General features: G+C 35.3%; 45 protein-coding genes and 1 pseudogene. 32 read left to right on the top strand and 14 right to left on the bottom strand.

The annotated features are described in order from the left end of the window. Positions 1 to 352 precede the first annotated feature (352 nt). The 9 genes from FHL05_RS07255 (at position 353) to FHL05_RS07215 (ending at position 8,396) form a co-directional block, all read left to right on the top strand. On the top strand, positions 353 to 1,048 hold the full coding sequence (locus tag FHL05_RS07255) for a GntR family transcriptional regulator (RefSeq protein WP_153385078.1): 696 nt from the start codon (positions 353 to 355) through the stop codon (positions 1,046 to 1,048). Positions 1,049 to 1,236: 188 nt separating this feature from the next. Next, a complete protein-coding gene (locus tag FHL05_RS07250; protein WP_153385079.1) occupies positions 1,237 to 1,545 on the top strand; it encodes a PTS sugar transporter subunit IIB in 309 nt (102 codons plus the stop codon). A gap of 1 nt (position 1,546) precedes the next feature. After that, on the top strand, positions 1,547 to 2,974 hold the full coding sequence (locus FHL05_RS07245; RefSeq protein WP_153522367.1) for a PTS sugar transporter subunit IIC: 1,428 nt from the start codon (positions 1,547 to 1,549) through the stop codon (positions 2,972 to 2,974). A 12-nt stretch (positions 2,975 to 2,986) separates the two neighbouring features. After that, positions 2,987 to 3,328, top strand: a complete 342-nt coding sequence (locus FHL05_RS07240) for a PTS lactose/cellobiose transporter subunit IIA (protein ID WP_153522365.1) — start codon at positions 2,987 to 2,989, stop codon at positions 3,326 to 3,328. Next, on the top strand, positions 3,321 to 4,814 hold the full coding sequence (locus FHL05_RS07235; protein ID WP_153522363.1) for a sialate O-acetylesterase: 1,494 nt from the start codon (positions 3,321 to 3,323) through the stop codon (positions 4,812 to 4,814). Before FHL05_RS07240 ends, FHL05_RS07235 begins: the two co-directional genes overlap by 8 nt. Further along, positions 4,807 to 5,700 (top strand): ROK family protein, encoded by an 894-nt coding sequence (locus tag FHL05_RS07230; protein WP_153385083.1) that lies wholly within the window; start codon positions 4,807 to 4,809, stop codon positions 5,698 to 5,700. Before FHL05_RS07235 ends, FHL05_RS07230 begins: the two co-directional genes overlap by 8 nt. Further along, positions 5,697 to 7,091: a glycoside hydrolase family 1 protein gene (locus tag FHL05_RS07225; RefSeq protein ID WP_153385084.1), complete on the top strand. Its 1,395-nt coding sequence runs from the start codon at positions 5,697 to 5,699 to the stop codon at positions 7,089 to 7,091. The genes FHL05_RS07230 and FHL05_RS07225 overlap by 4 nt, the downstream gene beginning before the upstream one ends. A gap of 104 nt (positions 7,092 to 7,195) precedes the next feature. After that, the gene (locus FHL05_RS07220; RefSeq protein WP_153385085.1) at positions 7,196 to 7,699 is read left to right on the top strand and encodes a GNAT family N-acetyltransferase; all 504 of its coding nucleotides are present in this window, start codon (positions 7,196 to 7,198) and stop codon (positions 7,697 to 7,699) included. Positions 7,700 to 7,760: 61 nt separating this feature from the next. After that, positions 7,761 to 8,396, top strand: a complete 636-nt coding sequence (locus FHL05_RS07215; protein ID WP_162000244.1) for an SdpI family protein — start codon at positions 7,761 to 7,763, stop codon at positions 8,394 to 8,396. A gap of 32 nt (positions 8,397 to 8,428) precedes the next feature. Here the strand turns inward: FHL05_RS07215 and FHL05_RS07210 are convergent, their stop codons facing one another. Continuing rightward, positions 8,429 to 9,532: a YdcF family protein gene (locus FHL05_RS07210; protein WP_153385087.1), complete on the bottom strand. Its 1,104-nt coding sequence runs from the start codon at positions 9,530 to 9,532 to the stop codon at positions 8,429 to 8,431. A 156-nt stretch (positions 9,533 to 9,688) separates the two neighbouring features. On the opposite strand from FHL05_RS07210, the gene FHL05_RS07205 reads away from it, so the two are divergent. Genes FHL05_RS07205 through FHL05_RS07195 form a run of 3 tightly spaced genes read left to right on the top strand, consistent with a single transcriptional unit; the run spans position 9,689 to position 11,761 of the window. Continuing rightward, a complete protein-coding gene (locus FHL05_RS07205) occupies positions 9,689 to 10,420 on the top strand; it encodes a DeoR/GlpR family DNA-binding transcription regulator (protein ID WP_153385088.1) in 732 nt (243 codons plus the stop codon). A gap of 9 nt (positions 10,421 to 10,429) precedes the next feature. After that, positions 10,430 to 11,248 (top strand): Cof-type HAD-IIB family hydrolase, encoded by an 819-nt coding sequence (locus FHL05_RS07200; protein WP_153385089.1) that lies wholly within the window; start codon positions 10,430 to 10,432, stop codon positions 11,246 to 11,248. A gap of 12 nt (positions 11,249 to 11,260) precedes the next feature. Then, positions 11,261 to 11,761 carry a macro domain-containing protein gene (locus FHL05_RS07195; protein WP_153385090.1) on the top strand — a complete coding sequence of 167 codons (501 nt, stop codon included), beginning with the start codon at positions 11,261 to 11,263 and terminating at the stop codon, positions 11,759 to 11,761. Positions 11,762 to 11,829: 68 nt separating this feature from the next. On the opposite strand, the gene FHL05_RS07190 is transcribed toward FHL05_RS07195, so the two are convergent. Further along, positions 11,830 to 12,516, bottom strand: a complete 687-nt coding sequence (locus FHL05_RS07190; RefSeq protein WP_153385091.1) for a MarR family winged helix-turn-helix transcriptional regulator — start codon at positions 12,514 to 12,516, stop codon at positions 11,830 to 11,832. A 236-nt stretch (positions 12,517 to 12,752) separates the two neighbouring features. Between FHL05_RS07190 and rpmG the strand changes: the two are divergent. The 6 genes and pseudogenes from rpmG to FHL05_RS07165 all read left to right on the top strand — a co-directional run bounded on the left by rpmG (position 12,753) and on the right by FHL05_RS07165 (position 17,798). Further along, positions 12,753 to 12,902: pseudogene (gene rpmG / locus FHL05_RS07185) on the top strand (50S ribosomal protein L33). Beyond that, on the top strand, positions 12,902 to 13,171 hold the full coding sequence (gene rpsN / locus FHL05_RS07180; RefSeq protein WP_153385092.1) for a 30S ribosomal protein S14: 270 nt from the start codon (positions 12,902 to 12,904) through the stop codon (positions 13,169 to 13,171). Before rpmG ends, rpsN begins: the two are co-directional and overlap by 1 nt. A 20-nt stretch (positions 13,172 to 13,191) precedes the next feature. Then, positions 13,192 to 13,308, top strand: coding sequence for a putative metal homeostasis protein (locus FHL05_RS12400; protein WP_162000243.1), 117 nt, complete (start codon positions 13,192 to 13,194; stop codon positions 13,306 to 13,308). A 71-nt stretch (positions 13,309 to 13,379) separates the two neighbouring features. After that, positions 13,380 to 14,912, top strand: a complete 1,533-nt coding sequence (locus FHL05_RS07175) for a YfcC family protein (protein ID WP_153385093.1) — start codon at positions 13,380 to 13,382, stop codon at positions 14,910 to 14,912. Between the two features lie 107 nt (positions 14,913 to 15,019). Next, positions 15,020 to 16,408 carry a class II fumarate hydratase gene (locus tag FHL05_RS07170; RefSeq protein WP_153385094.1) on the top strand — a complete coding sequence of 463 codons (1,389 nt, stop codon included), beginning with the start codon at positions 15,020 to 15,022 and terminating at the stop codon, positions 16,406 to 16,408. Between the two features lies 1 nt (position 16,409). Further along, positions 16,410 to 17,798: a flavocytochrome c gene (locus tag FHL05_RS07165; protein WP_153385095.1), complete on the top strand. Its 1,389-nt coding sequence runs from the start codon at positions 16,410 to 16,412 to the stop codon at positions 17,796 to 17,798. A 50-nt stretch (positions 17,799 to 17,848) separates the two neighbouring features. Here FHL05_RS07165 and FHL05_RS07160 read toward each other — a convergent pair whose 3' ends face one another. The 4 genes from FHL05_RS07160 to FHL05_RS07145 form a co-directional block, all read right to left on the bottom strand. Continuing rightward, positions 17,849 to 18,475, bottom strand: coding sequence for an HAD family hydrolase (locus tag FHL05_RS07160; RefSeq protein ID WP_153522361.1), 627 nt, complete (start codon positions 18,473 to 18,475; stop codon positions 17,849 to 17,851). Positions 18,476 to 18,485: 10 nt separating this feature from the next. Beyond that, positions 18,486 to 19,238, bottom strand: coding sequence for a DeoR/GlpR family DNA-binding transcription regulator (locus tag FHL05_RS07155; protein ID WP_153522359.1), 753 nt, complete (start codon positions 19,236 to 19,238; stop codon positions 18,486 to 18,488). Positions 19,239 to 19,320: 82 nt separating this feature from the next. After that, on the bottom strand, positions 19,321 to 20,754 hold the full coding sequence (locus FHL05_RS07150) for a PTS transporter subunit EIIC (RefSeq protein WP_153385098.1): 1,434 nt from the start codon (positions 20,752 to 20,754) through the stop codon (positions 19,321 to 19,323). Between the two features lie 14 nt (positions 20,755 to 20,768). Continuing rightward, positions 20,769 to 21,572 carry an alpha/beta hydrolase gene (locus FHL05_RS07145; RefSeq protein WP_153385099.1) on the bottom strand — a complete coding sequence of 268 codons (804 nt, stop codon included), beginning with the start codon at positions 21,570 to 21,572 and terminating at the stop codon, positions 20,769 to 20,771. Between the two features lie 138 nt (positions 21,573 to 21,710). Here FHL05_RS07145 and FHL05_RS07140 point away from each other — a divergent pair, with 138 nt between their 5' ends. Beyond that, entirely contained in the window at positions 21,711 to 22,559 is an 849-nt protein-coding gene (locus FHL05_RS07140) for an AraC family transcriptional regulator (protein ID WP_153385100.1), read from the top strand. 61 nt (positions 22,560 to 22,620) lie between these two features. Here FHL05_RS07140 and FHL05_RS07135 read toward each other — a convergent pair whose 3' ends face one another. Next, a complete protein-coding gene (locus FHL05_RS07135; protein ID WP_153385101.1) occupies positions 22,621 to 23,496 on the bottom strand; it encodes an aldo/keto reductase in 876 nt (291 codons plus the stop codon). Between the two features lie 189 nt (positions 23,497 to 23,685). Here FHL05_RS07135 and FHL05_RS07130 point away from each other — a divergent pair, with 189 nt between their 5' ends. The 6 genes from FHL05_RS07130 to phnW are packed head-to-tail and all read left to right on the top strand — an operon-like array spanning position 23,686 to position 29,029. Next, on the top strand, positions 23,686 to 24,729 hold the full coding sequence (locus FHL05_RS07130) for a phosphate/phosphite/phosphonate ABC transporter substrate-binding protein (RefSeq protein WP_153385102.1): 1,044 nt from the start codon (positions 23,686 to 23,688) through the stop codon (positions 24,727 to 24,729). 11 nt (positions 24,730 to 24,740) lie between these two features. Further along, positions 24,741 to 25,496, top strand: coding sequence for a phosphonate ABC transporter ATP-binding protein (phnC, locus tag FHL05_RS07125; RefSeq protein WP_153385103.1), 756 nt, complete (start codon positions 24,741 to 24,743; stop codon positions 25,494 to 25,496). Continuing rightward, positions 25,496 to 26,287, top strand: a complete 792-nt coding sequence (locus tag FHL05_RS07120; RefSeq protein WP_153385104.1) for a phosphate/phosphonate ABC transporter permease — start codon at positions 25,496 to 25,498, stop codon at positions 26,285 to 26,287. Before phnC ends, FHL05_RS07120 begins: the two co-directional genes overlap by 1 nt. Next, a complete protein-coding gene (locus FHL05_RS07115) occupies positions 26,284 to 27,135 on the top strand; it encodes a PhnE/PtxC family ABC transporter permease (protein ID WP_153385105.1) in 852 nt (283 codons plus the stop codon). The genes FHL05_RS07120 and FHL05_RS07115 overlap by 4 nt, the downstream gene beginning before the upstream one ends. Before the next feature lie 17 nt (positions 27,136 to 27,152). Continuing rightward, on the top strand, positions 27,153 to 27,947 hold the full coding sequence (gene phnX / locus FHL05_RS07110) for a phosphonoacetaldehyde hydrolase (protein ID WP_153385106.1): 795 nt from the start codon (positions 27,153 to 27,155) through the stop codon (positions 27,945 to 27,947). Next, positions 27,941 to 29,029, top strand: a complete 1,089-nt coding sequence (gene phnW / locus FHL05_RS07105; protein WP_153385107.1) for a 2-aminoethylphosphonate--pyruvate transaminase — start codon at positions 27,941 to 27,943, stop codon at positions 29,027 to 29,029. Before phnX ends, phnW begins: the two co-directional genes overlap by 7 nt. Positions 29,030 to 29,077: 48 nt before the next feature. Here phnW and FHL05_RS07100 read toward each other — a convergent pair whose 3' ends face one another. Next, entirely contained in the window at positions 29,078 to 29,743 is a 666-nt protein-coding gene (locus FHL05_RS07100) for a phosphatase PAP2 family protein (protein WP_153385108.1), read from the bottom strand. A 184-nt stretch (positions 29,744 to 29,927) separates the two neighbouring features. Between FHL05_RS07100 and FHL05_RS07095 the strand changes: the two genes are divergently transcribed. From FHL05_RS07095 to FHL05_RS07085, 3 genes are all read left to right on the top strand, one after another. Continuing rightward, positions 29,928 to 30,176: a hypothetical protein gene (locus tag FHL05_RS07095; RefSeq protein ID WP_153385109.1), complete on the top strand. Its 249-nt coding sequence runs from the start codon at positions 29,928 to 29,930 to the stop codon at positions 30,174 to 30,176. Between the two features lie 144 nt (positions 30,177 to 30,320). Next, positions 30,321 to 32,081, top strand: a complete 1,761-nt coding sequence (gene spxB / locus FHL05_RS07090) for a pyruvate oxidase (RefSeq protein ID WP_153385110.1) — start codon at positions 30,321 to 30,323, stop codon at positions 32,079 to 32,081. An 87-nt stretch (positions 32,082 to 32,168) separates the two neighbouring features. Beyond that, positions 32,169 to 32,486 carry a hypothetical protein gene (locus FHL05_RS07085; protein ID WP_153385111.1) on the top strand — a complete coding sequence of 106 codons (318 nt, stop codon included), beginning with the start codon at positions 32,169 to 32,171 and terminating at the stop codon, positions 32,484 to 32,486. A gap of 35 nt (positions 32,487 to 32,521) precedes the next feature. Here the strand turns inward: FHL05_RS07085 and pstB are convergent, their stop codons facing one another. From pstB to FHL05_RS07065, 4 genes are all read right to left on the bottom strand, one after another. Beyond that, entirely contained in the window at positions 32,522 to 33,316 is a 795-nt protein-coding gene (gene pstB / locus FHL05_RS07080) for a phosphate ABC transporter ATP-binding protein PstB (RefSeq protein ID WP_153385112.1), read from the bottom strand. A 10-nt stretch (positions 33,317 to 33,326) separates the two neighbouring features. Then, on the bottom strand, positions 33,327 to 34,214 hold the full coding sequence (gene pstA, locus FHL05_RS07075) for a phosphate ABC transporter permease PstA (RefSeq protein WP_153385113.1): 888 nt from the start codon (positions 34,212 to 34,214) through the stop codon (positions 33,327 to 33,329). Then, the gene (gene pstC / locus FHL05_RS07070) at positions 34,215 to 35,132 is read right to left on the bottom strand and encodes a phosphate ABC transporter permease subunit PstC (RefSeq protein ID WP_153385114.1); all 918 of its coding nucleotides are present in this window, start codon (positions 35,130 to 35,132) and stop codon (positions 34,215 to 34,217) included. Between the two features lie 73 nt (positions 35,133 to 35,205). Beyond that, a complete protein-coding gene (locus FHL05_RS07065; RefSeq protein ID WP_153385115.1) occupies positions 35,206 to 36,114 on the bottom strand; it encodes a phosphate ABC transporter substrate-binding protein PstS family protein in 909 nt (302 codons plus the stop codon). Between the two features lie 381 nt (positions 36,115 to 36,495). Here FHL05_RS07065 and FHL05_RS07060 point away from each other — a divergent pair, with 381 nt between their 5' ends. Then, positions 36,496 to 37,236: a winged helix-turn-helix transcriptional regulator gene (locus FHL05_RS07060; protein ID WP_153385116.1), complete on the top strand. Its 741-nt coding sequence runs from the start codon at positions 36,496 to 36,498 to the stop codon at positions 37,234 to 37,236. 64 nt (positions 37,237 to 37,300) lie between these two features. Here FHL05_RS07060 and FHL05_RS07055 read toward each other — a convergent pair whose 3' ends face one another. Then, positions 37,301 to 39,955, bottom strand: a complete 2,655-nt coding sequence (locus tag FHL05_RS07055) for an HAD-IC family P-type ATPase (protein ID WP_153522358.1) — start codon at positions 39,953 to 39,955, stop codon at positions 37,301 to 37,303. Between the two features lie 375 nt (positions 39,956 to 40,330). Between FHL05_RS07055 and nagE the strand changes: the two genes are divergently transcribed. Beyond that, positions 40,331 to 42,319: an N-acetylglucosamine-specific PTS transporter subunit IIBC gene (gene nagE, locus FHL05_RS07050; protein ID WP_153522356.1), complete on the top strand. Its 1,989-nt coding sequence runs from the start codon at positions 40,331 to 40,333 to the stop codon at positions 42,317 to 42,319. A 70-nt stretch (positions 42,320 to 42,389) separates the two neighbouring features. On the opposite strand, the gene FHL05_RS07045 is transcribed toward nagE, so the two are convergent. Beyond that, on the bottom strand, positions 42,390 to 43,430 hold the full coding sequence (locus FHL05_RS07045) for a PTS sugar transporter subunit IIC (RefSeq protein WP_337692531.1): 1,041 nt from the start codon (positions 43,428 to 43,430) through the stop codon (positions 42,390 to 42,392). Between the two features lie 154 nt (positions 43,431 to 43,584). Between FHL05_RS07045 and FHL05_RS07040 the strand changes: the two genes are divergently transcribed. Together FHL05_RS07040 and FHL05_RS07035 are read left to right on the top strand one after the other, a co-directional pair. After that, positions 43,585 to 44,265 (top strand): DUF4867 family protein, encoded by a 681-nt coding sequence (locus FHL05_RS07040; RefSeq protein ID WP_153522354.1) that lies wholly within the window; start codon positions 43,585 to 43,587, stop codon positions 44,263 to 44,265. A gap of 660 nt (positions 44,266 to 44,925) precedes the next feature. Then, positions 44,926 to 45,897: a PTS sugar transporter subunit IIB gene (locus FHL05_RS07035; protein WP_153385121.1), complete on the top strand. Its 972-nt coding sequence runs from the start codon at positions 44,926 to 44,928 to the stop codon at positions 45,895 to 45,897. Positions 45,898 to 46,043: the final 146 nt, after the last annotated feature.

Genomic DNA, 46,043 nt, shown 5'->3' with positions numbered 1-46,043 from the left:
GGTCGAACATCTAAAGGGCATGAATGGTGTCCTTTTTTGGTGTTCTTAAATGGTTATTACTAATAAATGGTATACAAAAATAAAGTTGATGGCAAAATACCTATCAACTTTATTTATCGTACAGCCTAAAAATCATATCCTTAAAGGGTATGATTTTTTTTATTATCAAAAATAGTTGAACGAGCGTTCATATTGTTTCTAATATTTTAGAAAGCATAAAAGTTTATTTAAAAAAAATAATTTATTGGTATAGACGATTGTTAGACAAACCTAAGGAGCGTATAATGTTTGTAATGCAAGTAAATATTTGTTATAACAAATATGCATAGTGAGATTTATCGGAGGCAAATACATGAAAGTGACGCCCAAATATGTGATTGTGGCGAATCGTTTACGGCAGAAGATTTTAGAAAAAGAATATGAGATTAATGATCAATTGCCACAAGAGACAGCAATTGCTAAATCTTTAAATGTTAGTCGAATTACTGTAAGAAAAGCATTGGATATCTTAGTAAATGAGGGATTGATTTATCGAATTCAAGGTTCAGGAACCTTTGTGAAAGATAATCAACAAGGGAAAGATATTTCAAAGAAACAATCATTGGAGATTTTTGATTTTAATAAATATCAAGTGAAATTAATTAATTTTGGTGTGAGCAAGCCTGGTAAAACAGTAATGAATCAAATGAAAATTAATCAATTTGATTTAACATATGAAGTGGAGCGCTTGATTATGGACAGAGAAAAAATCATTGCTTTACAAAATATTTTCATGCCAGTCAAAGTAATACAAGGTATTCAAATGAAATCACTAATGGGTTCAATTTATGACTTTGTTGAAGATGAATTGGATTTGGTAGTGGATAGTGCAATAAGGACTATTTCATCAGAGATGTCAAACGATGAAACAAGTAGATTATTGGATTTGCCACAACCTGAACCATTACTGACTGTTGGTCAGCGTTCTTTTTTAGATAATGGTCAGATTTTTGAGTATACTTATACGTACATTCGTTCGTCGCAATTTTCATTACATGAAGCAATTTAAATAGATTATATATGATTCAAAAGGCACAAATTCTATTAACGAGAATTTGTGCCTTTTTTTTATAAAAGGCAAAGACACCAAGATACGTAAATTTTATAAATTGGTTATAACAAATTTATAAAAGGTATTGACTTGCTCACCTCATGAAATTATACTGAAAGCGTTAACAAATAAAGGGGGTTTCATTTATGGAAAAGTTAAAGGTTGCCATTTTTTGTAGCGGAGGTTTCTCTACTAGTTTAATTGGTTCCAAAATGCAAAAAGTTTATGATGCTGAAGGTAAGGATGTAAAAGTTGATGCTTATGATTTCGGTATGGTAGACGAAGTCGGAGATGATGTCGATGTAATTTTACTTGCTCCTCAAATTGGTTGGGCATTTGATCAAACTAAAAAAGCTCATCCAAATACGACAGTTATTCTACTAACAATGCAACAATTCGGTAGTATGGATGGACAAACTATTGTAGATGTCTTAAAAGAAAAGGGGATTGGCTAAAATGGGTAAAAAAGGAAGTTGGAAAGAAAACTTTCAAACAAATTTTACTAGGATAGCTGGTAAAATTGCTGCTAACAAACTTTTACTAACGCTCCGTGATTCATTTATTATTGTTGCTGCCACTTCAATGATTGCTGGGTTTGCGATAATGATTCAAAATGTTTTCGTTGATCCAACCAATGGGTTGGTTTTTGGTAAGCAAGGTCTGAGATTAGGACTTTTGATTAGTGGTTCTTGGTCTGCATGGAGTGCCTCAGGTTTGTTCAATGGTTTGACTACCGTTGGTAATTTGATTGGACTAATTTCAAATGGTTCATTGAATACCTTTGCAGTACTATTAGTCGTAATTTTTTCAAATACATTTTCACGCAAATATTTCCCAAAGAGTAAAGAGCACATGACTTCTGTACTATATGCTCTTGGAGCTTTTTTCATTTGTATGCCATGGAAGTTCCAATACACACCAACTGGATCTAAAAAGGCAATTAATGTTTTAAATTACATGGATACAACATTCTTTGGTACTAAAGGTGTTTTTGCTGCATTGCTAATTAGTGGTTTTGCAGTTTGGATTTACAATAAGATTCTTGAAAAGCACATTACTATTAAAATGCCAGATTCAGTTCCACCAGCTGTTGGTAGAAGCTTTGAATCATTGATTCCTGGCGTTATTACTATGGCTGTTTTCATTATTTTAACTGGTTTAAGTACAAGCTTTACTGGTGAGACAATGCCAGAACTATTGTTAACAGCTTTGCAAAAACCTGCTATGGCGATTTCTGGTACTGGATTATTCGCCTTTGTTTCACAGACTACTTGGAGTTTACTTCAATGGTTTGGTATTCATCCAACATCAATTTGGGGACCAATCTTTGGATTGACATGGAATATCAATGATACTCAAAATATGTTAGGTCAAGCACATCATATTTATTCAACACTTTTCATGAACTTTTCAACAGTCGCTGCTGGTTCATGTTCTGTTTCACCAGTTCTAGCTCTGATTTTATTTTCAAAAAGAGCTGCTGCTAAGAAAGTTTCTAAAATTTCACTGATGCCTGCTATCTTTAATATTTCAGAGCCTGTTACTTTCGGCCTTCCAATTATTTTGAATCCCTTATACTTTATTCCATGGTTGGTTGCTCAACCATTAGCATTCTATATTGGTTTGTTCTTTACTAAGATTGGATTTATTGGACCAATTGTTAATAATGTTCCTTGGACTGTACCGACATTACTTTCAGGTATGCTTTACACAGGTTCAATTGCTGGATTAATTGTTCAGGCCGTGATTGTTGTTGCAACTACAGCAATCTATTACCCATTTGTTAAGATGGACAATAAATTGAATCCAGATGTTGCAAAAGATGCTGCTTTAGATGAAGCACATAAAGAATCCGAAAAAGAATTAAAGACTAGTCAAGCATAGGAGATGTAGAATTTGGATGAAAAACAATTAAAACGTGCAATGGATTTAATCTCAGTTGCTGGAACGGCTAAATCAATGTGTATTAACGCAATGAGTCAAGCTGAAAACGGTGAGATTGAAAAAGCTAAAGCAACTTTGACCGATGCTCAAAAAACTTTGCATAAGGCACATAACATCCAAACAAAGTGGATGACTGCTGAAATGAATGGTGAAAAGATTGAAAAGTCATTGATGCTAATTCATTCTCAAGATCACTTTATGTCAGCTGATATTATGATGACAGTTGCACAAAAAGTTATCAATTTACACGAAGAAATTGCTCAGTTAAAAACTAAGGAGCAAATCAATGAATAGTGTTTTGAAGTTAGATGACATTTATACTGATGGAATGGTTGTTCCAGAAAATAAGATTTTCAAGATCAGTGGTCATGCAATTCGTGATTCAAAAGTTGAAGTAAGAGTTCAGGATAAGATTTTTGATACTAAATCAGATTCCGATGGAAAATGGATTATTAAGATTGATCCTTTGAGAGATCACCTGACAACAGAAATAACAATTAATAATTTAGATGAAAGCATCACTTTGAAGAGTGTTCGAACAGGAAAAGTTATTCTTTTAACTGGTCAATCAAACATTGAATTTAAATTTCGAGATGATATTGAATATCAAAAACAAATTGAAAATTTAAATTTAAAAAATGTTTACTTTTATAATGTCCCCCAGCTAGAGTACCAAGATAAAATTTTAACTTTGCCAAAAGATTTAAAAAAGTCTTCCTGGCAAGTTGCTAATGAAAATAATCTTTGGGAAATGTCAGATATTGGTTTTTGGACAATAAAAAAATTACATCAAATTGATCCAGATGCAATTATTGGTATTATCGATTGCTATAAAGGTGGGACGTCTATCTCATCTTGGGTTCCTGAAGAAATATTACAATCTGATCAAGAGCTTAAAAATCAATTCATAAAACCTTTTGAAGAGGCAATTACAGGTAAGAGAAAAGCTGATTTTGATGAGGAATTTAACGAGTATAATGCTGCCGTTAAAAAACATAATACTGATTTAGCAAAATTCCAAAAAGAAAATCCTAAAGTATCCTTGAGTGATGCAAAAAATAAGGTTGGACATACTCCTTGGCCACCTCCAATGACACCAACGTCATACTTACGTCCAAATGGATTGTTTCATACAATGATTGAACAGATACAGAATTATTCGTTTAATCAATTAGTTTGGTATCAAGGGGAGAATGACGCGAATAATCCTGAGATTTATGGAAAAATGTTGAGAGGATTGATATTGAGCTGGCGTAAATTGTTTAATGATCAATCATTACCATTTTATGTTATTCAATTGCCAGGTTATTTTGATGAACCAGAGAATTCTTGGGCGGTAATACGGCAATATCAACTTGAGATTTGTCAAACGATTAATAATGTACATTTGATTTCTATCGCTGATACTGGTGAGAAACATAATATTCACCCGGCTCATAAACGAATAGCTGGAACTAGAATTGGCGAAATATTGTCCAATAAAAACTATAATTCTACGCCTTATATTTATCGTCATGAATTTCAAAATAATAAATTAATTTTATTTGCTGCCAGTGCAAATGTATTAGTTCAAAGAGGTAAAGCGGAATTTGAAATTTTAAAGGATGGTCATTGGTCGACACAGGAAGTAACAATAGTCGGTAAACTGATTATTATTCAGAATTCTAAAGAAATTAGAAAAGTTCGGTATGCTTTTGAAAATTATCCAAAATGTACATTGTTTAATGAATTTGGTGCACCTTTAGCACCATTTGAAATGGAGATCAAAAAAAATGAGTAATTTAGGTTTGATTGATATTGGTGGTACATCAATAAAATTTGCTGTGGAAAATAAAGACCAATTACAAAAGATTGATCCCATTAAGACACCCGATAATTTAGATGGCTTTTATCAAGGTCTGACTAAACGTGTTAATTTTATGAAAGAAAATTATCAAATTACTGGAGTCGGAATCAGTTCACCTGGTGCTGTTAATAAAAAAAAGGGTGTGATTGAAGGAGCTTCAGCCCTCCCTTATATTCACAATTTTAAAATTCAAAAAGAATTAGTAAGTCGTTTTGGATTGCCCGTAAGTATGGAAAATGACGCTAATTGTGCTGCTTTAGCAGAATTAGATTCTGGCGCTGGTAAAGATGTATCTAGTCTTTTGTTTCTAATTATTGGTACTGGTGTTGGTGGATCAGTAATTATTAATCATAAAATATGGCATGGTGCGCATTTATTCGGCGGTGAATTTGGATTTACTTTAGTTGATGATAAATATACTTTGAGTAATCTAGCAACTTCTGTTGGTGTTGCGCAAAGGTACAATAATAATTCAAATCCCCAAACTAACTATAGTGGTAAAGAAGTATTTGATTTAGCTCAACAAGGCAATACGCGTGCTAAAAAAGAAGTACAAGTAATGTATTATTCACTTGCTAAAGGAATATACAATCTACAATATAGTTTTGATCCAGAATTGATTGTTCTAGGTGGTGCTGTTTCTAATAATCCACATTTATTACCAGAAGTAGATAAGGAAATTGAAAAGATTCGTAGAATTGTTAAAATTGCATCAATTAAACCTAAAGTTGTCAATTGTAAATACACTGATGAAGCTAATTTACGTGGAGCTGCGGTTGATTTTTACCAAACATATTCAAAGGAGAATTCTCAAAAATGATAAAATTTCCAAATGATTTTGCTTGGGGCGCTGCTACCTCAGGGCCACAATCTGAGGGTAATTTTCATAAACCAAATCAAAATGTTTTTGACTATTGGTTTGAAAAGAAACCTGGAGATTTCTACGATGGTGTAGGTCCAGATGAAGCGTCTAACTTTTATAATGATTATCAAACTGATATTCCATTGATGGCAAAGGCAGGCATTAAGGCCCTAAGGACCTCAATTCAGTGGAGCCGTTTGATAAAAAACGTTGAAACTGGTGAAGTAGATGAAGATGGTGTCGAATTTTATAATAATGTAATCGATTGTATGATAAAAAATGGTATCGAACCCTATATTAATTTGTGCCATTTTGATTTGCCAGTTAAGTTATATCAAAAATTTAGTGGTTGGGAATCAAAACATGTTACTGATTTATTCGCTGATTATGCTAACAAGTGTTTCCAATTATTTGGTGGCCGTGTAAAGCATTGGTTTACATTTAATGAACCTAAAGTTATTTTAGATGGTGAATATCTATACAAATTTCACTATCCATTACGTGTTGATGGCCCTGCAGCTGTGCAAGTAGCTTATAATTTGAATTTGGCCTCTGCTAAAGCTGTAAAAAAGTTCAGAGCTTGGAAAAATGAAAATGAGTCTGATGCTACAATTGGAACAATTTTAAATTTGACACCAGCTTATCCAGCAACCAATGAACCAGAGGATATTAAAGCTGCAAAATTTGCTACTATGTGGGATGATAATCTTTTCTTAGACCCTGCCGTATTAGGTACTTTTCCTAAAGATCTCGTAAAAATTTTAGATGATGCAGGAGTTCTTTTTGAAAGTACTCCAGAAGAACTGGATTTAATTAAAGATAATACAGTTGATGTTTTAGGAGTAAATTTCTATCATCCTGAACGGGTCAAAAGGCCTAGTGTTTCACCAAAGAGTCTTCAAGATTGGATGCCAGATATTTATTTTGATAATTATGAAATGCCCGGTCGTGTTATGAATGTAGATAAAGGTTGGGAGATTTATCCAGAGACCCTTTATGATATTTCTATTAACATTCGAGATAATTATGGCAATATTCCTTGGTTTGTCTCTGAAAATGGTATGGGAGTTTCTAGAGAAGAGCGTTTTATGAAAAATGGAGTCATTCAAGATGATTATCGAATTAAATTTATCCATGATCATTTGATACAGTTGCATAAGGGAATCGAAGCCGGGTCTAATTGTCATGGTTATTTTGTTTGGACAGCCATTGATTGTTGGTCATGGAAAAATGCTTATCGTAATCGTTATGGTTTGATTCGAGACGATATTCATACTCAAACTAAAACGTTGAAAAAATCAGGCAATTGGTATGCAAAACTCAGTGCCAATAATGGTTTTGAAAAATAAATAGTTTCTTTAAATCACAAGATATTAAAATATAATTTTAAAACATCTCTCATGTGTGGGAGATGTTTTTTTGTTATGCTGTCTTTTAGAAAAGAGGATCTAAAATGATTAAGATTGAAGACTTATCCAAAAAATTTCAAGTAAAGAAATTAACGCCAAGTGATGCTAGTACGGTTTTGAATTTGGCTAATAGCAATTCATCTTACTATAACTTTTGTCCACCACGACCAACTCGTCATTCTATTTTAGAGGATATCAATGTTGTCCCAGCTGATAAGACACAAGACGATAAGTATTTTGTTGGATTTTATCAAGATAATAAACTAATCGCTATCTTAGATATGATTATGAAATATCCAGACGAGATAACTGCTTGGATCGGCTTTTTCATGGTCAATGCTGATAATCAAAAGAAGGGTGTCGGCAGTTTGATTATGGGTGAGTTGTTGCCAATTTTAAAACAATCTGGCCTAAAACAGGTTGAATTAGCTTATCCTAAAGGAAATAGTATCAGTGAGAAGTTTTTAAAGAAAAACAAGTTTGAAAAAACAGGTCAAGAAATCTCAGTTCCTGGCTATACCGTAGTGGTAATGAAGCAAAATCTTTAAAGATGCTATTCCTTTAATTTGGGTTTATAATACGCTAACTTGAATGAACGAAGATGATAACATGAAACGTCAAAAAGTTATTCCAATCATTTCTTTTTTAGTTATTTGGTTGCCATTGGTTTTTGAGCTCATTTTTTGGAAGAAATTGCCAGCCAAATTGCTGACTCATTTTAATGCTCAAATGGTAGCTGATTCTTATAGCTCTAAAACAATGGCCGTATTATTATTGCCAGGTATTTTGACGGTTGCACAAATTTTTATGCTGTACATTGTCTTTAAAGATTTACGAAAAAAGACTAATCCTATTTGGATGTTGAATCTAGTTAGCAGTATTTTTCCAATCGTTTCCGTGATGTTGAGCTTGATGACGTTATCCACAGCTTTTGGTATAAAATTGCAGAATTTCAGTAGTCTGTTGATAAATATTGCCATAGGGATTTTATTAGTAATCTTAGGTTTCATTCTAAGAGGAGTAAAACCTAATGGTGCAATTGGCATTAGATTAAAGTGGACGTTACAAAGCAAGAAGAATTGGCAATTGACGAATTACTTTGCTGCCAATTTGAGTTTGATTGTTGGAATATTGTTAATAATCTGTGGGCTACTTTCCGTTTCAGGGATGATTTGGTTCATTTTATTGACAGTTATGCTTCTGCCTTGTCTTTATTCATACACATTATATAAACGCGGTATATAAAAAAATCGAGATCCTTTTAAGGTCTCGATTTTTTATTTTGCCACGATATCGGTATAAATAGTAACTCCAACTAATAAGAGAATTATCAAAATAATTATTCCTATAACTATCATGTGACGTTTTTTATTCATTAAGAAAACAGCGACAAATTCACGAATCAAAGCGTTAGGTAAGAAGTAAAAGCGGGTGGGAGCACCGATTCCATTGGCATTTAGGTTAGCCATCTTGGCATACAATCCCGCGCGGAAGATGTGATAATTATTGCTGAAGAATTTAATTTTTGCAGCATTTGAATTAAAGTCTTTTTCGATAACAATTTTTGAATATTGCATATTTTGTAAAGTGTTACGCGACTTATCTTCCAATAAGGTCAATTTCTCATTCCAACCATGTGCAATCGCATATTGGGCCATGGCTTTAGCTTCCGATAATTTCTCATCTGGTCCTTGACCACCGGAAAAAACAATCTTAGGTGTCTTGCGCCCTTTTTGAGTTTGTTTATGGGCAAACTTGATGGCTGCGTCGATTCTATTGCCCAGTAATCGGGATACTTTATCGCCACCAATCAACCCTGCTCCTAAGACGATTAAATAGTCAGCTTTGTAGCGTTTCGGTAGAAATTGATATAAGAAAACGTTGATTAAGAAATTGTATGAGCAAATTATCAAGTAAAGTCCAATAGCTGGGAGTCCAGAAATCAAGGTGTTGAACCAGTTGGGCAAAAACTGTGAATGACCAGCGACGAAGCCATTGAATATCCACAGGGCAATTAAAACGATAGCTAGCAGTAAAGTCAGCATATTGGAAATCGTGTGAGTTTCTTTTTTCCAAACTACGAAGGCATTCCACAGTAAAAGTGCCCAAGTGAATAACAATATTATTGTTATTATTCCAACAATCAACAAGAAAATGGTTCCCATGATGACAACAAAAGTTAAATTAGCTGTACTGAAAATAAGGACTGCTAATTCCGCTAAGAAACTGACGAAAAAAATTGTAAAAGTGATTCCATTAATCAATCTGCGGGGTTCCTTCAACCAAAAGATTAGGAAAATCACTAACATCAAAATGGTTGCCAAACCCCAGTAAAGCGATACTTTTTGGAGATCGTTGATATATGGAACTAGTCCATTCATGAACTCACCTCGCTTTTTATAGATTTCTTATTAATTTTATCATAGCGGTGATTTTAATAGGTTTATTAAGCAATTAATTATGGCTTATACTTATTAATGCAGATTAATACTTAAAAATACATATAATATGTTATTATCTGGGTAGAGGTGATGGAGATGTTGCAGGAACAACGTTTAGAGGAAGTTTTGCAATTATTGAAGAATAAACAAGTTTTGACGTCTGAAGAAATGATTGAATATTTTCATGTTTCTCGAGATACCGTTCGACGTGATTTTGAAAAATTAGCTCAGGCCAATCAAGCCAAACGGGTTCACGGTGGCATTATGCGTTTAGAAAACAAACCTGTTGCATCTTTTAATGAGCGATTGCAGGATTTTAACGAAGCTAAAAATCGGATTGTTAAGTTAGCTTTGCAATTGATTGAAGTAAATGGCATTTATTTTTTTGATGTTTCGACTACTGTTTTGAAACTGGCGCAGCTTTTAGACACGAAGACAATCGTCTATACGCATTCATTAGATAATTCGATTATGTTAAGCGATAACTCATCAGTCGATTTGCATACTTTAGGTGGAAAATTCTTTTCCAGAAATCGCTTCTTTTATTCAATTAATGAGACTCAATTTTTAGAGGATATAAGTTTTGACGTGGCTTTTATTGGAGCCGCTGGATTGAAAAATAATCGAGTTACTTTTGCTGATCAAGAGGATGCTGCTGTTAAAAAGTTAGCATTAAAACATGCGAAGGTTAAAGTTTTGTTAGCTGAAAATACGAAGTTTTCAAAGGAATCTACTTATAGTATTGGCAATTTGTCAGACTTTGATTACTTGATAACAGATAAAGAACCTGCAGCAAAAATCAAATCACTTGTTAAGGTTAAATATTGAGGTGGGAAAATGGCTATTAAATTGATTTTAAGTGATATTGATGGAACGATTTTAGATGACAATAACAAAATTGATACAGGTTTAAGACTTGCTATCGCCAATTTAAAAAAACAGTCAGTGCCGTTTGTCTTGGCATCAGCCCGTTCTCCACAAGGGATGTTAAATATTGCTAAAGAATTAGACGTTTTGGATAATCCGATTGCTTGTTACAATGGGGCTCTAGTAGTCAAAGATTTGCAAAGCAACAACTATTCAACAATTTTGAGCCATCAATTAGAAAAGGCCGAAATTGAAAAAATGCTGACGATTATTCAACAAAATTTTCCAAAGGTAGCTATCAATTTATATTCGGGCTCCGATTGGTATGTGGAAAAAATTGATAAGTGGGTCAAAATTGAAGCAGACATCACCAAATTGACGCCGATTGTGACTGATTTACAGACATTGGTCGCTAAAAATAATTTGCCGGTGCATAAAATTTTATTGATCAGTGAACCAGAAGAAATCGCTCAAGTCCACCAAAGATTGCGTGATAGCAATTTAGCAAATAGCTCATTTTATCTTTCCAAACCTAATTATTTAGAGATTACCAATGCGCAAGTTTCAAAAGAGAAAGCTCTGCGGGAATTAGCGAAGACTTACAATTTGGAGTTATCCGAGACGATGTCTTTGGGCGATAACTTTAATGATGTGCCGATGTTAAAACTTGCCGGACTCGGTGTGGCCATGGATAATGCTCCAACTGAAGTTAAAAAAAGTGCTAATGTAGTTACAGGGACAAATAATCAAAATGGTGTCTCGAAAGCTATTGAGAAATATGTCCTTTAGGAAGTGATCTGCATGGAAAAAATTTCCATTATTAAAGGTGACATTGCTTATTTGCCATTTCATGTCGATGCAATCGTCAATGCGGCTAATAGTGCTTTAGTACCTGGCGGTGGGGTTGATGGTGCTATCAATAAAAAAGCTGGTCCTAATTTAGCCAAGGATATGTTATTGCTTGGTGGAACTAAAACTGGAACAGCTGTTTATACGAAAGCTTACGATTTAAACGCTGATTTTGTGATTCACGCCGTTGGTCCTAGATATAAAGATGGTGAACACGGTGAAAAAGAATTATTGGTCAGTGCCTATGAGTCAGTGATGAAATTAGCTCATAAATTGGAAGTCAATTCGTTGGCAATTCCATTTTTGAGCACTGGTGTCTATAGTTATCCTTTGGAAGAGGCCATTAGCATTGCTCTTGAAACTGTGAGAAAAGATAATTTGGATGCGAGAGTTTATTTTGTAGCATTTGATGAAACTACTGAAGAGATTGCTAAAAAGATTTTAGAAAAATAACTTTTAAGAAAAAAGAGCTTCAGAACAAATTGTTCTGAGGCTCTTTTGATCCAATCTAAAAATATTAATTAAAATCTAGGTCCGCGCCAAAAATCTTTATGGAAATCTGGACGATGACCATGCCCATGTTCCATTGGTTTTTCAGGATGTCTGCCGTCTTGCATGCAGGGTCCACCAAATGGTGCGTGATGCATTTTTCTCCTCATTTCGTGTCGCATATGTCTGACTTCTTCTGGTGTCATCGAATCTTGCATTTGCATCATTTGTTCGCGCATATTCCGCATTGCTTTGTAACGATCGGTGGGATCAATGAACTTTTCCGAATTCTTTTTGAAATCATCGTCCCAACCATCAGAAATCTTTTGAAGATAATCACTGAATTGACGCTTCTCATCATCGTTTAAACCTGCTAAGAAAGTTTCACTATAATCTTCATTTTTTAGTGAGGCATTCTTTTCCGCTTTGGTGCGACCAGCATCAGTTAAGAAGACCAGCTTGCTGCGTTTGTCATTTTCATCTTCTTTTCGAGTGATGTCGCCGTTATTTTCCATTTTCTTCATTAACTCTGCTAATGAACTAGGACGTAAATCCAAAACTTCAGCTAAATAGTTTTGAGTTAAGCCATCTTCTAGTTTCAAGATGGCAAGAACTCGTTGTTGTCCAGTTAACTTTTGTTTCTTTTGTCTCATATAAAAATTTGCAGCTTCACTGATAAATCTTAATTGTTTCATTAAATCATCTGTTATTTTACTCATATTAAATTCCTCATTTCGATTTTATTAATTTAATTCGGTACCGAACTTTATTACAAGAGATAGTATAGTTAGGCACCGAACAAATGTCAACTATTTAATTTGAGTAAATTAAAAATTGCGTGATATCAAGGCTGACAATAAGGAAATAAAACTTGAAACTAATTAATTGACAGTTGGCATCAAAATCCGTAAAATCTAAACAGTAAAATTTATCATTTAATTGTGAGGGTATTATTATGAGACAAAATATTATTTTAGAATGTGCCAAGACAAATGAACGTTTGTACCTGACATCAAAGAACAAGTAAAACAATCCCGACCGTTTGGAATTGTTGAAATATTCACCAAAGACAAGACAAAAAGAAATTTTTAAAGAGGTAAAGTAATGGCTAAAAAATCAAAAATCGTTAAGAATCAAAAACAACTCGAGTTAATTGAAAAATATGCTCAAGTTCGTAAGGAATTAAAGGCTAAGGGCGACTATATTGCCTTATCGAAATTGCCTAGAGATTCCAGTCCCGTTAGATTAAAGAATCGTGATTCATTAGATGGACGTCCTCATGCATATATGCGCAAATTTGGAATGTCTCGTTTAAACTTTAGACAACTAGCTCATGCCGGTCAGATTCCAGGCGTTAAAAAAGCTAGCTGGTAAAAAATAGGAGAGATTTTATTATGGAAAGAATGAATACAGCAACGGCTTATCGTAATCTAAAAAGCCCTAATATCAAAACTAGAAAACGCGCTTTGAGAGCTATCAAGGACAGCAAAAGAAAAGTCATCAAATATTAATGTAACCGCTAACTTTCCTGATATAATTGAATTGGTAATAATTTAATTATAGGAAAAAGAGGGGATACATTATGGCAAGTGCCAAAAAGAAAAAGCATAGCTTTCCATCCGCGTATACGGTAATCGTTATTGTTTTAATTTTGGTTCAAGCTTTAACATTCTTCATACCATCAGGTAAATATAGTACTTTGGAATATAATTCTGGACTAGATAAGTTCGTTATTACGAAGGCATCAGGTAAGACAATTAAAGAAGATGCCACGCAAAAAACGCTTGATAAATATAAGATAAAAATCAAGGTCTCTAAGTTCAAGGATGGGACAATTTATCGTCCAGCAGCGATTCCTAATACCTATCACCAAATTAAGAAACCTAAACGTGGGGTATTAGGAACCATCAATCAATTTTTGACTTCACAAGTTCAAGGTATCGTCGATAGTGTTGACATTATCGTCTTTATTTTGATTCTTGGTGGAGTCATCGGGGTAGTCAATGCCACTGGAGCAATGGATTCGGGGATGAAACGATTATCCGAAAAGCTTCAGGGCAAGCAAAAATGGCTGATTGTCATTGTGACTTCACTGATTGCTTTAGGAGGAACGACTTTTGGATTGGCTGAGGAAACAATTGCTTTTTATCCAATCCTAATTCCAATCTTTCTATTAGCAGGTTATGATACATTGACTGCAGTCGCGGCGGTCTATTTGGGGACAGCAATTGGTTCGATGAGTTCAACTATCAATCCGTTCTCAACTGTAATTGCATCAAATGCGGCCGGAATCAGTTTTACTGACGGCTTACCAATGAGAGCCTTGATGTGGTTTTGTGCCGTTGGTATTTCAATTGTTTATACGATTCACTATGCTGAAAAAGTCCGTAAAGACCCAGCCAAATCCTTAGTTGCTGATCAAGCAGATGAAGATAAGGAACGTTTCTTGGGTGATATGGATATGTCAGTTAAAAGTGAATTTACTTTGCGCCAAAAGCTCTCGTTGATTGTCTTTGCGATGGGCTTTGTAGTGATGATTTATGGTGTTCAGCAGTTAGGTTGGTATTTCACAGAAATTGCGGTGGTCTTCTTAGCTGTAACGTACATCTTGATTTTTACGGCTGGTTTAAAGGAAAGCAAATTCGTCGATAGCTTCGTGTCAGGTGCTGGCGACTTGCTAGGTGTAGCATTAACTGTTGGTCTAGCTAGATCAGTTGGTATCGTGATGGAGAAGAGTTTTGTCAGCGATACGATTATGCAGTACTTCAGTAATCAAATCAGCGGTATGAATAATGTCTTGTTCATCTGCGTTTTGTTCTTTGTTTATATTATCCTTGGTTTCTTTATTCAATCGTCTTCAGGATTGGCCGTTTTATCGATGCCTATCATGGCACCTTTGGCCGATGTCGTTGGAATCGATCGTTCATTGATTATCAATGCGTATAATTGGGGACAAGGTTTAATAGGTTTGATTGCACCAACCGGTTTAATTTTAGTATCACTCTCAATGGTGAAAGTTGGTTTTGATAAATGGATCAAGTTTGTGACGAAATTATTAATAATGATAGTTATTCTGATTCTGGTATTCCTAAGCATTGGAGTATTAATGGAATAGAATAACAGAAACAAAAAGAAGTCATGTATTGTCATGGCTTCTTTTTGTTTGGGTCGAAAAGTTATCTCCGTTATAATTAAAATAACTATTTATTTTGGAGGAAAATCATGTCGGATTATAGAATTGAAGAAGATACCTTGGGCGCAGTCAAGATTCCTATCGATGCTATGTGGGGTGCGCAAACGCAACGCAGTCTCAATAATTTTTCCACAGGTGAAAAGATGCCGCTAGAGATAATTAAAGCTTTATTGCAAATCAAAAAAGCGGCAGCTATTGCTAATAAAGAGGCTCAAGCAATAACTGGAACTAAGGCTGACTTGATTGTTCAAGCTATCGATGAATTGTTGAAATTAGATGATTCAGAATTAAGAAAAGATTTTCCTTTGGTAATCTATCAAACAGGTTCGGGGACGCAAACCAATATGAACGTCAATGAAGTTGTCAGTCATGTTGCCCAAAAGATTGATCCTGAAATTGAGATTTTACCAAATGACGATGTTAATCATGGACAAAGTTCAAATGATATTTTTCCAACAGCAATGAACATCACAGCTGCTATGAGTGTGGTCGAATTGGAAAAAGCAGTCAAACATTTGATTGAAGTACTTCGCAAAAAAGAAATTAAGTACTGGAAGGTTGTTAAGATTGGTCGGACTCATCTTCAAGATGCTACGCCATTAACTTTTGGTCAAGAGGTCAGTGGTTGGGTCAGCATGCTGGAACATGATTTAAACTTTTTAGAACAGCTTAATCAAACGCTGAGTGAATTAGCTATTGGCGGTACGGCTGTAGGAACTGGTTTGAATGCTGCCGACGGTTTTTCTGATAGGATTGCTGAAGAGATGACGCAAGTTTATCGACATGATTTTACTGCTGACACGAATAAATTCTACGGCTTAGCTGCTCATTCGGGATTAAATGTCGTTCACGGTGCTATCAAAACTCTGGCCAGCGATTTAATGAAAATTGCTAATGATGTCCGCTTTTTAGCTAGTGGTCCCAGGTCTGGTTATGGGGAATTGAACATTCCTGCTAATGAACCTGGTTCTTCAATCATGCCAGGCAAGGTCAATCCTACTCAAGCTGAAGCAATTACGATGGCAGCAACTAAAGTGATGGGTAACGATGTCACAATTAACGTTGCTTCTAGTCAAGGAAACTTTGAAATGAACGTCTATAAACCAGTTATTATCAGTTCGTTCTTAGAATCGAGCACCTTGCTGACGGGTACAATTATGGGCTTTGCCGATAAAATGATTGCTGGATTGACGGTCAATGAATCACGGATGCAAGAATTGGTCGATCAGTCGTTGATGACAGTCACTGCCTTATCGCCACACATTGGTTATCATCAAAGTGCCGAAATTGCCCAACAGGCACAACGTGATGGAATGACCTTAAAAGAATCAGCAGTAAAATCAGGCATGGTTACAGCGGAACAATTCGATCAATGGGTCGTGCCGATTGATATGACAAATATTAACAAGGGGAAATAAAATGGCAGGAAAATTTGTATTTGAGCCAACTAATTTTGAAGAACTGAAGAATCATTATGACGTAATTATTATTGGTTCTGGTGGAACGGGACTGACTAGTGCTATCCAAGCTTATGAACTGGGTCTTTCACCAGTTATTTTGGAAAAAATGGATAAAATTGGCGGCAATACGACCAGAGCATCTTCAGGGATGAATGCTGCGGAAACTTTTGTGCAATTGAATCACAAAATAGTTGATAGTTTTGAAGATTTTTATCAAGAAACTTTCATTGGTGGCGGCAAGAAGAATAATCCCGAATTATTGAAGTTCTTTACTGAACATGCTGCTTTATCAATTGATTGGTTAGCTCAACATGATATTAAATTGGATGATTTGACGATTACTGGCGGTATGAAAACGATGCGCACGCACCGCCCTAGTTCTTTAGCTCCGATTGGTGGCTATTTAGTTACAGAATTATTGAAGTATGTTGCTAAATATAAAATTCCGCTTTTTGATAAAATCACAGTAACTGATTTATTAATGAAAGATAAAAAAATTTCTGGTGTCAAAGCTTTTCGTGATGGTGAATTTGAAATCAAAAGTGACGCGGTTATTTTAGCTACCGGTGGATTTGGCGCCGGTAAAGATTTGTTAGCTCAATATCGTTCAGACCTTTTGAAATTGCGGACGACTAATCAACCCGGAGCAACTGGCGATGGTCTTAAATTGGCTCAAAAAGTTGGCGCTAAATTAGTCGATATGGATCAAGTCCAAGTTCATCCAACAGTTCAACAAGATACGCCTCATGCCTTTTTGATTGGTGAAGCTGTTCGTGGCGAGGGTGCTATTTTAGTTGATAATAACGGGAAGCGATTCGTTAACGAATTAGATACCAGAAAAAATGTGACGGCCGCAATTGATAATTTAGGTGGTACGGGAGCCTATTTAATTTTCGACCGCGATATTCGTTCTCGAGTGAAAGCTATTGAATTTTATGATCATGTTGGGTTAGTCAAGTCGGGTGAAAACTTAGATGAGTTAGCACAAGCTATCAATGTTGATGATCAAACTTTGCAACAGACGGTTTACGATTGGAATAGTGCTGTTGAGAGTCAAAATGATGTTAAATTTGGTCGGACTACTGGCATGGAACGAAATATTTCTGATGGTCCATTCTATGCGATTCACATTGCTCCGGCTGTTCACTATACAATGGGTGGAGTATCAATCAATCATAAAACACAGGTTTTAAATACTGATGATAAAGTTATTGCTGGATTATTTGCAGCCGGCGAAGTTAGTGGCGGTTTGCACGGTAATAATCGTATCGGCGGCAATTCAATTGCCGAAACGGTTATCTTTGGTAGACAAGCTGGTCAACAAGTTTTTAAGTATATTGAAGGATAATTTTTTTAAGGCAAACAAATAGACATGGCAGATTGCCATGTCTATTTGTTTTACAAGATTTTAACTAAGTCAGTTGGTCGTTTCAAAAAGTAATCGACCTTAGAAAACTCAGGTTTTTCTTTAGCTCCCCAGCTGGCTAAAGCAAATTCAACTTCGGCGTTTTTAGCACATTTGAAATCATAAATTGAATCGCCAATGTAAAGCGTGTTGATAGGATCAATTTTCAAAGTCTCGATAGCTTTTAAAATTGGTTCGGGATTTGGCTTATGCAATTTTGTTTTTGAAGCGGTGATAAAGACGTCAAAATATTTTTTGAGGTCGAAATTATCAAGGACGATTTGCATTTCTCGATCGGTTCTTGAAGTAACGATTCCTAATTGGACGCCTTTATTTTTTAATAGTTGCAGCATTTGTTCAATTCCAGCAAATAATTTAGTGTAATGAAACATCTGTTGGTCATTTTTAGCCCAGTCATCTAATAATTTTTTACTTTCTTTAGGGTCCTTAGTAAAACGTTCGATTGCCTTTGTTCCAGGGATACCAAGAATGTAAAATAAGTCTTTAGCTGCTGGCTTAACGCCAAGAGAATCATTGAGAGTTTTTTGAAAAGATTTGATAATGGTTTTTTCTGTGTCGATTAAAGTACCGTCAACATCAAATAAAATTGTTTTATTCATAATTTTCTCCTTACATGTAAATCATTTGGGTTTTTGATTTAATTAGTTTATTTTCTAGTTTTTGTGGCAATTCTCCATTCGTAATAATGTAATCAATCTGATTGAGATTAAGAACTTTGAAGTTGTGCTTTACATTGACTTTGCTGTGGTCGAGCAAAAGTACAACTTTTTTAGCTTGTTGACGAATCTTTTTTTTATAATCGATATCATCTTCATAAGCGTAATAAATTCCGGATTCGTCAATTCCCACGCTGCTGATAAAAGCATAGTCGAAATTATAATGTTCCATATCTAAACATGGCATAGTGCCAGTAACACAGCGTTTTTCAGGGTCTAGATTACCACCAAGGATTCTTGATTTACAAGGGGCGTGACGAATCAGTTGATCTGCAGTATCTAGGGAATTGGTAATTGCGAAGAGATTAGAATTGATAATATATCTAGGCATGAATTCCACCGTTGTTGAGACGTCTAAATAGACTTGTGAAGCATGGTTGGTGAAGATTGCTGCCTGTTTAGCTAATTCCTGTTTGTCATCGATATTGTCATCGCTACGTTTCAAATAATTGTCCAGCTTTTGGAAAGTATTTGGTAGACTGATACTGCCATAATTACGCTCGACCAAGTTATTTTCAGTTAATTTAACGATATCCCGTCTTGCGGTGTCTCTTGAAGTGCCGGTTAAATCGATAATGTCCTTTAAAGTCAAAGTGTTCTTTTCTTGAAGAGTCTTTAAGATTAAATCTAACCGTTCTTTTTGCATAATATGTCCCACCTAAAAATAAATAAGCTACTATAAGTATTTATCTTATAGTAACTTATTTTAGCTTATAAAGCAATAACGATTAAACTTCTTGATCAGATGAAACCATTTTGTCGCTATAGCCAAAGAGATATGTTAGAACGAAAACTGCAACAAAGGCTACTAAATGAGAAACTACATAAGCTGTGAAATTGCTATCGATTCCAGCTTTAGGGTTGATGAATGAAGGAAAACCAATCAAACTACCAGTGAAACCATAAATAACTAAATGCATCCCGCCAGCAACGGCTCCACCTAAAGCATTACCAATCATTGTCATATAGAAGACTTTTTTGTATTTCAAAAGGATTCCGTAAAGTGAAGGTTCAGAGATACCGCATAGAGCAGAAACCCCAGCTGAATATCCCAGAGCTTCAAATTTCTTCTTCTTAGTTTTGACGGCAACCGCTAAAACAGCTCCAGCGATTCCGACAGCTGTAATAGATGTTAAAGCACAGATTACACTTTGACCATTAACAGCTAAGTCGTTGATAACGATAGGAATAAGTGGCCAGTGTAAACCAAAGACTACTAAGATAGGGTAGAAGGCACCATAGATTGCACCGCCGATAATGCCATTGAAAGCTAACAATCCAGAAATTCCGTTTGCTAAACCTTTACTCAAAACAGTGATAATTGGTGCAACAACTAATAATAGTGCAAAAGAAAGAATAATTATTTCGATAATAGGTACGAAGATTCCTTGAATCATTTCAGGAATGGCTTTCTTCAAGTATTTCTCAACATATTTTCCTAACCAAGCGGCTACGATAATAGGAAAGACTGATCCAGAGTAGTTCATGATTTTGACAGCGAAGTCACCCCATAGTGAAACCTCTGGAACTTTATTAGCAGCTATGCCGATAATATTAGGGTGAATTAGAAAGGCTCCAATTACTGCTAAAGCGATTGGGTCCGACCCTAATTTTTTAGCAGCTGTGAATCCTAAGATAACTGGCAGGAAGTAAAAAATTGTATCAGCCATCGTATTGATTAGAAGATAAATACCTGATTTGTCACTCAAAAGATTAGCACTGACTAAACCAGCTAAGATACCTTTGGTAATACCTGAACCTGCCAAAACTCCGATAATAGGCATCATTGAGGCAGTTAAGACACCAATGAATTCGTCGTAGCCGTGTTTAAAGGTAGCAATAAATCCTTGAGGTTTTTCTTCAGCAGTTTCTGTCTTATTGGTTTCTTCTTTTGAGCCCTGGTCTTCAGCAGCTAGTCGTGGCAAAAGATCGATGATTGAATCATAGACGTCAGTGACTTTATTGCCGATAACGATTTGATATTGTCCTTGCGCTTTCATAACTTTGATAGTTACATCAAGTTTTTCAATTTCTGAAGTCTTGGCTTTAGATTCATCTTTCAAAGTAAAACGTAAGCGGGTCATACAGTGGATTAAAGTATTGATATTGTCATTTCCGCCGACTAAGGAAATGATTTGTTTAGCATCGTTTGTATATTTCATTTTTTTTCACTCCTTTAACATAATCTTTCTTCTGGTAGATATGAGATAGGCAACCACTCCAAGACATCTTCTAAAAACTTGTCCCAGTAATACCAATCATGCTTGCCGTTAGTGAATTTATCCGTAATAGGGATATTTCTTTGCTTAAGGAAATTGACAAAATCTAAATTGTCATCGTATAAGAAGTCTTGTTTTCCACACCAAGCATAGAAATTAGGAAATTGTTCATGCAAAGCCATTTTTTGTTCAACGAGGTGTTTGAGATTGTCAGGTGAATTTGCAAAGTCGTCTCGTTTGTTGATAACGCCGTTCCAGTATGCTTGTGATCGAAAACTATCAAGAATCTTATTGGTACCCCTGGGATTGAAAGCTCCTGAAAGAGAGGCTGCATAGCTGAAATTATTGGTTGAAAGGGCAATTTTGTAAGCTCCATATCCACCCATCGAGGTGCCAACTAAGAAATTCTTCTCTCTTTTAGTTGATATTTGTGGAAAGAATTGTTGGATTACTTTTGGCAATTCCACTGCAATATCGTCATAGTAATTCATTCCATAAGAAGTATCGGAATACCAACTTAAATCGGCATTAGGGAGAATAACCGCGACAGGCGTTGATTTAATCAATCGTTCCAAACGAGTTTTGCGTAGCCAGGCAGTATTGTCATCACTCATCCCGTGCATCAAATAAATTACGGGTAAGTCGTTTAAAACCTCCTTATTCCAATTTGGGGTATCTGACGTTTTTTGAGGAAGTAAGACATCCATTTGGCAATCTTTAAGCAATGCATTGGAAAAATAATTAACTTTTAAATGTGCCATTTTTTGCTCCTTTGTTTTATGCTGTATTTAAGATATTTATTGACAACGCATATTGTATGCGCTTACAATTATTGATATAAGATAATATTTGTTCAATTGACTACCAATTTTTGTTTTAGTACGAAAGGAGCCAAGAAAATGCCTACACCAATGGAATTGTTGGAGTTTGACTATATCAACCCAATCAAGTGTATTTATCACCGGCCAATTGGTAAGAAATATGTGGTACCGCATTGGCATGAAGCAATTGAGGTCACATATGTGGCTAAAGGCAACCCTGGTACGATGTTTATTGAAGATAAAAAGTACGAAATGCATCAGGGGGATGTCTTCGTTGTTAATTCACGTTTGATTCATAGTTTCGATAGTTATATAACAAAGAATCAACGAATCGTCACGCTTCTAATAAACTATGAATGGCTACATCATTGTTTGCCACAAACGATAGAGAATAAAACCTTTAACCTTATCAGAGCACCAAAAAAAGACAGTCAGATACCTGCCTTTAAAAGCTTAGTTAAGATTATTAATGAAATAAAGGATTTTGATAATGACTCGGGGGATGAATATAATCGGTTGCATCAATTGTCAATTGAAGTTGAATTGATTAGCTTGTTAGTCAAAAACTTTACTGATGATAAAAAAGTTGAGCCAGAAATACCTGAAGTCATTTCTGAGATGATTACTGATTTTCACGATAACTATCAAAATGAGATTCAATTATCGCAAATGGCCAAAAATTATAACTATAGTTACGCTTATTTTTCTAAATTCTTTAAACGTTATCTAGGTGTTTCACCTAAGAGGTACTTAACCCTGTTAAGGATTCAAAAAGCAGCAATGTTAATAGAGACAACCGATGATCATCTTGGGAAAATTGCAGCTGACGTTGGTTTTCCAGATGAAAAAAGCTTTTATGCATCGTTTAGAGATAAATATAAGCAAACGCCATTAGAGTATCGACGGAAAATTCGTTTAATAGATTAAAAAAACTCGTAGACCTTATTAGTCTACGAGTTTTTTTTGCGTTCAATTTTTTCATTTGAAATTATTTTGCATTGTTTTGATTGGTATAAGTCATTGATTTATCCAAGAAATCAGTGTCATCTGGATCAGCTCCAACACGTTGGTCTGAATCCAATTCAGCAATTTTATTCATATCTTCAGGCGTCAAATCAAAATGATAGTCAAAGATATCAATATTTTCCTTAATACGTTCCTCATGAGTTGACTTAGGGATAATTATTTCTCCACGTTGAATATGCCAACGAAGCACTATTTGTGCAGGACTCTTTTGATATTTATCGGCTAATTCTTTGATAACAGGGTTGTCGATAACTTTATTCAAGCCTGCTCCAAGTGGACTCCATGATTCATGAGCAATGTTTTTTGATTGGAGATATTCATGAAGATCAGTTTCTTGAAGATAAGGGTGAGTCTCAATTTGGTCGACCATTGGTGCAATCGTAGCATTTTTCATAAGTTGCTCAATATGATGAGCTTTGAAATTGGAAACGCCAATAGCACGAATCTTTCCGGCTTTATAGAGGTCTTCCATGGCACGCCAGTCTTCTTCAAATCCTTGAGCAGGCCAGTGAATTAGATAAAGATCTAAATAATCTAAGCCCAATTTTTCCAATGATTTATTGAATTGAGCAATTGTTTCATCGTATCCACGAATATTATTCCAAATCTTTGTAGTAACAAAAAGATATTTACGGTCAATTCCAGAGTCTTTTATTGCCCTGCCGACAGCTTCTTCGTTGTCATAAAAACTAGCCGTGTCGATATGTCTATATCCATTTTGGATAGCCCACTTGACGCTATTTTCAACTTCTTGGTCACTCATTCTAAAGACGCCTAACCCTACTTGGGGAACTAAAACACCGTTTGATAATTCAATATAAGGAATATTTGTAGCCATAAACTTACCTCCTATTTATTTTTACATATACATTATATCCCAAAGGACAATCACATAATTGTATAAAAAATGTATAAATTATGTAAAAGAAATAAACCATTAATTTACAGAAAATATATTATTTTTTTACATTGCTTTGTTAATCTAAGAATGTTCAAAAAAATTGACGAAGAAAGTTGGGAGTTATTTATGAAAAAAGGGCGATTATTAACCGCTTTTCTAGGGGTGTTTCTTCTACTAACAGGTGTGTTAGCAGGATGTTCATCAAAGAGTTCAGCATCAGAAAAGGCTGGTGGTGATAGTAGTAAGGAAATCACAATGGTGTTCTATCCAAATGAATCAGCAAAGAACTTTACTGCATCACGTAAAGCTTTGCAAGAAGAATTACACAAAGCAACGGGTAAGAAAATCAATATTCAAACAACAACTGATTATAACGTTGCTATTGAAGCAATTGCATCAGGTAAAGCACAATTGGCATTCATGGGTGCCGATGGTTATATTCAGGCACATGCGCAAAATCAAAAAGTTGAACCATTGCTTCTTCAATCAGGTCCAGAGGGTACAACAAAAGGCGCAAGTTACCGTTCATATTTGATGGTTCCAAAGGAAAAAGCTGACCAATATAAGAAAGATGGCAAGTATGACATCGACAAAATTAAAGGTCAAAAAGCATCATTTGTTTCAACTAGTTCAACATCAGGTTTCGCCGTTCCTACAGATGAAATTCAAAAGCACTTTAAATTAAAGAATAAAGATGAATTATCCGAAGGTGGAAAATTCTTTACTAAGGTACTTTACGGAACTACTCACCCAGGTTCAGCAATTAACTTGCTAAAGGGTGACGTTGACGTTGCTGCTTTTGATGATATTGATTTAACACCATTCTTGAAAGTTACTGATGGAAGCTACGACAAGGTTGGTTCAACATTCAAAGTTAAAGACGATGCTGATGCACCATTCGCAGAATTCAAAGGTAAAGAATTAGTTAATATTTCTGTATTACCAGTTCAAAATGGACCTTTCGTAGTTAATACAAAAGCTCTAGCTAAAAAAGATCAAGATGCAATTACAAAGCGCTTCACATCAAAAGAATTTACTAAGAATAAAGATTTATTCTCCGATGGAAAGAGCAAAACACCAACATTATGGCAAAAGAAGAGCGACAAGACAATTCTTCTAAAAGTTAATGATGATTGGTACAAACCTACTCATGAATTAGTTGGTAAATAAGCGAGGTAGCTATGTTAGAGGTTAAAGATTTACAAAAAAGTTATGAAAAAGATAAGCCAGCTTTAACGGACATTTCTTTCAAAATTAAGCCTGGAACATTTGTGGCTATTATTGGTCCTTCAGGTGCTGGTAAAACAACCATTCTTCGAAGCCTGAATCAACTTATTAAAGATGATGATGGTCAAATTCTTTTGGATGGCAACGATATTCGCACTGCTAATAAGAGCCAATTGAGAAAGTATCGCCGTCAAATCGGCATGGTTTTTCAAAACTATAACCTAGTAGAGCGTCTAACTGTAATTGAAAATGTATTACATGGTCGTCTAGGGTATAAATCAACTCTAGCAGGTGTTTTCGGAAGATATACCAAAGAAGAAAAAGAAGAAGCCATGTCCTTGCTCAAAAAGGTTGGCTTGGAAGACTTTGCTTTACAAAGATGTTCTGAATTAAGTGGTGGGCAAAAACAACGTGTGGGAATTGCAAGATCTTTAATTCAACACCCAAAGGTTATTTTGTGTGATGAACCAATCGCATCACTTGATCCTGCATCAGCACAAAACGTAATGGAATTATTAAAAAGTTTGACTGATGAATATAACTTAATCTGTATTGCAAACTTGCATCAAATTAATATGGCAAAAAAATATGCTGACCAAATTATTGGTATTCGCCATGGACATTTGGTTTTTGATGAGGATGCCGATTTATTGTCAGAGGATATTTTGAGGACACTTTATGATCAAGACATTACAAAGGAGCTTGAATAATGCAATCTCCAGTAAAGTATTTATCACACAAAGGATGGCATCAGACCGCAATTATCGCAATTATTGGCGGTATTTATGTATTCGGTAGTTGGGTGCTTAATTTCAATAATTTAAATGGAATTCTAGCTTTGCCAAAAGCCTTTGCTTGGTTGGGAGTCAACTTTAAGCCAACCCCTAATTCAGTACAATATTTGCCAAGAATTTGGCAAAAACTAATGCAAACAGTTCTCTTGGCTATTTCCTCAACTGTAGTAGCAGCGATTATTTCCATCTTTGTGGCTTTGTTGGGATCAAAGGTTACTGGAATCAATGCATTTGTTCAGACAATCGTTCGTGGAATTGCATCTTTCTTTAGAAATATTCCTTTAGTTGCATGGTCAATGATTCTTCTATTTTCATTCAAGCAAAGTGATTTTACCGGATTCTTGGCTTTGCTATTGATGTCAATAGGTTACTTGATTCGTGCTTTTATGGAAATTATTGAAGATGAAGCTAGTGAAACTATGTTGGCTTTAAAAGCTACTGGAGCGAGTTATTTCCAAGTTATTTTCCAAGCGGTTTTGCCACAGATTTTGCCAAGTATCTTAAGCTGGATTCTTTATATGATTGAAAATAATGTACGTGATGCCACGTTGGTGGGGATTCTTACGGGTACAGGTATTGGATTTATTTTTGATATTTACTATAAAAGTTTCCGTTTTGACGCTGCTGGAATGACAGTGTTGGCAATTATTATCGTTGTAATTGCTTTGGAGACTATCTCAAATCAAATCAGGAAGGTGATCTTATGATAGACAGTCAAGACGAAGTAATGCCAAAACAAAAGTCACCGAAGTCTCCTGAAATTAAGTTACATGCGAGAAGTCTTTCAAGAACGATGATTGTCGTTGTATTTGGATCCTTGTTATTGATTACAGGTTATACCCTGACTCATCTTGATGCGGCGGGAGTCAAAGTAAACGTTGCTTTTAAAGAATTAGCAACAACTTTAAATCAAATGTTTCTGCAACCAAATGCTGGTACAGATGGTTTGTGGCTTTTATTACAAGCTTTAGGAAGTAGTGTTGTGCTTTCTATTTTAACAACGATTATAGGTGCTGTGTTTGGATTTTTGTTTGCAGTTATGGCTTCAAAAAATTTAACCAATGCTTATTTAGGAGCAGGAATAAGAGTTGTCATGGCAGTGATTAGAGCTATACCAACTATTATTTGGGCTTTGATTTTCTCAATTGTCTGTGGTTTAGGCAGTACCGCAGCCATTCTGGGATTAAGTTTTCATAGTATTGCCTATCTAACCAAAGCTTATTCAGAAAGTATTGAGGGAATTGATAATTCAATTATTGAATCTCTAAAAGTTACAGGAGCTAAGTTCTGGGTGATTGTTTTTCAAGCTATTTGGCCAACAATCGTAGCTTCATTTGTATCATGGACGTTTATTCGTTTAGAGATTAATTTTGCTAATGCCATTGCTGTGGGTGCAGCAGCTGGTGCTGGAGGAATTGGATATCAATTATACGTTGCAAGTGGAATGAGTTTTGATTTCCATGAGACAGGTTTTATCGTTTACATGGTTGTTTTAGTAGCATTTGTACTTGAGTTCATTGCGGTTAAAATTAGACGCTATTATTTAAGCCGTTAATTTAGGGAGAAAAATTTATGATTGAAGCAGTTATATTTGATTGGGCTGGAACGACCGTTGATTATGGCAGTTTAGCTCCGGTTGTCGCATTTAAAAAAGCGTTTAAGGATGCTGGCATCGAGTTAAGCGATGATGATATTCGTCAAGATATGGGGATGGCTAAGTGGGACCACATTGGCAAGATTCTTGAACTTGAGGATGTTAAACGACAATGGGAACTGAAATATTCTGAATTACCAAATGATGAAGATCGAAAGAAAATTTATGAAGGATTTCAACAGTCGTTACTTCACTATCTCAGAGAATATACGGAGTTAAAATCTGGAGTATTAAAGACCTTTAATTATTTGAAGGAATATGGCATAAAGGTTGCAACAACCACAGGCTATACTGCAGAGATGATGAATATTGTTAAGGATAAAGCAGCTGAAGATGGATATACTCCAGATTTAGTTGTTACATCTGAGGATGTTGATGGGATGGGTCGTCCTTCTCCAGCAATGATTCAATTCATTATGAGGAAATTCAATATCAACGATCCTAAGAAAATCATTAAAGTTGGGGATACCTTAGTTGATATCGAAGAAGGTAGAAATGCTGGCGTTACAACAGTTGGGATAGTTGAAGGCAGCAGTTTGATGGGATTGTCACAAGTTGAATTTGATGAATTGGATAACGAAGAACAAATAACTAAGAGAAATGAAGTAAAACGTGAATATGAATCAGCCAATGCTGATTTTGTGGTCGACAGTATATTTGATTTAGTTCAAATTATTGAATACTTAAATGAATCGATGGATAAAAAATGGTAGAAAAATATTTGCTTCTAACACCAGGACCTTTAACAACAAGTGAAAAAGTAAAACAAGCAATGGATTTTGATTATTGTACTTGGGATGATGACTATAAGAAAATAACTCAATCCTTTAGACATTCTCTTTTAGAACTTGCCGAAGTCAAAGAAGATGAGTATACAGCCGTTCCCATACAAGGAAGCGGTACGTATGGAGTTGAATCAGTTATCAGTTCAACAATTTCAGATGATGATACATTATTAATTGCTATCAATGGTGCTTACGGTCAACGAATTAGTGAAATGGCTGATGTCTATGGAATCAACCATGTGGATCTTGTTGTTGATGAAAGAGAACCTATTACTTTAGAAGCTGTAACGGAATACTTAGATAAGTATCCTGATATAACTCACTTTGCAATGATTCATTGTGAAACAACTACAGGTATCTTGAATCCAATTGAGGATATTATTCCTTATGTAAAAGAGCATGGAATTGTGACAATTGTCGATGCTATGAGTAGTTTTGGTGGAATTCCAATCGATGTTAAAAATGATAAAATTGATTATCTTATCAGTAGTTCTAATAAATGTATTCAGGGAGTTCCTGGTTTTTCCTTTGTAATTGCTAGAAAGGAATCCTTGGAGTCAACTAAAGGAATGGCAAGAACGTTGTCATTGGATCTTTATAGTCAATATATTGAAATGGAACGAAATAATGGTAAGTGGCGTTTTACTTCTCCGACACATGTTGTTCATGCTTTTTATGAAGCATTGAAAGAACTGAACGAAGAAGGTGGAGTTAAGGCTCGTAATCAACGTTATCAAGCCAATCAAAAACATCTAGCAACGGGAATGGAAGAATTAGGTTTCAAAGTTTTAATTGATGAGAAGTGGCAATCACCAATTATCACATCATTTATTTATCCAACCGCAGATTTTGATTTCCATAAGTTCTATCAACAATTGAAGAGTGATGGATTTGTAATTTATCCTGGAAAAATTTCCCATGTTCCAACATTTAGAATTGGAAATATTGGTGAAGTTTATGATGAGGACATAACTAATTTATTACAAGCAATTAAAGAAATTATTCAATAAATAAAAATCAAAGAGGCTCAAATCCGTAATAGGATTTGGGCCTCTTTGTTATTCATCGTTTGATTTTAATTTTAGAAAATCATAAATTGATTCAGAATATCTTAAATAAAGTAGTTCCGAGAATTCCCACCAGGTACTGGCAAGTAGGATACTGCCAATGACATCACTGGGAAAGTGTCCTCTTAAATAAATTCGTGAAATTGAAACAACAATTAACCATAAAATCATTACTAAATTCAAAGTTGTTTTTAACGATTGATTTTTTATTTGTGGAAGTATAAAGACAATGATTGTTAAAACTAATATGGTAGTTCCAAAGGTGTGTCCACTTGGAAAACTGTAGCCCGAGGCGGGAATTATTTTTTGCAGTGGACGCTCTCGTTTCACGGAAATCTTTACTAAAAATGAAATGATATTACCACTGATCAATAAAAATCCAATCCACAAACTAGCAATTTTTTTGTCTTGTTTAAATAAAAATAAAATGATTACTATTAGATAAATCACGTCCATAATGGGACTGCCCAAAAAAGTAATTGTTGAAAACAATTCAGTGTTGAAAGGAGTAGTTATATCTCCAAAAAGATTTTGAATAGAATGGTCAAAACTCATTAAAAATGAATTGTTAGTAATAACCATTAGTTCTAATAAAAAGAAGGCTGTCAGATAAATTAATGTTAGCCATTTTCTATTTTTGTTTTGTTTAAATATCAAAATGTGACTCCTTAGATCCAAATGGATAATTAAGTTTGTTTGGTACCTTAAGCCCTGATTGTAATATTATTTTCATAAAACTTACAGTCCATTATGTAAAAAAATAAAAATATTTTAATTAAACAAAACTCGTATCTCCATTTGAGATTAATGATATAATCAATCTTACAAAAGGAGGCTTCAAATGCTCACATTAATGGCAACCAATGCTAGTAGTAGTGGAACGCCGCTATTAATAGCAATTGGCGTAGCGATACTCGTAATAATTTGGTTATTTATTAAGACGGGGATTGCATTATTACACCATCCAATAATCGGGATTGTTCTGATTTTACTGGGTGTTCTTGGACTTTGGAACTATCTCATAATTGGGATAGGTGTAATTGTTGGGGGAATAGTTTTCTTAGTAATATCTCAATTTTTTGATAATTAGTGAATTCAGGAATCAGGACAATTTGTCTTGATTCTTTTTTTTGTTGCGAGATTAATTATTTGATTTATTTTCCGGAATATTCGATGATAACGTTTGCAAACATAAAAAGAAAAAATAACTATTGCAGAAAAGAGAGTGTGTAGTATGACAAAAATGATTGCTGGACAAGCCTTAATTAAAGTTTTGGAAGATTGGGGCGTTGATCATATTTATGGCGTTCCAGGTGGTTCAATTAATCATACCGTTGAAGGATTATATCTTGAAAAAGATAAAGTTAAATATATTCAAGTTCGTCATGAAGAAGTTGGTGCATTAGCTGCTTCGGCTGATGCAAAATTCACTGGGAAAATTGGAGTTGCTTTTGGGTCTGCTGGTCCTGGTGCTACACATTTATTTAATGGACTTTATGATGCCAAGATGGATCATGTTCCCTTGTTAGCTTTAGTGGGCCAAGTACCTCAAGAAAATATGAATACTAATTATTTCCAAGAAATGGATGAGGGACCAATGTTTTCCAACGTTGCAGTTTATAATCGGACCGTGACGACAGCAGAACAAATTCCCTATGTTATCAATCAAGCTATTCGTGAAGCATACAAACAAAGTGGAGTTGCGGTTGTAATTTTGCCAGAAAATTTGACCACGGATGAAATTGATTATGTTCCAACTAAGACACCAAAAGTTGTGAAAAATAACTTTACGCAAACTATCAATCCAGAAGATGTAGAAAATTCTTTGAAGATGATAAAAGAAGCTAAGCATCCATTGATATATGCCGGCAGAGGTTTGTTGGGCGCAAAAGACGTTTTGACAAAATTTTCTGAACAATTCAATATTCCTGTTATGAATACCGTTCCCGCAACTGGTGTAATCAGTACTGACCATCCTAACTTTATTGGAACTTTTGGACGTTTGGGAAGCAAGTCTGGTTTTGAAGCATTGCAACATACTGATTTAATTCTTTTTCTAGGTTCGGAATTTCCATTTGCTGGATTATGGCCAAAAGACGTCAAAATAATTGATGTTAATATTAATCCTTACGACATTGGAAAAACTGTCGATGTTGATTATGCAGTTATTGCTGATGCGAAGAGTTATTTGCAAGCCTTGATTGATACCAATGAAACCTTGCCAGCAGGAGTTTGGTTGAAAGCTAACCAGAAAAATAAAGCTAACTGGGATCATTGGCTTGATCAACTTGCTAAAGATGACAGCGAAGGCTTAAATCCTGAAACAGTCACAAGTAAAATTGCTGAAATAGCTGGACCTAATGATACTTATGGTGTTGATACAGGAAATGTTTCTGAATGGGGAGTGCGTGGACTACCAATGAACCACAATCAACGCTTTGCCATTTCTGGTCTATTTGCCACAATGGGATTTGGCTTGCCATCAGGATTAGCAGGAGCTTTAAGCGTACCAGATAGTCAAGCTTGGTCGCTTTCAGGCGATGGCGGTTTCTCAATGGTTGCACCTGATATAATTACAGAAGTCAGATACGGATTGCCAGTTATCAACATTGTCTTTTCAAATGAAAGACTAGGGTTCATCTATTATGAGCAAGTTCAAACAAAACAACATCTCTATGGAGTAGATTTAACAAGTGCTGATTGGGCTAAAGTTACCGAAGGACTTGGTGGAATTGGATTCACAGTTAAATCTATCAAAGATGTTGATGAAGTATTTGCTAAAATTAAAGATTTACAAGCTTCCGGAAACAAGAAACCAATCGTAGTTAATGCTGTGATTAAACCAGATGATCCAATTGCAACAGGCTTTATGCCTTTAGATGCTAAGTTATATGGACAAGATGCCGTTGATGAATATTCTAAGAAATATCATATTGATCCTAAAGAGCAACCATCATTAGGTGAATTGCTAAGAGAACAAAGCGATAATGATTAGACCTATACAAAAATCCTTATAAACAGGTAAAATAAAAGACGAGAATAATCTCGTCTTTTTTATATCCAATATAATGGGGAAAATTAAATGACAATTGATAAAATTAATGACTTACAAACAGCCGTTTTAGGTGAACAAAGCGATTTTTTGGTCAAAGCAGAAGCCTTTGACTTTTGCGACCAAATTCTTCAATCTCAAGTTACTGGTAGTGGCAATGATTGGTCAATTACGGCTACAAATGGCTGGATGGCTATAATAACGGGCTTTAATCATAAAATACACCGTTTATTTATGAAACAAGAGAGAAAAGATAATGAAGATCTTCGACATCAAATTACGAAAAAATATATTATTCGAAAAACTGAATTGCCAGAACAATATAAATTAATTCTGCGAAAAAAATAATCCAAGATTCACAAACGTGAATGCTGGATTATTTTTTAACCAAAGTTTCCGGAAACGTAATCTTCAGTAGCTCTAATTTTTGGATGAGTAAATATTTTTGCAGTCTTATTATATTCAATGATATGACCTAGGTGAAGAAAAGCAGTGTAATCACTGATACGGGAAGCTTGCTGTAAATTATGAGTCACAATAATGATTGTGTAATCTTTACTGAGAACATGTAGCGTTTCTTCAATTTTTGAAGTTGAGATGGGATCCAAAGCACTAGCTGGCTCATCAAGCAATAGGATATCAGGACGCATTGCAATCGATCTAGCGATACAAAGTCTTTGTTGTTGACCACCAGATAAAGCTAAAGCACTTTTATTTAAATCATCTTTGACTTCATCCCAGAGTGCGGCGCCCTTTAAACTTTGTTCCAAACGTTCTTCTAAATCTGCCTTTTTTGTGATACCAGAATTTTTTAAGGCAAAAGTAATATTGTCTTTAATAGATTTTGCAAAGGGGTTAGGTCGTTGAAAGACCATCCCAATATGTTGTCTAACTTCGTAAACATTGATTTTAGGGGAATTGATGTCCAAATCCCGATAAAAGATTTGTCCATCAACGGTGGCAATCTTATCGTTCATTCGATTCAAGCAACGTAGATAAGTAGATTTGCCACAGCCTGAAGCTCCAATTAAAGCAGTTATTTTGTAACGCGGAAAAGCCATTGATGCGTTGAAAAGAGCATGGTTATTACCATAGTGAACCTGAACATCCTTTGTTGAAAGAGCTTTTTTTTCGGTTATGTCAATTATGTAATTATCATTTAAATCGTATTCTTTCATGATTAATTCCTCATTTCGTTGCAGTGATTTTTTTGTATAGTTTATTACCTAAGAAACGAGCTCCTAGGTTGAAAATCAGAATTACAATAATTAACACAGCAGATGAAGCGCTAGAAATCAAGTTGGCATCAGGAGTAACACTTTCAGTATTAACTTTCCAAATGTGAACGGCTAGGGTTTCAGCAGGACGCATTGGATTCAGGAAACTTGTTGGTGAAAAAATATTCCAGTTACTGTAATCAACTGTAGGTGCACTTTGACCAGCAGTATAAATTAAAGCAGCAGCTTCACCAAAGATTCTACCAGCACTTAAAATTAATCCTGTTAAGATACCGGGTAAAGCAGCTGGTAGGATTATTTTGGTAGTAGTTTTCCAGTTGGATAATCCAAGCGACATGCCAGCCTCTCTTTGAAGATCAGGGACTGCTTGAAGCGATTCTTCAATGTTTCTAGTCAATAGTGGAAGGTTAAAGAAGGTTAAGGCAATCGCACCAGAGAGGATAGAGAAGCCGAGGTTAAATTTAATTACGAAAAGTAAGTAACCAAATAAACCAACAACAACTGACGGAAGTGAACTTAAAACTTCAACACTAGTTCTGATTAAATCAGTGAACCAATTATTTGAAGCGTATTCAGAAAGATAAATACCAGCTCCTAAACCAATTGGTAAAGAAACGATGATTGTTAGAATCAACAAATAAATGGAGTTAAATAGTTGATCCCTGATACCACCACCAGCACTAAAAGACTGTGCTGCAGTAGTTAAGAATTTCCAAGAAATATCGGGAACACCGTTGAAGAGGATGTACCCCAAAATTGCAATTAAGATTATGATGACCGCTGCTACTAATGCATAAATGACTCCAGTAGCTAAGTGGTCCATTTTTTTTGCATTCATTTAGAAACGACCTCGCTTTCCAATGAATTTAACAAGTAGATTTAATACTAATGACATCAATAATAGGATTAAGGCTAATGACCAAAGCGCATTGTTAGGCAAAGTTCCCATGACCGTATTACCAATATCGGTAGTCAATTTACTAGTTAAGGTTGAGGCGGGTGAAATTAAATTCTTTGGCATTAAAGCTGCATTTCCGATTACCATTTGAACAGCTAAAGCTTCACCAAAAGCTCTAGCCATACCAAAGATAATAGCTGTTAAAATTCCTGGGATAGCAGCCCGCAAAATAACTTTGTAAATAGTTTGCCATCTAGTAGCGCCTAAGGCTAGTGAGGCTTGACGATAATATAATGGGACCGCCTTTAAACTATCAACTGATAAAGAGGTTATTGTTGGTAAAATCATAACGAAGAGTACTATCGTACCAGATAAAATACCAAAACCTGTTCCGCCAAAGATTCCTCTGATAAAAGGAACGACAACGGATAAACCGATGAAACCATAAACAACTGAAGGAATACCGACTAGTAATTCGATAACAGGCTGTAGTATCTTAGTACCATTTTTACTTGAAAATTCTGCCATAAAGATAGCTACCCCTAGAGCAAATGGAGTTGCCAAAATTGCTGCTAAAAGTGTCACGCTAAATGAAGTAACAATCATTGGCAAAGCACCAACGTCGGGATGTCCTTGAGCATCAGTTGCTCCGGGATTCCAATTTGTCTTAGTTAAGAAATCAATCACACGCACGTGGTCTTGAGTAAAAGTGGCTAGACCTTTTGAAGCAATGAAATAAAGAATACAAGTAACTAATAAAATGATTATACCAATGCATATATAACAAATTCCCTTACCCCAGTAATCCTGAAAGGTGGCTTTGGATTTCGTTTGTAATTTTTTTTGAATGTCATCCATAGGGAATCACTCCTGTATATGAAAAAAGAACCTCGACCAAGATTGGGCAAGGTTGAAGTTCTTCTTACACTATTTATTTTGAACTAACAGTTCCTTTAGAATCTTTTTGAACTTTCATATTGTGGATACTGATGTAACCCATGTCTTTAACTAATGATTTTTGAACTTCGTCAGAATTCATGTAGTCAAGGAACTTAGCAGTAGCGCCATCAGCCTTACCATTTGTATACATGTGTTCGTATGACCAGATCTTCCATTTGTCAGATTCAACGTTTTCGTCAGTAGGCTTTACGTTGTCAATTGAGATTGGTTGAACTTTGTCATTGATGTATGAGAAGGCTAAGTAACTTACTGCACCTGGTGTGCTTTCAACAATCTTTTGAACTGTTCCGTTTGAATCTTGTTCTTGAGATTTAACAGCTTGTGCACCTTTAAGTACGGCTGCTTCAAATGTTGCACGAGTACCACTACCTTTAGCACGGTTAACTACGGTAATTTTTTCATCTTTACCACCAACATCTTTCCAGTTAGTGATCTTGCCTGTGAAGATATCTTTTACTTGTTCCATTGAAAGGTTCTTAACATTAGCGTCTTTATTAACAACAGGTGCCATACCAACAACGGCAACTTTGTGGTCAGTCAATTTCTTTGAATCGATACCTTGTTTTTCTTCGGCAAAGATATCTGAGTTACCAATTGTAACTGACTTGTCTTGAACTTGGCTCAAGCCTGTACCTGAACCACCACCTTGAACAGTGATGTTAACTTTGCTGTTCTTCTTTTGGAAGTTAGTAGCTGCTTTTTCTACAAGTGGTTGTAAAGCAGTTGAACCAACAGCGGTGATTTTTCCTGAAGTAGTACTGCTGCTATCAGATTTTGTTGAAGCACTGCTGCTCTTGCTTCCACTATTGCCACATCCTGTTAGGACAAGTAATAGAGTTGCAAAACTAAGAACTAGTGTAATAATAGTTTTCTTTTTCATTTCTAAAACCCCTATTCAATATCGTATTGGATAAAACCATTTACCGAACACTTATAAAGATAACGGGAACGTGTATATAAAATGTTTATTTATTGTAAAGTTTTTGTAAAGTGTGGTAAAAATATACATCCATTTTGTAAACTTGTGAAATATAAGGAGAAGCCAAAAATAAGTTGATATAACGGCATTTGTATTTGGGTATATTGAATTACAATAGACAATTTGCCAATAGTCGATGACCTAGGATATTTACATTGTTATAATCAAAACGTGATATGACTGTCACCAGTTTTTAGCCGCTTTTTTGTAAAGATTTCTTTATTTTAATATTGTAAAGTTGCTATCCTCACAATATTAAATGACTGAAGGGAAGTATTAAAAATGCAACCGTTAGTTTTGCTAAGCAACAGACTGCCTCTTTTTATTGAAATCAATAGTCATTTTAATCGTCAGGGGTGGTTCATTCGAAATGTGACTGATCCAAAACAAGTCGAAGAAGTAGTTGAAGAAGAAAATATTGCAGGGTTGCTTTGGGATTTCTCTACAATGGATATAAAACGATCATTAAAAATACTAAAGACGCTGCGCAATAAAATTTCTGGTCCAATTATTGTTCTTGCACCTGCCAAAGAAAAAAAGAATCGTTCATTATTCTATAATATTAATATTGATAGTTTTCTAACTAATCCCATCGACTATACTGAATTAGTCGCCAAAATCAAACAATTGTTTTGGGTATATGGTAAATTTTCGATTCGGAAAGATTTACCCAAGGTTTCTAAAAAAGAATTCAAAAACAGACGAGTCAAATACAATGATGTTGTAATCGACTTTAAACATTATCGTGTTACTCACAATGGTTATGATTTGGGATTAACGCCCAAGGAATTCAGTCTGTTTTGGTATTTGATTCAGCATCGAGGCAAAGTGATGAGTCGAGAGCAGCTGCTAGAGGGCGTTTGGGGTTATGATGCCACAGGGTCAAGTCGAACAGTTGATATTCATATTAGTCACTTACGAGATAAACTGGCGGTAAGGTCTAAATCACAGGATTGTATTAAAACAGTACGTGGCTTTGGCTATGTTTTAGATAATAAATATCCTTTAGTTTCAGAAGCATAATTTATTCGATAGCAAAAAGAGGTTCTCAATTCAATTGAATTGGGAACCTCTTTTATTAATTATATTAGCTATTTAATCTCAAACGGATGATTTTATCTATTTCAGTTACTAATAGTACGATTGCTCCGGCAACGATTGCCAAGCCCCATTCTACTAGACCAATTGAACCAGTTGAGAAAATTCCTTGCATAAATGGAACGTACGTTAAGAATAGTTGCAAGAGAATCATCAATCCAACGAAAACGAAGACTTTGGAATTAGAGAACAGTTCTTTGGACAGAGCAAGCTTTGGTGTGCGGATATTAAATAGGTAGAAAATTTTACCAATTATCAAAGTATTGACCATTGTCGTACTTGAAATTACTTCACTGACACCATGACTGTTGAGATAGACATCAATAATCAAACTTACGGCAGCAATTAAAATTGCTACATAGGTCATTTGAAATACATCATGTCGATTCATTAATTTACTGCCAGTTTTACGTGGTGGACGATTCATAATTCCCTCTTCGGCTGGCTCAAAGATCAATGCAAACTGAATCGTGATTGCTGAAACCATGTTAATCCAAAGCAATTGTGTCGGTTGCAATGGAATTTCTTGTTTCGTCAAGATAGCGTAGGCGACGATTAAACCTTCAGAAAAAGAGATAGGTAAGAGGTAAAGAATACTTTTCTTTATATTATCGAAAATTCTTCGACCTTCTTTAATAGCAGAAGACATTGTTGCAAAATTATCATCTGTCAAAATCATATCAGCTGAATCTTTGGCCACGTCAGTACCCTTGATACCCATGGCAACACCGATATCGGAACGTTTCAAAGCTGGAGCATCATTGACGCCATCCCCAGTCATAGCTGTTACTTTGTTATTTTTTTGGAGAGCTTCGATGATTTCTAATTTATTACTTGGAGTCGTTCGGGCAAAAACTTGGTTTTCATCTGCAGCAGTTATCCGTTCTTCATCGGATAATTCATCCCACTGTGGACCAGTAATTGCGTGAATCTTTTCAGCAAGGCCCAACTTTTGTCCAATTGACTTGGCTGTAACGGCGTTATCACCAGTAATCATCTTAACTTCAACTCCAGCTGTACGCATAACCTTTAACGATTCGATTACTTCTTCGCGTGGTGGGTCGATGATTGCAGCTAAGCCTAAGAAATTCAAGCCGTCGACGATTATTTCGTGAGTTACTTCATCGGCAGTTTGTGGAGCTTTCTCAAAGCCAACAGCAATGACACGTTTACCTTCTTTTGAATATTGTTGAACCTTGTTAAACCAATAGTCATAGTCAAAATTACTATCCTGTTTTTGAGCCATATCCAGAAGTTTGTCAGGTGAGCCCTTTACAAATAGTAAACGTTGATCAGCACTATCCTTTACGATTTTACCGATATAACGATAATCGGAATCGAATGGCAAAATATCAACTTCCTGATACTTGTTAATTTGGTCATAAGGGAAGACCTTATGATAGAGCGTTAAAAAGGCTCCATCAGTTGGTTCACCAGAAATACTCCATTGACCATTTTCATGAAGCAAGGTCGTATCGTTAGCCTGATAACCAGCTTCTAAAAAAAGTTTGAGTTTCTCAGATATTTCTACTGGTTGACCATTTTTAGTGATTTGGCCAGTTGGCTTGTAACCAGTCCCAGTAACTTGGAGTTCTTGATCATCAATCAAAATATCTGTAACAGTCATTTCATTTTTAGTTAATGTACCAGTTTTGTCAGTTGCTACTACGTCGACAGAACCAAGCGTTTCAACAGCAGGTAAGGTTTTAACGATGGTATGTTGTTTTTTTGCCATGTCGCTAACACCTTTAGCTAAGATAACTGAAGTTGTGGCGGGCATACCTTCAGGAATAGCACCAACCATCATGGCAACGACAGCTAAAGCTAAGACAGGTAAGGAATAAGTATCAAAGATTAAGCCAACGATAAAAATAACGATCGATGCTAAGACGATGAAGTATGAAACTTTAGTTCCTAATCCATCGATAATTTGCATTAAAGGTGTTTTACGTTGTTTAACAGAACTTACTTCACTAGAAATTTTACCAATTTCAGTATTTTTAGCAGTTGCCACGACCAAGCCACTACCACTACCATTAGTAACTGCAGTTGAAGCAAAAGCCATATTTTTTTGATCTGCTAAAGCAATATTTTCTTTACTTAATTCTTCTGAAATTTTATTTACAGAATTAGATTCACCGGTTAAAGCAGATTCCTGAATCCTTAAATTATCAGAATCAATAATTCTTAAATCGGCCGGAACGTTATCGCCAGCTTCTAAAAAGACTGTATCACCTGTAACTAATTCTTCAGCAGGGATGTCCTTTCTTTTGCCATCGCGATAAACGGTAGCTTCAATTGATAACATCTGTTTAATTTTATCCAAGGCGTCTGAGGCATTAGATTCTTGATAGTATCCAATGATGGCATTGATAATAACTACTAAGAAAATAATGATCGAATCAGAATAATGACCCATCAATAAAGTTATAATCGTAGCTGCAATCAGCACGTAGATAACCATATTATTGAATTGTCGGAAAAATATCTTCCACTTTGGAGTTTTATGTGCTTCCAGTTTATTAGGACCATTTTCTTCCAAACGCTTTTGAGCTTCTTTGGTTGTTAGTCCAGTTTTAAAATCGTTTGTGTTATATGTTTCTTTCAAGTCTTGGAATCCTTGTTGATAAGGGTTCTTTTTCATTGACATCTCCTCATTATTTTAGGGTTTAAAAAAAGCGCATTGCGATTAGGTAATGTGCCACACTAGCATTGGATTCGATGCAAGAAATATATAAGATGCGTTTTCAGTTAATTTTCACTCCCTCAAATATCGTAAATATAAAGATATCAAGATTTTTATATTAAGTCAATATTAAAGTTTACATTAGTTTTCTTTAATGAAAAAGTAATATCGGAGTATACCAATGTTAAATCTATCTAGTCCAATTTATTTATGTAAACGTTTAACGTGCTTTCAAAATGGTAAAATCACTTTTTACTATTGATATACCAAATGTATACCAGTATTATTAGGTTTGTTAAAGATATTTATTTATTAAGGGAGGAAAATAGGAAAATGAAAACCTATCTTCAAAGAATGGGCCGATCCCTTCAGCTTCCAGTTGCAGTTTTGCCTGCAGCCGCTTTACTAGAAGGTATTGGTCACTGGCTTCCACAAAATTGGGGTTTCTCTCAATTTTTGCAAGTTGGTGGTAATGCTATTCTTAGCCAATTAGCATTATTGTTTGCAATTGGTCTATCAATCGGAATGGCAAAAGTAAAAGATGGTGCTGCTGCTATGGCTGGTGTCGTTGCTTATATCATTCCAACTTATGTTTTAGCTCCAAAGCAAGTTTCCATGCTTATGGGAATTGGAATAAAAAATGTTAATCCTGCTTTTAATGCGATTGCCGGAAATGTCTTCATTGGTATTATTGCTGGATTAATCGCCGCAGCTTTGTTTGATCGTTTTCACGAGACCAAATTGCCAATGGCTTTATCATTCTTTAGTGGAAAGAGATTGGTACCAATTCTTTCTACTTTAGTAATGCTAGTTATTTCAGTTATTTTACTATTCGTTTGGCCAGTGTTGTACGATGCCTTAATTAACTTTGGTAAATTCATCGTTAACTTAGGCTGGATTGGTTCAGGACTCTTTGGATTCTTCAACCGTCTATTGATTCCAACTGGTTTGCACCAAGCCTTGAATCAAGTCTTTGAATTTAATATTGCCGGTATCAATGATATTGGTAACTTCTGGGCTAACCATGGAACAAAGGGAGTTACTGGAATGTATCTAGCTGGTTTCTTCCCTGTTATGATGTTCGGTCTTCCTGCCGGAGCCTTAGCAATTTATAAAAATGCTCTTCCTGAAAGAAAGAAGACAACAGCCGGCTTGATGTTAGCTGGTGCCTTCGCATCATTCTTTACAGGTGTTACAGAACCACTTGAATTCTCATTCATGTTTGTGGCTTGGCCACTTTATGTTATTCACGCTATTTTTACTGGTTTATCAATGGCGTTTGCAGCTTTCATGCACTGGACAGCTGGTTTTACCTTCAGTGCAGGATTAGTTGATTATATTTTAAGTTTCCATATGCCTATTGCTAATAAGCCTTATATGCTGTTAGTTCAAGGTGTAGTAATGGCTGTAATTTATTACTTTGGTTTCGATTTTGCTATCAAGAAGTTTAATTTGATGACACCTGGTCGTGAACCTCTAGAAACAAATAATGATGCACCAGCACAAGAAGTTGCGGCTTCTAATACTGATGACAAATATATGATTATGGCTAAAAAAGTTTATGCAGGTATTGGTGGACACGATAATATCAGTGTCATCGATAATTGTACGACTCGTTTGCGTTTACAGTTAAAAGATACAAGTAAAGCTAATAAATCTCAGATTATGAGTGCCGGCGTTGCTGGTGTGAATGTTTTGGATAAGGTTAATATTCAAATCGTGGTCGGAACAGAAGTTCAATTCGTAACTGATGCTTTGAAGAAACTATTTGATGAGAATGCTTCAATTGAAACATCTAAAGCTGCTTCAACTTCACAAAAACCTGCAGCTCCAGAAAAACCTAGCGATATTAAATCTGGAGAAACAGATATCTTCTATAGTGTTGCTAACGGACATTTGGAAGATATTGAAAAAGTATCCGATTCAACCTTTGCTCAAAAAATGTTGGGTGATGGCTATGCCGTAGTTCCAACCGATGGAAAAATTGTTGCTCCAGTTGATGGAACAATCACGACAATTTTCCCAACGAAGCATGCTCTAGGAATCAAGACTGCCAATGGACTTGAAGTTTTGGTCCACATGGGAATCGATACGGTTCAATTAAAGGGTGAACCATTTGATATCAAAGTTGAAGATGGTCAAGCTGTTAAGCATGGCGATCAACTTGCTCAAGTAGATTTGGATAAGATTACTTCAGCTGGTAAGAAGACTGATATGATGGTCATTGTTACTAATATGCCTGCTGTTTCTTATATGAAGTACAATGTTTTGGATAAAGATGTCTCGTTAGATAAAGAAGTTGTTAAAGTAACAACTAAATAATCACCCTTCATAATCCACTTAAAAAGCCCTCAAGAGTTATCTTGAAGGCTTTTTTTTTAAAACCAAATATTTAGTCCAATAGTTCAAATACTTCTTTTCTATTGTAGAGGCGTAACACTTTTTCCAATAAAAATTGGAGAGAAATTGCCACTGCACTAGGAATTAGTATCCAGCAAATTAGAAGTAAAAGGGGATTCAAACCACCTTCTAAAGCAGCTAAGGGTCCCACTAAGCCGATTAATCCAAAGCCCGCCGATTCAGGAGTTCCAGTGATATTCAATAAGGCGACTGGAAGTGCTGAAATTGTTGCGGTGATTAAGCAAGGGATTAAGATGATAGGCTTTCGGAATAAATTAGGCATCATCATTTTGATTGCTCCCATAGTGATTGCCAAAGTAACCCCCGAACGATTGACTTTCCAAGAATTGAGTATTAAAACGATTGTAGTTGCGGCAACGCCCATGGCAGCTGCGCCGGCAGAAATCCCATTTAATTGAATTGCCATTCCAATCGCGATAGTTGAAATCGGCGAAATAATCAAAGTTGCAAAAGCACAGGCGATTAGGACGCACATCAAAATCGGTTGTAATTCTGAGAAAAAATTGATTCCGTGACCTATTGCCTTAGTGATACCTGTTGTATAAGGGTACAAGTAAAATCCAATTGTTCCACTACCAACTCCGATTAAAAGTGGCGTTAAGACAATGGATAAAGAGCCGAGTCTTTTATGTAGTAAAAGAATTAAGCCAACAGTGATAGCGGCAGTCAACATAGTATTAATAATGTCGCCAGCACCGCTTCCAATAAAGGCTTGAGTTTTTTGATTGAATTTGACGACTCCAGAGCCGACAAAAGCACTTGCTCCCACTACCACCATCGGCATAGGCGGCAGTTTAAATTGCTGCGCAATCAAAATCCCTATGAGAAGTGGGGTAGTTAATTGAAAAATCAGAGCCATTTGTCCTAAGACTTCGGCGAAGGGATTGTCGAATAATTTGACGATAGCAGCTAAAATTGCATTGGGAACTAAGCCGATAATGATTCCCGTAGCTGTTCCAGATAAAATATTATTTAGAAAAGTTTTGGCTGTTAAATTTTGATTCAAAGCGATAGTCCTTTCGAGTTTTTAGCACTAGAAATTATGTCTTTTGAATTATACGTAATTTCAAGCTGAGAAAGCTACTTAAAAGGTCTGACCTTGACTAAAACGTTTTTAAATGTTAGATTATGTTTGAATTAAACAAAGACGAACATGGGGGAAAAGCATGAGTTCATTAGAAGAATTTCAAAAATTAAATCCAGATTATAAGATTCTTTCAATTGATGATCCTGATTTTAAAAAGTACGGTAAAGTTTATACAAATTATGATATTAGCGAAGTAACTGATTTTATGGATAAGAATGTAAAAATTTCGAGTCCAGCTAATTTTTATACTCCATCAAATAAAGGTTTAGAAGAAATTCCGGTCATTCAAGAAATGGGCCAAGATATTTATGCTAATATGCCAATTGAAGCAGGAGAATGTACCGGTCAATCAACTAATTTCTCAGCTATCGAATATCACCAAGGCAGCGAGACTAATATTATGTTGACTGATGTCATCATGGTTTTAGGCCAACGTTCAACTTTAGATACTAAAGGTTCATATAGTCCATCAGAAGATGGTCAAACATTCTTCGTGCCAGCAGGTACAGTTGTTGAATTTTACAGTTCAACTTTGCACTACGCTCCAATCAAAGTTCATGATTCAGGATTCTCAATTATTGTTATCTTGATTAAAGGCAGCAATGAAGAGTTACTAGCTGATTTTAAGAGCACCAACAAACGGATCGTTAAACAGAACAAGTTCCAATTGGTCGATCCAAGTCGTAAAGATAAGATTGCAATAGGCGTTCAAGTTGGTTTAACTGGTAAGATGATTGAAATGAAGCCACTATCTAAATAAAATTAATGATAATTAAAGAGGCAGTCAGTTAACTCTGACTGTATTTTTTTGTAATAAAATAAGGATTTATAATTTACTAAAAATGGCCTAGATGACTGATATCAAGGTGTTTCTGCAAATTACAGCTTAATTTAAAAAGACATACTCTGGCTGTTTTTTGATTGAAACTATATATATCATGTGTTTTGCACAAAAAACAGGTGAAAAAGTCAAATTTAAAATACAAACTTTTTGTAAATAAATTGAAATAAAAGCATTTCTTTAGATAAATCAGCGATAATCAGCGAAAATAAGTAAAATTGCTTATGCTTTCAAAGAGTTAAATAAGTTAAAATAAAAAAAATTTTAGTGGATTATTTTTTGATTATTTAATACCTATTTTTTGAATCTATTATCAGAGTAGTAGCGAATAAGGGACCAAAAATGCATTAAATAATTTAAAAATTTCTTACGAAAAGTTTAAATTTGTTTTTATTTGGGACTTTTTGTTAAAAAACCTGTTTTTTTTCTGAAAAAATGATATTATGTAAGGGTTCACATGAAGGGTGAGCCAGATTAAAGCAATTTATTTAAGAAATTATTTATTTTTTATATCGTTTGACCATACTAGGTGGTCAAAGTAAGCGCTTTAATCATATAAAAAATAAAGGAGGATTAAACATGGTTGGAATTGTTATTGCAAGCCATGGTGACTTCGCTGACGGCATCAAGATGTCAGGTTCAATGATTTTCGGTGAACAAAAAGATGTTCAATCCGTTACGTTACAACCTAACATGGGGCCTGATGACCTTAAAGCAAAGTTGGAGAAAGCGGTTTCTTCCTTAGAGGATCAAGAACAAGTATTGTTCCTAGTTGATCTTTGGGGAGGAACACCATTTAACCAAGTAAATGGTTTGTTCGAATCACATAAAGATAAGTGGGCCATCGTCGCTGGTCTCAACTTGCCTATGTTGATTGAAGCCTATGCTTCACGTATGTCAATGAATTCAGCACAAGAGATTGCTGCTCATATCATTGAAACAGCCAAAGATGGTGTTAAGGTTCGTCCAGAATCTCTACAACCAAAGGCAGCACCAAAAGCAGCTCCTAAGAAAGCTGTCAGTGGTGGTCAACCTGGATCAATGAAATACGTCTTAGCACGTGTTGATTCACGTTTGCTTCACGGACAAGTTGCTACTGGCTGGTCAAGATCAGTCAATCCTACACGTATCATTGTTGTTTCAGATAACGTTGCTAAAGATGATTTGCGTAAGAATTTGATTATGCAAGCCGCACCTGCTGGTATTAAGGCACACGTTATCCCAATCAAACAAATGATCAAGATTGCAAAGGATGACAAGCATTTCGGTGGCGAACGTGCATTACTATTGTTCGAAACACCACAAGATGTACTTAGAGCTATTGAGGGGGGAGTTCCATTGAAGACAATCAATGTCGGATCAATGGCTCACTCAGTTGGTAAAGTACAACCTAATAAAGTTTTGGCTTTCGACCAAGATGATATCGATACATACAAGAAGATGGAAAAGAAGGGCATCAAGTTTGATGTTCGTAAAGTTCCAACTGACTCAGAAGATAATCTTGACAATATCATGAAGAAAGCTCAAGCCGAATTAGATAAGAATAAGTAATTTTATATTTATATCAGAAACGAAAATTACAAGAACAAGTTAGCCACTTGTCCAAAAATAAATACGAAATATATCAGTACCAGAAAAGTACATTTCTAAACTCCACAGAAACTAGTGAATAGTTCCCGTGGAGTTTTGTAGTTTAA

The sequence above is a fragment of the Companilactobacillus halodurans genome, from assembly GCF_009600995.1.
GTDB lineage: Bacteria > Bacillota > Bacilli > Lactobacillales > Lactobacillaceae > Companilactobacillus > Companilactobacillus halodurans.
This window is presented reverse-complemented; position numbering and strand designations above follow the sequence as displayed.

Bases quoted from the DNA above. Each gene is read 5' to 3' on its own strand.
- FHL05_RS07150 (WP_153385098.1), bottom strand. From the start codon at position 20,754: ATGAAATATACAAACGATGCTAAACAAATCATTTCCTTAGTCGGCGGA.
- FHL05_RS07220 (WP_153385085.1), top strand. From the start codon at position 7,196: ATGATTAAGATTGAAGACTTATCCAAAAAATTTCAAGTAAAGAAATTA.
- FHL05_RS07235 (WP_153522363.1), top strand. From the start codon at position 3,321: ATGAATAGTGTTTTGAAGTTAGATGACATTTATACTGATGGAATGGTT.
- pstC (WP_153385114.1), bottom strand. From the start codon at position 35,132: ATGGATGACATTCAAAAAAAATTACAAACGAAATCCAAAGCCACCTTT.
- FHL05_RS07230 (WP_153385083.1), top strand. From the start codon at position 4,807: ATGAGTAATTTAGGTTTGATTGATATTGGTGGTACATCAATAAAATTT.
- FHL05_RS07205 (WP_153385088.1), top strand. From the start codon at position 9,689: ATGTTGCAGGAACAACGTTTAGAGGAAGTTTTGCAATTATTGAAGAAT.
- spxB (WP_153385110.1), top strand. From the start codon at position 30,321: ATGACAAAAATGATTGCTGGACAAGCCTTAATTAAAGTTTTGGAAGAT.
- FHL05_RS07200 (WP_153385089.1), top strand. From the start codon at position 10,430: ATGGCTATTAAATTGATTTTAAGTGATATTGATGGAACGATTTTAGAT.
- FHL05_RS07140 (WP_153385100.1), top strand. From the start codon at position 21,711: ATGCCTACACCAATGGAATTGTTGGAGTTTGACTATATCAACCCAATC.
- FHL05_RS07040 (WP_153522354.1), top strand. From the start codon at position 43,585: ATGAGTTCATTAGAAGAATTTCAAAAATTAAATCCAGATTATAAGATT.
- nagE (WP_153522356.1), top strand. From the start codon at position 40,331: ATGAAAACCTATCTTCAAAGAATGGGCCGATCCCTTCAGCTTCCAGTT.
- FHL05_RS07115 (WP_153385105.1), top strand. From the start codon at position 26,284: ATGATAGACAGTCAAGACGAAGTAATGCCAAAACAAAAGTCACCGAAG.
- FHL05_RS07170 (WP_153385094.1), top strand. From the start codon at position 15,020: ATGTCGGATTATAGAATTGAAGAAGATACCTTGGGCGCAGTCAAGATT.
- FHL05_RS07165 (WP_153385095.1), top strand. From the start codon at position 16,410: ATGGCAGGAAAATTTGTATTTGAGCCAACTAATTTTGAAGAACTGAAG.
- FHL05_RS07130 (WP_153385102.1), top strand. From the start codon at position 23,686: ATGAAAAAAGGGCGATTATTAACCGCTTTTCTAGGGGTGTTTCTTCTA.
- pstA (WP_153385113.1), bottom strand. From the start codon at position 34,214: ATGAATGCAAAAAAAATGGACCACTTAGCTACTGGAGTCATTTATGCA.
- phnW (WP_153385107.1), top strand. From the start codon at position 27,941: ATGGTAGAAAAATATTTGCTTCTAACACCAGGACCTTTAACAACAAGT.
- FHL05_RS07175 (WP_153385093.1), top strand. From the start codon at position 13,380: ATGGCAAGTGCCAAAAAGAAAAAGCATAGCTTTCCATCCGCGTATACG.
- FHL05_RS07245 (WP_153522367.1), top strand. From the start codon at position 1,547: ATGGGTAAAAAAGGAAGTTGGAAAGAAAACTTTCAAACAAATTTTACT.
- FHL05_RS07155 (WP_153522359.1), bottom strand. From the start codon at position 19,238: ATGCAAAAAGAACGGTTAGATTTAATCTTAAAGACTCTTCAAGAAAAG.
- FHL05_RS07145 (WP_153385099.1), bottom strand. From the start codon at position 21,572: ATGGCACATTTAAAAGTTAATTATTTTTCCAATGCATTGCTTAAAGAT.
- FHL05_RS07210 (WP_153385087.1), bottom strand. From the start codon at position 9,532: ATGAATGGACTAGTTCCATATATCAACGATCTCCAAAAAGTATCGCTT.
- FHL05_RS07065 (WP_153385115.1), bottom strand. From the start codon at position 36,114: ATGAAAAAGAAAACTATTATTACACTAGTTCTTAGTTTTGCAACTCTA.
- FHL05_RS07190 (WP_153385091.1), bottom strand. From the start codon at position 12,516: ATGAGTAAAATAACAGATGATTTAATGAAACAATTAAGATTTATCAGT.
- FHL05_RS07255 (WP_153385078.1), top strand. From the start codon at position 353: ATGAAAGTGACGCCCAAATATGTGATTGTGGCGAATCGTTTACGGCAG.
- FHL05_RS07225 (WP_153385084.1), top strand. From the start codon at position 5,697: ATGATAAAATTTCCAAATGATTTTGCTTGGGGCGCTGCTACCTCAGGG.
- FHL05_RS07035 (WP_153385121.1), top strand. From the start codon at position 44,926: ATGGTTGGAATTGTTATTGCAAGCCATGGTGACTTCGCTGACGGCATC.
- FHL05_RS07055 (WP_153522358.1), bottom strand. From the start codon at position 39,955: ATGAAAAAGAACCCTTATCAACAAGGATTCCAAGACTTGAAAGAAACA.
- phnX (WP_153385106.1), top strand. From the start codon at position 27,153: ATGATTGAAGCAGTTATATTTGATTGGGCTGGAACGACCGTTGATTAT.
- FHL05_RS07095 (WP_153385109.1), top strand. From the start codon at position 29,928: ATGCTCACATTAATGGCAACCAATGCTAGTAGTAGTGGAACGCCGCTA.
- FHL05_RS07215 (WP_162000244.1), top strand. From the start codon at position 7,761: ATGAAACGTCAAAAAGTTATTCCAATCATTTCTTTTTTAGTTATTTGG.
- FHL05_RS07120 (WP_153385104.1), top strand. From the start codon at position 25,496: ATGCAATCTCCAGTAAAGTATTTATCACACAAAGGATGGCATCAGACC.
- pstB (WP_153385112.1), bottom strand. From the start codon at position 33,316: ATGAAAGAATACGATTTAAATGATAATTACATAATTGACATAACCGAA.
- phnC (WP_153385103.1), top strand. From the start codon at position 24,741: ATGTTAGAGGTTAAAGATTTACAAAAAAGTTATGAAAAAGATAAGCCA.
- rpsN (WP_153385092.1), top strand. From the start codon at position 12,902: ATGGCTAAAAAATCAAAAATCGTTAAGAATCAAAAACAACTCGAGTTA.
- FHL05_RS07135 (WP_153385101.1), bottom strand. From the start codon at position 23,496: ATGGCTACAAATATTCCTTATATTGAATTATCAAACGGTGTTTTAGTT.
- FHL05_RS07060 (WP_153385116.1), top strand. From the start codon at position 36,496: ATGCAACCGTTAGTTTTGCTAAGCAACAGACTGCCTCTTTTTATTGAA.
- FHL05_RS07085 (WP_153385111.1), top strand. From the start codon at position 32,169: ATGACAATTGATAAAATTAATGACTTACAAACAGCCGTTTTAGGTGAA.
- FHL05_RS07250 (WP_153385079.1), top strand. From the start codon at position 1,237: ATGGAAAAGTTAAAGGTTGCCATTTTTTGTAGCGGAGGTTTCTCTACT.
- FHL05_RS12400 (WP_162000243.1), top strand. From the start codon at position 13,192: ATGGAAAGAATGAATACAGCAACGGCTTATCGTAATCTAAAAAGCCCT.
- FHL05_RS07160 (WP_153522361.1), bottom strand. From the start codon at position 18,475: ATGAATAAAACAATTTTATTTGATGTTGACGGTACTTTAATCGACACA.
- FHL05_RS07195 (WP_153385090.1), top strand. From the start codon at position 11,261: ATGGAAAAAATTTCCATTATTAAAGGTGACATTGCTTATTTGCCATTT.